Consider the following 51,489-nt stretch of genomic DNA (forward strand, 5'->3'; position numbering starts at 1 on the left):
ACGCTTTTCCTTTATCTGTCTTTTAAGCTTCGATGTTTATGTAAAAAAGATGATGATCGAGCATCTGATCGATGGGATGAATCCACCAGCAGAACAGGATTCCAAAAAGAAGAAATAACTGACTGCTCATAATCAAACGAATACTGTTCAAGAACGAATTTTTGCCATTTCCATAATAAAAAAACCAGAAATACACCTATCTGTTATTGATAAGTGATTCCTGGTTTTTATAGTTTACCCTGTGAACATCACTGATTATTTTTCTACCGCTCTGAATGTAAATTTAACCGGCTGGTAATCTCCTGTTGTCAATGGCAAAGGCAGACCTGCCTTCATAAGAGCTGCACCTGTATATACTTTTCCTGTTGCTGTGTCTTCGTATTTCATATCAGCATCCAGCCCCTGTGGGTAGAAAAGATAAATATAAGGATTTGCTTCACTGTGGAGTCTTACTCCGCATACAACCGTTTCTTTCTTATCTTTTGATACGAACTGCCAGAGTACATGGTTGTTGTTTTCGAATGGATTCACCAGACGATAATAGTCTCCGGACTGTACCAGATGCTCCATTTCTTTATACTTCAGAATCTGCTCTCTGGCTGTCTTTTTCTCTTCTTCGGACATCTTCATCAGATCCAGCTCATAGCCAAAGGTACCTGCGGATGCAACAATTCCTCTTGTCTCAAAAGGAGTCGTTCTTCCGGACTGATGGTTCGGGCATACGCTGACATGTGCGCCCATTGCACTTATGGGATATCCGAAGGATGTACCATACTGGATTTTCAGTCTGTCAATAGCATCTGTATTGTCACTGCACCAGATCTGCGGAGAATAGTAAAGCATTCCTGCCTCAAATCTTCCGCCTCCGCCTGAGCAGGACTCAAACAGAAGATTCGGATATCTCTGCACCAGGCTTTCCATCATTTCATAAACAGCCAGCACATATCTGTGGTAAACCTCTCCCTGACGTTCCTTTGGAAGAGCTGCTGAGAATACGTTATCTACGCTTCGGTTCATATCCCATTTCACATAATCAGCCTTGCATGCATCCAGAACCTTAAAAATCTGGTTCATAATATGTTCGCGTACTTCTTTTCTGGTAATATCCAGATTTAACTGATGTCTGCTTCGGTTCATGGCACGTCCCGGGATCTTTAGTGCCCAGTCCGGATGTTCTCTGTACAGATCACTGTCCTCAGAGATCATCTCCGGCTCTACCCACAGACCGAATTTCAGTCCAAGTCCATGAATCTTCTCTGCAAGTGCGGGAAGTCCGCCTTTAATCTTCTCTTCATTTACTTCCCAATCACCAAGTGCACACCAGTCATTGTCTCTCTTTCCAAACCATCCGTCATCCAAGACAAACATATCCAGTCCGATATTTTTTGCCTCTTCTGCAATGTGGTAAATCTTATCTGCGTCAAAATCAAAATAAGTTGCTTCCCAGTTATTTACCAGGATCGGTCTTGGCTGCTCTGTGTATTTGCTGCGGATCAGATTGCTTCTGTATGCATCATGATAGATTCTGGAAAGTTTTCCGAAGCCTTCTGCTGAGTATGCCATGATCACTTCCGGTGTCTCAAAACTCTCTCCCTGTTCCAGTGTCCAGGAGAAATGATAAGGATGGATTCCCATTGCCACACGGGTATGTCCTACCTGATCCACCTCTGTTTCAAATAAGAAGTTTCCACTGTATGCAAGTGCATATCCATAGCAGTTTCCGTAAGTTTCCTCTGTATTTCTGTCACAGAGGATCACAAATGGATTGTGATGATGGCTGGATGTGCCACGGATACTTCCCACAGACCAGTTGCCATGGCTAAGAGGAGTTCTCTCCATCTGACGTTCCATATTGTGTCTGCCATAGAAATGGACTGCCTCCAGTTCTCTGTATTCATAGTCCATTTCCACAGACATTGCTTTTTTTACTGTAACCGGTGCTGTACCTGTATTTTCCAGGCGTACCGCTCTGGTGATCACATCAAGATGAGGAAATACACCATAGAGAAGATGTGCTTTCAGTCCGCTGGCACGGTCTGTCAGAACAATTTCCAGTGTCTCTGCCTCATCTTCCTTTGCAAACATTGCCGGAAGCCCTTTCAGGCTGTACTTTCCTTTTGTAATCTCATAGGACTCAAATTTCAGATTTGCAGTATCACTGCCGTCTGCCTGCTCTGTCTCCAGGCCATTGATACGATAATCACCATTTCCATATGCAGTATATTCCTGTGGCAGGGTATCTAATGAAAATGTTTTGTCCTTTTCTGCCTCATAAGGATTTCCTGAAAATCCTCTGTCCACACATACGATCCTGTCTGTGATCAGTGCATCGCCTACCGGACTTCCATAATACAGATGAACCAGAGTATCATACTCTCTTACCTGCATCTGATAAGTGCTGTGCTCTGTTCTCAGGTCGAATACTTTCTCTGCCTCGTGATATTTGATCCATTCCATACTCTGTACCTCTCATTTCTTTGTTCTTTCTATTTTATAGATGTTCTATCTATTTTTTATGTAACCAGGTATCGCTGTTTGTTTCGGTTAAAACGCGTACTGATCAGGTTCTGTGTCCACGTAGTGATGTCCCTCTTCCTCCTCTTTGAAGTAGGGCTTGAACAGTTTCCACATAAACCAGGAATCTGCATAGGCAGTCAGGGAGAATCCAAACATCAGCCAGATCAGCAGATATACCGGGAAAAGTTTTGCATCTACAAGTGTCATTGTCATTGGCAGGATTGTGATCACTGCCACAGCTAATGCATAGCCTATATGTTTAACCGCAAAATAAAATGCGTTTGTGATCAAAGTCATTGTTTTATTTTCAAATGCTGCAACTGTTGGAAATACATACAGCGCAACTGCCACCAGAGGAATATATACCGCAAAGATCACATAATTAAAAATCTGTGACATGGATCCCGGCATTGTTGCCAGAGCTTCTTTTTCCATATAAATAAATATTCCTGCTGCAGCCATCAGAATCCAGATCAGTGTGGACTGCCTGAAATTCTGCTTAAAACTCTTAAAAAAATCATGAAGTACTCTGATATCTCCATCTTTATGGAGCTTCAATGTACAGTAAAATAATGCAGTGGTGGATGCCCCTGCTGTGATAATCGGAAGAGAGCACACGATCCACAGCAAATTTAATGCGATCAACTGACCTAAAAATCCAAATATTCTGTCAAAGAGACTTCCTGGTTTCATTTCTATCTACCTCTTCCTTTCCTGTCATTTATCTTTTTTTATTTTATATTTCAGTTTTCTTTCTCTAGAGCATGTTAAAAAAAACCATTCCCGCAAATTGTGACGCACATCTTGGGGAAAGCATTTTTCAGACACACTCTAAATATTATCAAATCCAGTTTCAGGCAAGCCCTGCTACAATCTCTGGTCTGATTTTATAACAAAGCCTGCCTGTGCCGCTCAGATCAAGAGAAAACTCTGTCTGAACACCTGAACTTTTACTTAATATTTATTGTTTATTTTTATTACAGCTTACCACCAGATGTTGCAATACCTTCGATGAACTGCTTCTGGAAGATCAGATACAATACGATCATCGGGATACATGCAAGCAGAGATGCTGCCATCAGCTGCGGATAATTGTTGGTGTACTGTCCCTGCATTTTTGCAAGTGCTGCTGACAGAGGCATTACATCTTTGTTACAGATCAAAGGCCACATCAGGTCTTTGTATGCAAATACTGCTGTGAAGATTCCCAGCGCCACCATGGAAGAACGTGTCAGAGGAGCCATGATGAACAGGAAGGTCTGGCCGATGTTACATCCATCAAGGCGTGCAGCCTCTTCCAGATCTTTCGGAAGTCCCATATAAGCCTGTTTGAGGAGGAATGTACCAAATGCAGTAACAATACCAGGAAATACCAAGGCAAAAATGGTATTGAGCATTCCCATTTTACTTACCATTAAGTACTGTGGGATAATGAAGATCTGTCCAGGAACCATCATCTGGAAAAGAACCAGAGAGAACATCAGGTTTTTACCCCTGAAGTTCAGACGTCCAAATGCATAGCCTGCCAGTGTTGCTGTCAGAACCGCGCATACAACACGACCCAGGATCAGAAGCAATGTATTGATATACAGATGTAAGAAATCCATATTTTCGATTACTTCTTTAAAGCTGTCCCATCTCCATGTAGACGGGAGGATTACGAACGGGTTGACAGAGGTTGCCTCTGTCATAGTTTTGAAAGCTGTCAGGATCATCCATAAGAAAGGAACCAGCATGGTAATAGATACCAGTATCAGGATAACATGGATCAGAACTCTGTTTGCTTTATCTCTTGCTGACATAATTATCCCTCCTTAGTTATAATGAACCCACTTCTTCTGCGCAATGTTCTGGAATACTGTCATGATCATAATTACAACCAGAAGAAGTACGACAATTGTTGAACCATAGCCTTTATTATTCTGTACAAAGGAATTCTGGTAGAACAGGTAAACAAGTGACTGTGTTTTGTAAAGTGCAGGATTGTTTCTATCCATAACCATAAAGATCAGGTCGAACACCTGCATGGCACCGATAACACGGGTAACCATTACAAAGAAGATGGTCGGTGAAAGCAACGGAATTGTAATGTGGAAGAACTGTTTAATTCCAGTTGCTCCGTCAATGCTTGCTGCTTCATAATAATCTCTTGGGATTTCCTGCAGACCGGACAGGAAAAGTACCATATTGTAACCAATGATGGACCATACACCGATCACTGCGATCGCATAAACTGCAATCCTCGGATCAGAGATCCAGTTGATCTTTGTATGGAAAATGTGATTGAGAAGACCAAACTCTGAGTTAAACAGCCATCTCCATACCATGGCGATCGCAGCCGGAGCGGCAACCATAGGCAGGAAGAAAATAGTTCTGTAAACAGCACGGCCTTTCATTTTACGGTTTAATAAAACTGCCAGTACAAGTGCGATAGCAATGGAAAACGGAACTTCCACAATGGCATATTTAAATGTATTTAATAATGCCTGCCATACTTCCGCATCGTGGAACAGCTTTACATAGTTGTCAAAACCAATGAAGATATTTCCCTTACCGAAATCTCCGGTCTTGAAAAAGCTCTCATAAATGGTCTTAAAAATCGGATAGATATTTAAGATGATCAGACCAAGCATTGTAGGAAGAATGAACGCCCATCCCCAGATGAATTCATTCCGCGCCTGACTGGTACCTTTTTTTGGATTTGCCACGGCTCTCACTCCTTCTTATCATAGAATTCTGTTGCTGATTTGAATGGAAAACTGCCGCATATGAGCATACCCTTTGTGACTTCTGCGGTTATCACATAATCGGAATCTTTTCTGCGGCAGCTTTTCTGTTTCTTATTTTTTATGAATGGTTTTGTTAAACATTAATTAATAGGACTCTTCTGCAATGGCATCGTTCATAATAGTAACGATATTCTTGCATGCATCATCCATGCTTTCTTCATCATTCCATGGTTTCTTCAATTCTTCGCACATTGGGTTCCACCATGCAAGTGTTGCATTTGTGTGTGGTCTGAATACGATATTGTCCATTGCATCCATGTATGGCTGTAAGTTGAAGCAGTCAACACTGTTAACCCATCCATCGGACATTCCTTCGTAAGCTGCCATTGTTACACCAAGGTCAGCCTGTTTCTGCTGCATATCTTTTGTACCGAACCACTCAATAAGCTGGAAAGCTTCATCCGGCATATCTGTGTTTGCAGATGCTGCCCATCCAAGACCATTGTAAAGAGATACGCTCTCTCCTGTTTCAGCATCTTTCGGAAGTCTTGCCACATCACAGTGTTCTTTGATATAATCGTTGTCTTTGAAACCAGATACCATCCAGGATCCCTGAGAGATCATAGCTACTTTACCAGATCCGAAGAGTACGTCTGTACCTGTTTCGGACATTGTAGATGCAGGAGGCATTACATTTTTAACACATTTATCAACGAATTCCATTGCTTTGATAGTGTTTGGATCATCAAAACCGGATTTGTTATCATCTGTCAGTACACATCCGCCCATGGAGTAAATAATATTCATCCACGTATCCTGCTCGTTAGACGGGTTTGCTGCGAAACCATACTGACTTCCGTCTTCTTTTGTAAGTTTCTCTGCAATATCATAGAACTCATCCCATGTCCAGCTTCCGTCCGGATAGTCGATTCCTGCTTCATCGAACATATCTTTGTTGTACCACATGGCGATTGTATCGATGTCCTTCGGTACTGCATATGTTTTTCCATCCCACTGATACATTTCTTTGATATCTTTCGGGAATTTGTCCATTTCCAGTTTGTCGCTGTCTGCAACCTTGTCTGTCAGATCAAGTAAGATATCATTGGACATATATCTTACTGCTTCGTTGGAATGCATCCAGAATACGTCCGGCATGTCTCCGCCTGATGCACCTGCTTCAAGAAGTGTCCAGTAGCTGCTCCACTCTACTACCTGAAGTTCAGTTTTGATTCCTGTCTCTTTTGTAAACTCATCCATGATCTCCTGAAGTCCGGCTTTCTGTCCGTTATCCCAGATTGCAACTGTCAGGGTTTTGTCTTTCGCCTGTGCGCTTACTGGTGCAAGGGAAGTAACTGCCATAGCACCGATCACTGTTGCGACTGTGAGTTTTTTCATGTTTTTTCTCATATACATCCTCCTTTATTCGTCGTTTCGACGTGTTCCTTGTGATTCTTATTATATGTTTTTGTCTATTTTTTTTCAATAGACTAATGAAATAAATTTATGTCATAATCGTTATGGAAAAATCGCTGAATTTATGGTAAAATGTCAACAGCGACTTGAATTTATGCGTATTTACAGGATATCATTCCATATGTCTTTATATCAATTAATACCCGCAGTCAAAGAAAATAGAAAAAGGAATTGCGCAAATGCCAAATGTAAAATATACGGACAGCGCTACTTTCCGCTGTCTTGAAAACCTGAAAGAAGGCTCCCTTGATATCAGTCTGATCCATACGGGCAAAGAACACTGCCCGCCCGGACATATCTGTTCCATGCCAAGAGATGAGTTCATCATCCATTTTGTGCTGGACGGTACCGGATTCTATTCTGCCGGAGGTCAGACCTGGAGCCTTACTCCCGGACAGATGTTTGTAATTTATCCAAATGAACCTATCACATATGGTTCAGACGAAATCAATCCCTGGACTTATGCCTGGATCGGTTTTCGCGGAATCCGAGCTCATTCGATGGTAAAAGAATGTGGATTTTCCAAAAATCAATTAGTGCTTCCTGCACCGGATCAGAAAATAATCCTGAAACACATCGATTATATGCTGAATCATAAGCAGCTTTCCAAAGCCAATGATCTAAGGCGCCAGGCTTATCTGATCCTGTTGTTAGCCGAGCTTGCCGACTTTCATGAAAAGCAATCTGCACAGAACAAAAAAAGTGCTAAATATGCTTACAGCACCAGTGTTTACGTAGAGCTTGCCATTGAATATATTAAAGACATGTATCAAAAAGGAATCGGAATTTCTGATATTGCAGATAATATCGGAATCAGCCGTGCCTATCTGAACAGTTCCTTTCAGAAAGAGCTTGGAATGTCCGCACAGACCTTCCTCATTGATTATAAGATGCATAAAGCAGCCAGTCTTCTGGTCAGCACCAGTCTGTCTGTTAAAGAGATTGCTAATAATGTGGGCTATGAAGACCAGCTTGTTTTTTCAAAAGCTTTTAAGAAGAAGTTTGGAATGAGTCCGAAGAATTATAAGACTCATAAAGAAATGATGGATAAATTTAACGAAAAGCAGGTAGACGATCCCGTGTGATCGTTCTGCCTGCTTTTTGTTGATTTTTTATTTCTGTCTATTGCTTTTCGCAACCTCCATAAGGAGCTTACCTGATTCGGTTATTATTTTGCAGTTAAAACATAAATTCTGGACTCATAGTCTGTGCATGGTTCGTCTTCACTTGTAGGTTCACCTGCTGTACAGTCTGTGGTGAGCAGTCCCAGATTCATCAGCTCATCCCCGTAGTTTTCTGTTTCATTATACTCATTTCTGTAGATAAGATCCGGATCCAGTCCCTGAAGCCGCACTCTGGTAAAATCTGCGTTTACTACATTTCTTTCCCTGTACCAGAATACCAGCGCTGTTTTTTTGTCCTCGCTGACTGTCATCCACACAGTTTCATTGCCCTCAAAAGGACTCTTCAGTCTGTAAAAAGTTCCAAACTGGATCAGTTCTCTGTATTCTTTCATAAAGGTAATCTGCTGTTTTACTTCACTGATTTCCTCATCAGACAGTTTATTCAGATCCAGCTCATATCCGAAAGTTCCAAAATAAGCTACATTTGCTCTTGTATGTAACGGAGTTTTGCGGTTTAGCTGATGGTTTGGCACTACAGAAACATGACTTCCCATGGAGCTTACCGGATAACACATGCTTGTGCCGTACTGGATTTTCACACGCTCTGCCGCATCTGTATCATCACTGGTCCATCCCTGTGGCGCATAGTAAAGGATTCCCGGATCAAAACGTCCGCCACCGCTTGCGCAGGACTCAAAGAGAATCTGCGGAAATGCAGTATTTAACCGCTCATACAGATCATAAACTCCGAGAATATATCTGTGGAACACTTCTCCCTGACGGTCTGCAGGAAGTGCAGCTGAATAACATTCCGTAATACTTCTGTTCATATCCCATTTGATGTAGGAAACCTTTGCTTCTGAGAGGATTTTGTACATCATCTCATAAATATAGTCCACCACTTCTTTTCTGGAGAAGTCCAGCACATACTGATTTCTGCCATGACAGGAATGCCTCTGGGGTGTCTGCAGGATCCAGTCCGGATGTGCACGGTAAAGGTCGGAATCCTTATTCACCATCTCCGGCTCAAACCACAGACCAAATTTCATACCCATCTCTTCAATCCTGTCTGCGATTCCCTTGATTCCCTGCGGAAGACGCTCTCTGTTTGCCACCCAGTCACCAAGTCCTGCATAATCGTTGCTTCGTGCACCGAACCATCCGTCATCCAGCACAAATAATTCAACACCACATTCCTTTGCCTTTGCAGCAATTTCCACCAGACGGTCCTCTGTAAAATCAAAATAAGTAGCTTCCCAGTTATTGTTAAGGATTGGCCTGGGACGGTCTCTCCAGTAACCTCTTGCCAGTCTCTTCTGATATAATTTATGGAAGGTCTGGCTCATTCCATTCAGACCCTTATCAGAAAATACCACTACTGCTTCCGGAGTCTGAAAGCTCTCACCACAGTCCAGCTTCCAGTCAAAATTCTGCGGATTGATTCCCACAGTGATACGGGTTGTATCATGAGTATCCACCTCTGCCTGCATTCTGTGATTTCCGCTGTAGATCAGGCTGAATCCCATCACTTCTCCTGCATTTTCTGTTGCCGACGGACGTCGGAGCACAATAAAGGGATTATGTTCATGGGAAGAATTTCCTCTGATGCTTCCCACAGACTGGATTCCCTGCTCTAATCTGCGCTCTTTCACATGACGTTCTCTGGACCATGCACCTGAAAACTGCATCCACACATAATCCTTGTCCGGCAGATCAAGACTGAGGCTCATTGCATTTAACAGATGTACTGATGATGCACCCTCGTTTGTAAATCTGGCACTTCTGGTGATGATTCCCCTCTGTGTAAAAATAGTATAAAGCAATTCCAATACAATTCCTGTTACTTCATCTTTCAATTTTACACATAAGGTCTGGGCTTCTTCGTCTTTCTCAGTATATGTAGCCGGAAGTCCCTGAAGTTTTGGTTTTCCAGCTGCAATTGTATAACTTACATAAGTAAAATCAGAAATCCTGCTGCCGTTTTCCTGAAGGATCTCCATTGCCGGATAACGGTAATCAGAACTACCATACACCGGATATTCCAGTTTCAGATGCTCCAGCGAAAATTTGCGGTTTCCCTCATAAACACAGGCTGTCATTGGTCGCTGCTTCATCTCAAGAAGATATGAAAAATCTTCTCTGTCATGGATTCTTTTCCCAAAATAGAGATTTCCAAGATGTCCATTTGGAAGCACACACATAATATAACTGATGTCATTGTTGTATAAATGGAATGTGTTTGAACTTTCATGAAAAATAATACTCATAACTGTCCCCTTTTTATAATAGATTCAATATGCATGATGTCAGGGGCAAAAGGTTTTTTGACCCTAACTTGATATCACGGATTGCTCCGCGGCTGTGCTGATATCATATACATTATTATAGAGAAAGTTATTCTGAGGCGTTATGGCATTATGTTTGTCTGAACCTTTAAAATGTTAACTGTTGATCAGCTGTTCCAGCCCATCCTCTGATACTTCCAGGTTTCTGCGGTTTTTACTTCTGTCCTGCCTGCGAAACTGCGTTGGTGTCAGTCCTGTTTCATGTTTGAATGCCCTGGCAAATCGTTCTGCATTTCCATAGCCACAGGATTTTCCAATTGATTCTACAGACAATTCCGTAAGAACCAGCAATTCCCTTGCCTTTGTAATACGGTATTTCTGCAGAAAGTCCTTTGGTGAAATATGAAGTTCATTCATAAAGATCGTGTACAGATAACTGCGGTTAACATTTAAATGCTCTGCCAGTTCCTGTACTCCGATTCCACAGGCATATTCATTTTTTATAAATGCCATAGCTTCTTTGATATATGCTCCATACTTGCTTTCGCTTCTATATTTCTTTTCTTTTGAATTACCCAGATAAGTATCAATCACCACATCTTTTGTAAGAACTGAAAAGAAATCATATAATCGTCCCTGCAGATAATACAGATTTGAGGTGGTACTTTCTGTATGTTTCAGAATATCCAGCACAATTTTCTTTAACTCTTCTCCACTTTCCGAACGGAAGATCAACTGCTCGCTGTTTAATCCGATATCCCGAATATATTTTCCTGCATTGGTGCCGCCTACTCCAATCCAAAGATAACTCCAGGGATCATCTTTATCTGCCTGATAGAAAGTCTGTGTGCCCGGCTCGATCAGAAACCCCTGTCCGGCAGTGAGATAATGTTTTTGTCCGGACACCTGATACATTCCTTTTCCTTTCACTACAAAATGGATCAGATAATGTGGACGGGATGCCGGGCCATAGCAATGCAGCGGCCCGCATTGTGCGTAGCCGCTGTAGCTTAGATAAAATTCTTTGAATTTTGGTTCCTGTAATTGTAAGACATATGAATCTTCCATAATATATAGTCTGCTCTCCTGTTTTATAAACAACCATTAACTCCCGGCTATATCATAAGGCCAGTGAACACTCATCTATCTTCTTTAATTCCTCTTCACTGAAGGATGCACTGTCCAGCACTTTCAGATTCTCAAGGATCTGCTGTGGACGGGATGCCCCGATGAGAACGCTGGTTACGATTCCGTCGCGGAGAATCCATTTCAGTGCCATCTGAGCAAGACTTTCGCCTCTCTCTGCTGCAATTGCATTCAGGCTGCGGATACTGTTAAGACGTTCCTCACTGAACTGGTCTGCATGGAGAAAACGTCCGTCTGTGTTGACACGGCTGTCTTTTGGGATTCCATTCAGGTATCGGTCTGTGAGCATTCCCTGCGCCAGAGGACTGAAAGAAATAATTCCCTTTCTCCTCTCTGCTGCTGCCTGTTTCAGACCATTTTTCTCAATCGTTCTGTTAAAAATATTATACGAATTCTGATTAATGATAAACGGACAGTGCAGTTCCTCCAGAATATCTGCGGCGCGTTTCATTGTCTCACCATCATAGTTGGAAATTCCAACATACAATGCCTTTCCGCTTCTGACAATCTGTGCCAGAGCCTCCATGGTCTCCTCAAGAGGAGTCTCCGGATCCATTCTGTGATGATAGAAGATATCTACATAATCCAGACCAAGACGTTTCAGGCTCTGGTCAAGACTGGCGATCAGATACTTACGGCTTCCCCAGTTTCCATAAGGTCCCGGCCACATGTCGTAACCGGCCTTTGTACTGATAATCAGCTCATCTCTGTATGCAGAAAATTCCTCTCTCAGGATTTTTCCAAAATTTTCCTCCGCACTTCCAGGCTGTGGGCCATAGTTGTTTGCAAGGTCAAAATGTGTAATTCCATTATCAAATGCTGTGAAGCACATCTGCTTCATATTCTCATAAACACCGGTATCTCCGAAATTATGCCATAAACCCAGAGATAACTCCGGCAGCATCAGCCCACTGGCACCACAGCGGTGGTATTTCATAGTTTCATAACGTTTTTCATCTGCCTGATACATAAGATAATTTCTCCTTTTTCTGTAATCATACATCCTGTTCCACTTATTTTCAACAAATATTATTAGCATTATTAAAAAGCCACTTTCTGACTGAAAATGGCTTTTTTAACAAATAAACTATATTAAATCCCTTTAAAGCTAAAGGAGAATTCCATCTTTCCGTCTGCATTCAGCAGATATTCCTGATGGGTATATGCTCCCCAGCTGTCGTCACCGCCGATTCCCATCTGGCCTTTGGCTACGCGTACTACTGTGTAATGAATCTGTGGGAGTTCATATGGATGCATGGCATTTTCCATCTCATGTGGAGTGTATGGGAGTGCAGAGAACATCATTGATTCTCCATCCATTTCAAAGTACATTCCTCTGCCCTTGCGATCTGTGACTTTCGCCCAACGTACTTCCTCTTTTGCTCCGCATTCCTGCGGTACCATGTATCTTGCTATGTTGTCCACAACTTTGTTCTGATAAACGCCCAGTTTTGCACCTTTTTTACGGTCTGCATAGGTTTCAGCTTCTCCCAGTCCATACCACTGAACATTGTCGTAATCTGCATTGAATTTGAAAATCACCCCAAATTCCGGCATATCACCAAGTTCTTTTACAGGGTCATAAGTTAAAGTTGTCTTCACCTTTCCATCGCCGAATACTTCGTAGGTGAGCTGACACTCACTGGCTGGTGTGGTTGGCATCAGATAGGTAAATGTTACTTTTACAGAGTGGTCTGTTTCTTCTGCCTGTGGTAAATTGGATGGGCCGTATGCACCTTTTCTGTATTCTTTGTGGCTTAAATACATGCTGGCAATTTTCCACTGTGCGTAGCGCATCTGCATAAGATTTCCACAGTCATTATCTGTTGGTGCACGCCAGAAGTTTGGTTTCGGGATTGCCTCGATCATCTCTTTGCCCGCATATTTATAGGAAACCAGACCACCATTGAGGACAGAGAACATTACTTCGAAGTGCTCGCCGCGGACACCAATGTTGTGTGTGCTTCGGATGATCTGTGGCTTCTTTACAAACGCATCTGATACACATACATCTTTTTCCGCTGTAATCGCTGTTTCTGCTGAATCTGATTTTCCATCCGGAACATCCTCTTTCACCTGATATACATACTGTCCAAACGCAATTTCATGACCTGCAGGTGCCCATATTTCTTCCTCTTTCAGATGGAAGGAAACAGTAATTGTATATTCTCCGGCTGCCTCAGCCTTTTCAAAAGGCAGTTTATATTCTTTCGTACTCAATGGCTCAACTGCTGTTTCCAGTGCTTCTGTACAAATCACTTTTCCATTCTTTGCAAGTGTTACCTTACAGTCAAAAGTATCTGTATTTACAAAGAGGTTCTTGTTAATCACTTTTACTGTATCAGCTGTCACCTCTGCTGTAATATTCTGATAATTGAATTTCACTTCCTGCATCTTGGGAGATGGCTCTCTGTCACCGCCATATGCGATTCCGTTACCACTGAAATTATAGTCTGTAGGGCGTTCTCCGAAATCGCCGCCGTATGCCTGGAACTCTTGTCCATAGCGGTCTTTCTTATAAATAGACTGGTCAATGTAATCCCAGATAAATCCCCCCTGATATTTTGGCTCTGTATCTGTCAGATCTGTATATTTGTGCATGGCACCGCAGGAATTTCCCATGGCATGTGTATACTCACAGCAGATAAACGGTTTACTGTCATCCTTTGCCAGAAACTTTTTGATTGCTTCTACAGACGGATACATCTGGCTTTCCATATCACTGGTATCATTATAACTGCGGTCATGGAAAAGTCCCTCATAATGTACCAGACGGGTAGAGTCATTCTTACGGAAAAGCTGAGACATTTCATAGATATCTTTTCCGCCAAAAGATTCATTTCCACAGGACCAGATCAGGATTGCCGGATGATTCTTGTCTCTCTGATACATGGAGTTGGCACGGTCAAGCATCATATCCAGCCATTCCGGTTTGTTGTGAGGAACAACATGAATATAATCCTTTGTAAATTCCGCCACATCCCAGGAACCATGGGATTCCAGGTTTGTCTCATCGATCATATAAATACCATATTCATCACAAAGCTGATAGATCAGTGATGTATCCGGATAATGACAGGTACGGATAGCATTGATATTATTCTGCTTCATAATGCGAAGATCCTTGCGTAGTTCTTCCTCTGATACATGTCTGCCGCTGACAGAACTGAATTCATGACGGTTTACGCCCTTAAACACGATACGCTTTCCGTTCAGAGTCATAATGCCGTTCTTCATCTCGAAACGGCGGAATCCAACCTTCTGAGGAATCACTTCCTGAATATTTCCTGCTTCGTCATAAAGTTCAATTGTAAGATCATAGAGCTGCGGATCTTCTGCACTCCATAATTTTGGATTATTGATTTTCCATGCAAAGCTGTTCTGTACAGTCTTGCTGCTATTTGTTTTCTGAATATAAAATGGCTCTGCATTTGCTTCTTCATTTCCAGCTTCTGTAAGAGATTTTTTCTCTTCCAGTACACATTCTCCATCTTTTTCAAGTCTGAAAACAATGCTACCTTTTCCCCATGTCTTTACCTTAATTTCAAGATCTGCTGCATCCAGATTCTCTTCCGGGATTGCACGGATCTGAAGATCATATGCATGAGTATCCGGAACTGTATAAAGATACACATCTCTGTAAATACCGGAAAAACGGAAAAAGTCCTGATCTTCGCACCAGCTACTGGAAGTCCATTTGAATACCTGTGCTGCCAGCTTATTCTGTCCATCTTTAAGATAATCTGTCAGTTCAAACTCAGATGGAGTAAAAGAATCCTCACTGTAGCCAACAAAGGCTCCATTCAGCCATAGTGCAAATCCGCTCTCTGCTCCCTGGAAAGAAATAAACAATCTCTTTCCCTTCATATGTTCCGGCACTGTAAAATATTTCACATAGCTTGCAACCGGATTAAATCTCTCCGGAATCTGACCGGGATAAATTTCCTCATGTCCTTCCCATGGATACTGGACATTAGCATACTGGGGTGCATCATATCCTTCCATCTGGATATGTGCCGGTACATGAATATCCTCCCAGTCATAACAGCAATACTCTTCCTTTTCAAACCCCGGAATCACATTTGCATAATTACGGGCATAATGAAACTTCCACAGACCATTCAGACAGTAACGAAAAGAAGTCCCATCCCCTTCCTGTAATGCAGTCTGCATTTCTTTTTTATCTTTATAATATACATGATCTGAATGAGCTTCCATTCGGTTATCGCAAAAATACTGCGGATCTTTTACCAGTGAATAATCAAATGTTTTCATCTTGTTCCTCCTGATATTAATGTGCTGAGAATTTCTATTAATTCCTTATTCTTACTATCCGATTCAAAATCTCGTCAAGCGGATAAAATCATCCGCTTTCGCTGCGTGGCTCTATACCGAATAACTGCTTCTCAATTATTCATTTAAATCTGTAACGGCCCATCAAATAGTTATAAGTTCTCTTTATAGTTCCGATTATAACATCTCATTTTTCTATTCAGTTTGCAAATTCGATCATATAATATTTATTTTCAATCTTTACAATTTTTGAATATTCCGACTTACCAGCCTTCTTCCGTTCGAATATCAAACTTCAACAGCTGCTGCTCATAATTTTCCCCTTTTTTTCTCCACTCCGCCGGTGATATTCCCATAAGACTCCGGAAATTTCGGTTAAAAGTAGAATCCGTTGTAAAGCCACATTCTGTCGCAATGTCAGCTACAGCCCTGTCTGTTTTTTTCAGATACTCACAGGCAGTCCGTATTCTCACCAGATTCATATATTCTACAGGACTCATATGCATACATTTCGAAAACAACCTGCGAAAATGAGATTCACTTAAATGGCAGTTCGCAGACAACTGCGATACCTTTATATTTTCCCTGTAATGATCCGCAATATAATCCAGAGTATCCGAGATGATCCGCATACTCCTGCTCTGCTCTTCATAAAGCCTCTCCTGCTCCGGCGTTCCATTCATTCTGGCAATCTGCACCAACAATGTCAACAACAGACCACTGGCCTCCTGCAGATAAAATTCTTCCTCATAACGCATAATATCCATAATTTTAAGAATACACTGCGCTACAAACGGCTCTTCTTCTGCTTTCAAAAATAATGCTCTTGAATTGATTCTGCGTATCATTTTCTCCGCCTGCACCGGTGTCTCGCAATTCTTTTTCAAAAATCCCTCAACATCCACAAACAGATACTCCCATTTACAAATAGTACCCTCTCTGCTGTCCGTTGTATGCGGAAATCTCTCCGGAATCACACTAAACTCCCGTCCCGAAAACATATTTTCTTCTTCACCCAGCATAAGAATCCCATCCCCATAATAACAAAACCCAATTTCCATAAAATTATGAAAATGCAGATTCTCCACACCCGTCCCATAATTCTGCACCCAGCGCTCTCCCAGAAGAGGAAGGATAGGACTTCCTGCAGGCATGTAATAATAGCGTAATTCTATTTTAGGTTTCTTTTTTTTCATAACTTTTTTCCTGTTTATCCAAAAACTCTCCCACATCAATCTTCATAAATCGATTGATATGGGAGAGTTCTGCACTTATTTATTCTTATACTATCTTATTCCCCTTTAGATTCCTTCTCATCCATCCTGGAGAATACCATTTCATAACCATCATTTCCATAATTCAATGAACGATTCACACGGCTGATCGTTGCAGTGGAAGCTCCGGTCTTCTCTGAAATATCAAGATATGTTCTTTTATCCATCAGCATTTTTGCTACTTCAAAACGCTGTGACAAGGAAAGCAGCTCATTGATCGTACATACATCCTCAAAAAAAGTATAGCACTCTTCCTTATCCTTCAGGCACAGAATCGCTTCAAAAAGATGATCCACGGCCTCTGTTCTGATTTTTTTACTCATTTTTCCCGCTCCTTTTAGAACTCTAGTCTTTGCCACACGGACATTTGTTTTTATTGTGTCCGTATTATATTTCTAACAGTGCTATTTTAACACGTTAAAATATGCGAGGCAAGTAGTTTATAAGGAATTATTTAATCAAATTTGGTCAAAATATTCCATATTTGTTCAAAACGTCAAGCGGATATTCGCAATCCACTTCTCTACATGGCTCTACACCCAATAGCTGCTCCGCAGTTTGTCAGATTTTTCGATTTACATACTTTCTGATCGCATCTACAGAACGATTAAGCACCAGTTCCTCCGGAAAATCCAGTTTCTCCAAAAGATTTCTCGCCAGATCAAACTCCCCAATCAGCAAGTCAAAATGAGCATCACTATCCATCACCACCGGAACCTGATATTTCTTACACAGTTCCAGCATCTCTCTGTCATTCTCCACCGCATTCTGCCTGTTACAGTCCGGCTCCATAGAATGATTATTCAGCTCCAGGACCTTCCCATACTCCTTCGCTCCCTGAACCAATGCCTCATAATCAATCTCATATCTCCCATCATCCGGATGACCGATAATATTTACATAAGGATTCTTCATCACATTCAGATAGCTTTCTGTATTCTCCAGCTTAGACCCCGGCTTCATACATGGAATATGCAGACTGGCAATCACCACATCCATCCTCTCCAAAGTCCTCTCCGGCAGATCCACAGTCCCCCAGGCATCCAGAATATTCACCTCAGATCCCAGAAGAAGCTGAATCCCATACATCTCCCTGGGCACCACCCTGAGATTATCAAAATAATACTGATGACAAGTCCCCGGCATCCCCGGTGCATGCTCCGTAACCCCCAGAACCTCCAGCCCCTTCTCAGAAGCAACCTTCGCCATCTCCCTCAACGAACAATACGCATGCCCACTGGCCACCGTATGCGTATGCAAATCCAACACAGAACTATATCTCATAACAACCCACTCCTCACTTCGTACAATATTCCCTCTAATTATACGACCATCCTCCACCCTTCCACAAGCAAATTTTCAATCCATCCATTTTTACTCAAGCCAACACCCCCAAAATTGCCAGCAGCCAGCGCAGAAAAATAGTGTGTTTGATGTGCATTTGCAGGTATCTTAGATATTCTTAGGTCAAAAAAATCTGCGTTATGAGCCGGCTGTATCACTGTCTGAGCGGAGTCTGCGACGAAGCGAGTTTGAGAAGCCGGCTCATGCCTTTAGCAGATTTTTTTGACCTTAGAATATCTTAGATGCCGAAACCGCACATCAAACACACTATTTTTCTGCGCGTCCCCTGTCAAGTCAAACAGATATTCGCAATTAAAGCAGGAGACTTACTTGATTCGGTAAAAAAACAGGACCTGCACCCTGCAAGCCCTGCCAAAAATTCCTATTCAAGGAGGAATATACAATTTTTTATTGATTTGATAGACGGAAATCTTCTTATAAGCCCGCGCAAGTGTTTATAAAACCTCGCGAAAATGGCTTAAAATCAAGGTTTTCTGCATATCGTCATTTATCTTGCCATATCTCCGTATAAGATGATTTTGTAAGACCGGGCACCATTTTGGCACCACAAATTATAGGAGGACGACATGAAAAACGTACTTTTAGACAAGGGTATTATACTCCCGTCCGGCGAAATCAGCAAGGATAAGGTAAACCTTGTAACCGGAGCAATCACGCAGCCATTCGCAGAAATGGTATGGGTAACGACAGGCGGCGACATGGAAACCGTAAACCGCTTGACCGACGTACTTGTTACCATGAACACCCCCGCCGACCGGGGGAAGCTGTTCAAAATCATAAAAATGCTCTATGGGCTTATGGGCTTGCCCTTTTCCGAGGAAGCCGAGCCTATGGACGCAGACCCCGCCGTTTTGGAATACTTCATTTTTTCCTTTACGGCAGACTTTGGCGAAGTCATACAAGACCTCATAGCCGAAGAAGCAGAATAACGCACCGCACAGGCGGCGTTTCTCACTTCCCACAAGGAAGAACAGGAACGCCGCTTTTTTCATGCCCTTTGTTACGCAGTAGGCATGAAAAAGCCCTTGATTTACGCGGCTTTGCGGACGCGGTTTTCAGCGGATAAGGGATTGATACCTAAACCCTCAAAATCGCGTTTCTATTGCGTAACAGGTATGCAGCAAAGGAGTGATGAAGCTATGGCAGTTTTCAGAGTGGAGCGCAACAAGGGCTATACGGTTATGAGCAACCACCACTTACGCAATAAGGAGCTATCCCTAAAGGCAAAAGGGCTGTTATCGCAAATGCTGTCCTTGCCAGAGGATTGGGACTACACCCTTGCGGGGCTGTCCTTTATCAACCGGGAGAAAATCGACGCTATCCGGGAAGCCGTTAAGGAACTGGAACGCGCCGGGTATATCGTGCGTTCAAGGGAACGCGACGAGAAAGGACGCTTGCGCGGCGCAGATTATGTGATTTTTGAGCAGCCGCAGACCCCGCCTGTATCGGATTTACCTACATTGGAAAATCCAACATTGGATAATCCAACGTTGGAAAAACCTACGCAGAAAAAACCTACGTTGGAAAATCCAACGCAATTAAATAAAGATATACAAAAGACTAACTTACCCAAAAAAGAAAAATCAAATATAGATTTATCAAGTACCGATTCCATTCCTATCCATTCCCTAAATCCCTTGCCTTACGACGGGGAAGCGGCAGAGCCGCCGGAACGGAAACGAAAGGAAGCGACAGACGCATACAGCGTTTATGAGGAAATCATCAAGGACAATATCGAGTACGACCATTTTGTACGCTACGGGCAGGTAGACAAAGACCGTCTGGACGAAATTGTTTCGATTATCCTTGAAACGGTATGCAGCAAGAGAAAGACAATCCGTATCGCCGGGGACGATTACCCGGCAGAGCTTGTCAAGGCAAAGTTTATGAAGCTCAACAGCAGTCACATTGAATTTGTCTTTGACTGCATGAAAGAGAATACCACCAAAATCCGCAACATCAAACAGTACCTTAAAGCGGTGCTGTTCAATGCGCCGAATACCATTGACAGCTACTATACCGCCCTTGTCGCTCACGACATGGCGACAGGCAAAATCTAAAGGAGGATTACCACATGGCACAGAAAACAGGAGCTTTGATTTTTGACGAACAGACCGACCGCTACGACATTCGCTTTGACATTGCCGACTATTACGGCGGCTTGCATTGCGGAGAGTGTTTCGACGTATTCACAGGCGGCAAATGGAAGCCGACCCGCATTGAAATGAGCGCGGCGCAGGAATGGTACCTTGTGGGTATCCGCGCCGAGGATTTGAACGGCTTGCGCGTCCGTATCTAAAGCTTATGGGCGGCTACCGCAGCGGCGTACCACCCTAACACTATCAGACTACCGCGAAAGGAGGACGGTAAATGCAAGATGAAATCAACGAAAAGACCATAGCCCTTTACATCAAGACCGGGAAGCTGACCGCGCAGACACTTCAAAAGGCTATGAAAACGCTGCTTGCACAGATGAAGAAGCAGAAAGACAAAACGCCGCAGGGCAAGCAGACCTTAAAGCAGCTTATGAAGCAGAACGCGGGAGTTTCCAACATTGAGATTACCGAGGGCAATATCAAAGCCTTTGAGAGTACGGCGAAAAAGTACGGTATCGACTTTGCGCTGAAAAAGGACACGACGGAAAACCCGCCCCGCTACCTTGTGTTTTTCAAAGGCCGCGACGCTGACGTGCTGACCGCAGCCTTTAAGGAGTTTTCCGCAAAGAAGCTGACACAGGAGAAAAAGCCCTCTATCCGCAAGCTGCTTTCCTCTCTGAAAGAAAAGGCGGCGGGCTTGAACGCGCAGCGGGACAAGGTAAAGAACAAGGACAGGGAGGTATCGCTATGAAGCAGGAAGTCAAAAAGCTGCTTATCCTCAACCTGCCCTATCTGCTCTTTGTCTATCTGTTTGACAAGATAGGCGCAGCAATACGCCTTACCCCCGGCGCAGACGCAAGCGAAAAGCTCTTGCAGCTTGGGACGGGCTTTGCCGCCGCCTTTTCCAGTATCGCGCCGAGCCTGCACCCCGCCGATCTGCTTATCGGCATTGCGGGGGCGGTCATTATCCGGCTTGCCGTTTACATGAAAGGCAAGAACGCGAAGAAGTACCGAAAAGGCATGGAATACGGTTCTGCACGTTGGGGCGGCGCGGAGGATATAAAGCCGTATATCGACCCTGTATTTGAAAATAATGTGCTGCTGACGCAGACCGAAAGGCTGATGATGAGCAGCCGCCCGAAGCAGCCGAAGTATGCAAGAAACAAAAACATTCTTGTTATCGGCGGTTCCGGCAGCGGCAAGACCCGCTTTTTCGTAAAGCCCAACCTTATGCAAATGCACAGTTCTTATGTTGTTACCGACCCGAAAGGCACCGTCTTAATCGAGTGCGGGAAGCTCTTACAGCGGGGCGGGTACAAAATCAAAGTGCTGAATACGATTAACTTCAAAAAATCCATGAAATACAATCCCTTTGCCTATCTGCGGAGCGAAAAGGATATTTTGAAGTTAGTCAATACCATTATCGCCAACACCAAAGGCGACGGGGAGAAATCCGGCGAGGATTTTTGGGTAAAAGCTGAAAAGCTCTACTATACCGCGCTTATCGGCTATATCTGGTACGAAGCCCCCGACGAGGAAAAGAACTTTACGACGCTGCTTGAAATGATAAATGCGTCGGAAGCCCGCGAGGACGACGAGGACTTTAAGAACCCGGTAGACCTCATGTTTGAACGTCTGGAAGAAAAAGACCCGGAACATTTTGCGGTCAAGCAGTACAAGAAGTACAAACTTGCGGCAGGCAAAACGGCAAAGTCAATCCTTATTTCCTGCGGCGCAAGGTTAGCCCCCTTTGACATACGGGAACTGCGCGAACTCATGGAAACCGACGAAATGGAGCTTGACACTTTGGGAGATAGAAAAACGGCATTGTTCGTTATCATCTCCGACACCGACGACACTTTCAATTTTGTTGTTTCCATTCTCTACACGCAGCTTTTCAACTTGTTATGCGACAAAGCCGACGATGTTTACGGCGGGCGGCTGCCTGTTCATGTGCGCTGCCTGTTAGATGAATTTGCGAATATCGGTCAAATCCCGAAGTTTGAAAAGCTCATAGCGACCATACGAAGCCGCGAAATATCGGCTTCTATTATTTTGCAATCACAGTCGCAGCTAAAGGCAATCTACAAGGACAACGCCGATACCATAGTCGGCAACTGCGACACGACCCTTTTCTTGGGCGGCAAGGAAAAAACGACGCTCAAAGAAATATCGGAAATCTTAGGCAAAGAAACGATTGACAGCTTCAACACTTCCGAAACCAGAGGGCGGGAGCTTTCGCATGGGCTGAACTATCAGAAGTTAGGCAAAGAGCTTATGACGCAGGACGAAATCGCGGTCATGGACGGCGGGAAATGTATCTTGCAGCTTAGAGGTGTGCGCCCGTTCTTCTCTGATAAGTACGACATCACGAAGCACCCGAAATACAAGTACCTGTCCGACGCAGACCCGAAAAACGCCTTTGACATGGAAAAGCATATCAAACGCCGCCCCGCTATCGTAAAGCCGGACGAAGTATTTGACTACTACGAAATCGACGTACAGGAGGACGCAGCACCGTAAAGGGAGGTGGTAATCTATCCGAACTGTAAACACGGGCTATATGGTACGCGCCCCTACTTGGAGCGTGGCAGGAAGCCGCAGCGTATCAACCCTTACAAAAATGACAACTGAATACCGCCGCGCCGCAGCAGTTTAAGCAGCGCGAGGACGCAGCCGCCGAACACAGGCGGCTTTTTTCATACCCAAAACCAAAAACAAACAATTTTTATCGCCGCAAAGCGGCAGAAAGTGAGGATATTATATGGCATTTTTCAACAGCGCAGTAAACGTATTGCAGACCCTTGTTATCGCTCTTGGAGCAGGCTTAGGCATTTGGGGCGTTATCAATCTTCTGGAGGGATATGGTAACGACAATCCGGGTGCGAAATCCCAGGGCATGAAGCAGTTCATGGCTAATTAAAGGGAACAAAAAGAAAGGAAAAGCCAATCCAGACGGTATCAGCGGCAGGCTACAAGAATAAATTGTGATTTCACAAGATTGGTGCTATAATAAGAGAAAAGTTCCTGCCGGGGCAGCCGCTCCGGTGGTATGGATAGAAAGGCAGGAAAACAATATGCACATCAGCTATAAACCACTCTGGCACACACTGTTAGAGCGTGATATGAGAAAAGAGGATTTAAGGCTTGCCGCTGGTATGACAACAAATATGATTGCCAACATGAGCAAAGAGGGAAAGCACATCAGCATGGATACATTAGCCCGTATCTGCGAAACGCTGAATTGTGAGATTACCGATGTGATTGAGTTAGTACCAGACGAGCCTGCTTCCACAGGAGGTAAGGAACATGAGCGAATTGAAACCAAGAATAAAAGAAAACGGAATTGATTATATCCTTGTTGGAGATTACTACATCCCGGACTTGAAGTTGCCGGAGGAACACCGCCCCATCGGAAAGTACGGACGGATGCACCGGGAATATTTAAGAGAAGTCTGCCCAGCCAGATTACACACATTGACCCTGACCGGGGAATTGTGGACATATCTTGCAGACCTGAACGAACAGGCACAGAAACGGTTAGACACCATCATGGAGCAGATGAAAGCTGCCGAGGGCGTGACCGAGGAATTGAAGCGTACCCGTCAAATGGAATGGGTGCAGCGTTGCAATAACATTCACAACCGGGCAGAAGAAATTGTTTTACATGAGATGATTTATTCATAACGGTATGGTAGAATGATTATTACAAATTAGAAGTTGTAAAGGAGACTTTGTATGGGTAGAAAAGAAATAACAACAAAAGAAGATTTAATGAAAGTAATAGAATTATTCGAAAATACTGGAATTACATACTGGTTGGATGGCGGATGGGGTGTAGATATTTTAGCTGGTAAACAAACAAGAATTCATAGAGATATAGATATAAATTTTGATGCTCAACATACGGAAAAATTGTTAAATGTGCTTTTGAATCTGGGCTATAAAATTGATACAGACTGGAAACCGGTTAGAATAGAGTTATATAGTGATGAACTTGGTTACTTAGACATTCACCCGTTCGTTTTAAGTGAGGACGGAACTTCAAAACAAGCTGATTTAGAGGGTGGCTGGTATGAGTTTGAAAAAGATTACTTTGGTAGTGCTTTTTTTGAAGGAAAAACAATTCCTTGTATATCCTTAAAAGGCCAAAGAGTTTTCCATTCAGGTTATGAATTAAGAGATAAAGATAAGCATGATATTTCAATTCTTGAAAGTTTATCAAAATAACATTGCTGTAATTTCTAAGATAAATTCCACTTTATCGCTTTGAAATTTTAACTGAATAAGTATAGCACCAACCGCTGCTACATGGAAGCAAACACAACCATGCAACAGCGGTTTTTCTTTACCGTTTTTTCCTTTGACTGATAGGAGTTCCTGTTTTCTTTGATTTTTGTAGAATCCGAATGAGCCAGCGAAATTCTTCGTCTGACAGATTTTTATAGTTGATGCCGAGCTGCTTGCAGTAAAGGACAACCAGCTTTTCATCCCGACTGCCCTTGAAATTTTCAACCGCTTCCAAATTTTCTTTCAATTCATCGGCAACGGTGGTCTGGGGCGCACTCTCGCTGTCCTTTTTGTGGGCTTCCCGAATATCCCGGATAATGAGATTGAGGTCATCAAGAACCATGTGGCTGAAATATTCATCATCGCTGATATGGGCGGCTTGCAGCACTTTCAAATGCGGGTCGTCTTCGCCGGGGCGATACCGTTCAATGATTTCATGCCGGACAGTATCGACAAGGGCGTTGAGGTTTTGAATCTGCATGGTGGCAATCCCATCTACATAAATCTCAATGTCCGCAAGAAACTTGATAAAGTCCTTATGAGTGGCAAGCTCACAGAGCAGACGGTTGTTAATCCGACCGCCTTTCAGAAGTGCCACCATCTCATCATTCAAATGCAGCTCTGTTAGTGGCGTGTTGATCTGCTCCCGGTTCTCTGTCCGGCACAGCAGATAATCAACGGAAACCCCATAGAAGTCTGCCAGCGTGATAAGGTTGCCATGATTGATTTCCTTATAATCCTCTTTTTCATAACTGCCAAGAGCTGATTTGGAAATGCCCGTCAGCTCTGATAATTCTTCCAGATTTAAGCCTTTGTCCTTGCGGAGTTCCCAAAGGCGTTCCTGTATGCTTGTCGCTCCTTTCATGGGCGCACGCTCCTTTCCGGCGGTTTCATTACTGCCGCTTAACTGGATTATATCATACTTTCCGCAATCGTGGAAATTTCTGATTTTTACCCTTAATTCCTACTTTGTGGACATACGGCACAGGGCACAAAAATGTTCTATGATACAGGTAGTTCATCGATGGATTATTCCAATCGAATGACCAGCCTGTGTGGGATATGCTTCCCCGGCGATGTAGCGCCATGACTTTTGGCAGGGATATGGAGGAACCCTGACCGAAACGAGCGTACCAAAGGGAGCAATACGCCGCTGTGAGATTCAGGGGAGGAACGACACCGGGGAGAACTGGCGAACTGATACCGAAATGATACCGAAACACGACAATCTGATAGGGGGATAGTCTACCCTATTGCTGATACTTCTGGAGATTTTAGACGGCTCTATGACCGTAATTTTGCCGAAAATCGCCCCGAAACTATACACTAAAACGGGAGGAAACGCAATATGCCGAGAATGAGCAAAAAGAGGAAGCATGAGCTTTCTTTTTACCTCAATGACCGGGGGCGTGTCACTTACAACGAATTATGCCGGAAATGCAAGCATGGGTGCAAGCAGAGCTTCCGGGCGGTTGTGGTTGACTGCCCCCGTTATTTATCCAAAAGAGCAAAGAAAAAGGAGGAACACACCGAATGAATTTTGAATTTATGACGATAGGCACACCGTTGCCGCCCTGTATGCCCTTTCCCAGAGCGTTGACAGGATTTCCAGTCAGCAGCACCGCAAAGGTCATGTACTGCCGGATGTTGGACGCTATGCTATCCAACGGACAGGAGGACGAGAACGGAATCCTGTTTATCTGCTTCCCTGTCACAGCCATTGCCGCAGTCCTGTCCCGCAGCCCCATGACGGTCAAGCGTTCTCTGAATGAACTGGAAACCGCCGGACTGATCATGCGAGTGCGTCAGGGCGTTGGAGAACCAAACAGGATTTATGTGCTGATACCGGGAAAGGAGGACGCTGCCCTTGCCTGATACCTCAAAGCTGGAAAAGCTCAACCGAGAGTTGGAAAAGAGTGAAAAGAAACTGCGGAAAGCCATCAATGATGAAAAGGCATTGCAGCACCAGCTAAAGCAGCTTACCCGAAAAGAACGGACACACCGGCTCTGTACTCGTGGCGGTATGCTGGAAAGTTTTCTGCAAGAGCCGGAACGCCTGACAGATGATGATGTCATGCTGTTGTTGACACTCATTTTTCACAGGCAGGACACGCAGGAACTATTGAAGAAACTGCTGGAACGTGAGAAGCCGGAAACCCCTTAGTTTACTAAGGGCGCAATTATACACCACCCAAAGGTTGGTGCATTGCGTTCTCCGAAGGCTCCTTGCCGGAGGGCTGTGATTTTTCGCAGTCATGGTCTGCTCCAAATCATACAGGGGACGCTACGCTTCCCCTGCGCTGGCTACCGCCAGCTACCCTTTTGTGGACTTGTCATCTGGGGACACCTTGCGTTGCAAGCTGTTCCCAGCCGACAAGTTTCATAAAATATGCTATCTTTTCGATAGGCAATAAAGTATAATAAAGTCAGCAATAAATCGGAATTTTACGGTCAGTAAGGAATGCGTAAAGTTATATGATTGTATTATAAGCGATTTGTTAAATTTTTATAACCACTTGTATTTGCCTGCGATTTATGGTATAATATTTTGAAATTTAGAAAGAGGTGGGAAGATGATTAACTTTTCTTGCAAATAAAATCAAAATATGCGGTAGTGCTATACTTTGGCATTATTGTGTCTATTGCAAGAAAGTTATATGTCTATCTTACTCAATATAGTGCTGTTGCCACTTTTGCTTAGTGGTGTTATTTTATGCTATGACGAGCTGCAAGGATAAACTTTCTTGTGGCTCTTATTTTGTTTTGGAGGTGCTTTATGAATAGTGCAGAACAGATAGTTACACATGATTCACTCCGTATAGTGTCGGTTCCTTTTGGTGAAATCTATACGTAGTAAACATTCACCGAACCGACTTTGTATCGTATGACATGCAAAGGAGGATAATATTTATGTCAATGATTAAAATTGAAAACCTTACGTTTTCATATCCGACAAGTTATGATAATGTTTTTGAAAATGTCAGTTTCCAGGTTGATACCGATTGGAAGCTTGGTTTTGTGGGCAGAAACGGACGAGGTAAAACAACCTTTCTGAATCTTCTGCTTGGGAAATATGAGTATAGTGGAAAAATCCTATCATCCGTACAGTTTGATTATTTTCCTTATCCCGTTTCAGATAAGAATCGTATTACAGAGGATATATTGCAGGAGATTTGCCCACTTGCGGAAGAATGGGAACTTATGCGAGAACTTTCTTATCTTGATGTTGATGTCGATGTGCTTTGGCGACCTTTTGAAACACTTTCCAACGGAGAGCAGACAAAGGTTTTGATTGCCGCTCTTTTTCTTAATGAAGGGCATTTCCTACTGATTGATGAACCTACCAACCATTTGGATGCCAAAGCGAGAAAAAGTGTGGCGGCATATCTGAAAAAGAAAAAGGGATTCATCTTAGTTTCTCACGATCGTCGCTTTCTTGACGATTGTGTTGACTATATTCTATCGATTAACCGAGCGAATATCGAAGTGCAAAGAGGAAACTTTTCATCATGGATGTCAAATTTTGAGCGACAGCAAGAATTTGAACTGGCTCAGAACGAACGTTTGCAAAAGGACATCAGACGATTACAGCAGTCGGCAAAACGCGCTGCAGTATGGTCTGAACGTGTAGAAGCTTCCAAAATTGGGGCAGCAGATAAAGGTTATGTCGGTCATAAAGCCGCCAAAATGATGAAGCGTTCAAAATCTATAGAAGCGAGACAACAACAGACAATCGAACAAAAATCAGCATTGCTGAAAAATATGGAAACCGCAGAAGCCCTCAAGATACAACCGCTTAATTACCATACAGATTTGCTTGCATCATTATCGAATGTAGTAGTTTATTATGATGGCATTTCAGTTTGTGAACCCGTTTCGTTTGAAATAAGACAGGGAGAACGCATTGTGCTTGATGGAAAGAACGGCAGTGGCAAAAGTAGCCTGTTAAAGTTGGTAGTCGGGCAGTCCATAGATTATACGGGTACAGTAACACTTGGCTCTGGGCTTGTAATTTCTTATGTGCCACAGGATACATCGTATTTATGTGGAACCCTTTCCGAGTTTGCAGAAGAAAACAACCTTGATGAAAGTTTGTTCAAGGCAATTCTTAGGAAAATGGACTTTGAGCGTGTACAGTTTGAAAAGGATATTAAAGACTTTTCTGGCGGGCAAAAGAAGAAAGTCCTAATTGCGAAAAGCCTTTGTGAAAAGGCACACTTGTATGTATGGGATGAACCGCTCAACTTTATTGATGTGTACTCACGTATGCAGATTGAACAACTCATAACGGAGTTTGCCCCGACCATGCTCCTGGTAGAACATGACAGTGTTTTTCGAGATACTGTGGCAAGTAAAATTGTGAATATCTAAATTGGTTCTTCCGCAATTTTACGTTTTTCGCTTTAATAAAAATGGAGAATGCTGATTTACACTGGCATTCCAGTATTGAAAAATTACAAAATACGGATAATTGCGTAAGAACCTCTAAATTAAAATAATTGTATGGGTTAATTCCAGCTTTACAGAGACTCAAATTCCAGTTTGTAGAATTAAGAAAATCGTAATTTGTGGAGGTAAAATATAGATGAATCAAGGTAGAATTATTGTAATCACAGGTGCGCCGGGGACAGGAAAAACTACAACGGCATCTGCTGTTGCAAAAGAATCAGATTTGGAAAAGTCTGTGCATATGCACACAGATGACTTTTATCATTATTTGAGTAAAGGGGCAATACCACCGCATTTGCCAGAATCAAATGAGCAAAATTTGATTGTCATTGAAGCGTTTTTAGAAGCTGCGAAGCGATATGCTCGTGGTGGATATGATGTAATTGTTGACGGTATTATCGGACCGTGGTTTTTAAAGCCGTGGCAAAGTCTTGTTCGGGAACATTATGAGGTGCATTATATTATTTTAAGGGCAAGTAAGGAAGAAACCTTGAAGCGAGCTGTTGAACGCTCAAAGTTAGACCGAAAGACAAATATCGAATTGGTAGAAACCATGTGGGAGCAATTTTGCAATCTGGGAATATATGAATCGAATGTTATAGATACGACCACTTATTCCATTCAAGAAACTGTTTCCGCAGTACAAGAAAAAATCGCAAGTAGGGCAGCGTTGTTGTCTTAGATTGTTTTGGTGCAATTCCAGTTTGTTAGCTTTACATCGGGTCAACTTGTCCCGAACTTTTACAACTAAATACCCGCCGCTCACACAGTGGCACACCGAGCAGGAAATCTGAAAAAGGTCTCCTGCTTTTTTTCTGCCCAAAATGAAGTGGTAAAACGCCACCCCATCCACCAATTAGCGAAAGGAGGGACACGAAATGCCTTGTCCACACAACGAAATCACGATTGTTCAGCGCAGCCAGCGGCAGTCTGCGGTTGCCGCCGCTGCTTACCAAAGCGGCGAAAAGCTGTTCTGTGAATACGACCAGCAAGTAAAGCACTACCCGGAAAAGCGTGGTATCGTCCACAATGAAATCCTGCTCCCGGCAAATGCTCCACAGGAATATGCAGACCGCAATACTTTATGGAATGCCGCCGAAGCGGTGGAAAAGCAATGGAACTCCCAGCTTGCAAGGCGGTGGGTGCTTACCATTCCCAGAGAGATACCGCCCGACCAGTACGCTGTCCTTGTACGGGAGTTTTGTGAACAGCAGTTTGTTTCCAAAGGCATGATTGCTGATTTTGCCATCCATGACCCCCATCCGCCGGGACACAATCCCCACGCCCATGTCCTGCTGACCATGCGGGCAATGGATGAACATGGAAAATGGCTTCCCAAGAGCCGCAAGGTTTATGACCTTGACGAGAATGGGGAACGGATAAAGCTGCCGTCCGGCAGGTGGAAAAGCCACAAGGAGGATACGGTGGACTGGAACGACCAGAAGTATTGTGAAATCTGGCGGCATGAATGGGAGGTTATCCAGAACCGCTATCTGGACGCCAATGACCGCCCGGAGCGTGTGGACTTGCGTTCCTATGCCAGACAGGGGCTTGATATAGTCCCCACTGTCCATGAGGGGACTGCTGTCCGGCAGATGGAAAAGCGAGGTATCCAGACGAATATCGGCAACCTGAACCGGGAAATCAGAGCCGCCAACCGCCTGATGAAGTCCATCCGGCAGCTTATCCAAAACCTCAAAGGCTGGATTACCGAGCTGGGAGAAAAACGGAAGGAGCTGCTTGCACAAAAGGCGGCGGAGGAAGCGACACTTCTTCCCAATCTGCTGATGAAGTATATGGAGATACGAAAGGAAGAACGGAAGGACTGGACAAGGGCTGGACAGAACCGGGGAACTTCACAGGACTTAAAGGCAGTCAGCGAAGCCCTGTCCTATCTCCGGCAAAAGGGGCTTTCCACTGTGGAGGACTTAGAAGCGTTTCTGGAATCTTCCGGGAAATCAGCCGCAGATTACCGCAATCAGATGAAGCCAAAGGAAGCCCGGAGCAAAGTGATTGACGGGATTCTTGCCAGCCGGACAGACTGCAAGGAATGTAAGGCTGTCTATGAGAAGTACCAGAAGATATTTTTTAAGAAAATAAAGGGGAAATTCAAACAGGAACACCCGGAGGTTGCCCGGTATGAGAAAGCCGCTGACTACCTTGCCAAGCACCCGGACGATAAGGATAAAACGAAAAATGAGTTGCAACAGGAGCAGGAAACGCTTCTCAGCGAAATCGCAGAGCTGAAAGTACCACTGACCGAGGTACAGGAGGATTTGAAGAAGCTGCGGGACATCCGCTACTGGGTACGGAAAGCCACACCCGGCACAGAGGAAAGCAAAGAGCCGCCCAAGAAGCAGCCCATCAAAGAAGTCTTGCAGGATAAGACTGACGAGAAAAAAGCACAAAGAACCGCCCCGGCACAGGAGAAACACAGACAACAGGATATGGAACTTTAACAGGCACTTGCCATTTTCAATTAGAGAATGTCAGGTGCTTTTCTTATTTTCAAGGAGGGATAGATTTGAATGTATTCGAAGCTGTGAAGCAGTCCGTCACAACAAGACAGGCTGCGGAGTATTATGGAATCCATGTAGGTCGGAACGGGATGGCTTGCTGCCCGTTCCATAACGATAAAACCCCAAGCATGAAGCTGGATCGGCGTTACCATTGCTTCGGCTGCGGTGCGGATGGGGATGTGATTGATTTTGCCGCCGCCCTGTATGGGCTGGGAAAGAAAGAAGCCGCCGTACAGCTGGCACAGGACTTCGGGCTTTCCTATGAGGACTGGAAACCGCCGGGAAAGGTAAAAAAGCCCAAGACCCGGCAGAAATCCCCGGAGGAACAGTTTCAGGAAGCAAAGAATCGCTGCTTCCGTATTCTTGCCGATTATCTCCATCTGCTGATGGCATGGAGAACGGACTACGCCCCGCACTCCCCGGAGGAAGCCTTTCATCCCCGGTTTGTGGAAGCCTTACAGAAGCAAGCCCAAGTGGAATATCTGCTGGATGTGCTGCTGTTCGGGGAAACAGAGGAAAAAGCGGATTTGATTACGGACTACGGAAAGGATGTGATACAGCTTGAACAGCGAATGGCAGAACTTGCAGCCGCAGACGCAGCAAGAACTAAAAAACACTATGAACGCCATGCAGCCGCCCCAGAGCGTTGAGGAAATCAAGGCGGGGCTGGAAACCACCGAGAAAGGCGGTGTCCGTCAGAGCATACGGAACTGCCTGACCGTATTCCAACGTGACCCTCTGCTTTCAGGGGCTATCGCATACAACATCCTGACTGACCGCAAGGACATCATAAAGCCCATCGGTTTTCACAGAGAAAGCACTGCCCTGAACGATACGGACATGAAGTATCTGCTTCTTTATCTGGAAGAAACCTACGGGCTTACCAATGAGAAAAAGATTGATAACGCCATCGGGATTGTGGCGAATGAAAACAAGTACCATCCCATCCGGGACTATCTCAATACCCTTGTGTGGGACGGGACAGAGCGAATCCGCTTCTGCCTGCGGCACTTTCTGGGGGCTGACGCAGACGATTACACCTATGAAGCGTTGAAGCTGTTCCTGCTGGGTGCAATCTCACGAGCCTTTCAGCCGGGGTGCAAGTTTGAAATCATGCTCTGTCTGGTAGGCGGTCAGGGGGCTGGAAAGTCCACCTTCTTCCGGCTGCTGGCAGTCCGGGACGAGTGGTTCTCCGATGATTTGCGGAAGCTGGACGATGACAATGTGTACCGCAAGCTGCAAGGTCACTGGATTATTGAAATGTCGGAAATGATGGCAACCGCCAACGCCAAGAGCATTGAGGAAATCAAGTCATTTTTAAGCCGGCAGAAAGAGGTCTACAAGATACCTTATGAAACCCACCCGGCAGACCGCCCCCGTCAGTGCGTGTTTGGCGGCACTTCCAATGCCCTTGACTTCCTGCCCCTTGACCGTTCCGGCAACCGCCGCTTTATCCCGGTCATGGTGTACCCGGAGCAGGCGGAAGTTCACATTTTGGAGGATGAAGCCGCTTCCAGAGCCTATATCGGGCAGATGTGGGCGGAAGCGATGGAGATTTATAAAAGCGGCAGGTTCAAGCTGGCTTTCAGCCCCGCCATGCAGCGGTATCTCAAAGAACACCAGCGGGATTTTATGCCGGAGGACACCAAAGCCGGGATGATACAGGCGTATCTTGATAAATACACCGGGAGCATGGTCTGCTCCAAGCAGCTCTATAAGGAAGCCTTGAACCATGCTTTTGACGAGCCGAAGCAATGGGAAATCCGGGAAATCAACGAGATTATGAACCAGTGCATTTCCAGCTGGCGGTACTTCCCAAACCCAAGAATGTTTTCCGAATATGGCAGACAAAAGGGCTGGGAGCGTGAAAACCCGGCAACGGACTCCGGCAACCCGTCTGAAAAAACGATGGACGGTTTTGTGGAGGTCACAGAACAGATGGAGCTTCCATTCTGAAAAGGACAGCCCGTTGCACCCCCTGTTGTTATCCCGTTGCCGAGCCGGTTGCCGGGAAAAACCCCTTATTTCCGGGCTTTTCTCCCTTATAACAACCAAAACAACAAAAAAATAAAAGAAAAGTATAAATAGTAACCATCGCCAGATTGAGATTGTTTGCAAGGTCTTTTGAAGTCCGTTGCCGGACTTCGTTGCCGACACCCTCTGTCTGGCTATTTTCATGTATGGAGGATAACTGCCTATGGCAAAAAACAAAACAGAGATTCATGTGACCACTGTATTTGACGGGGAGCTTGACGCCACTGATGTGTTCGTCAGCCTGATTTCCCAGAAATACGGAAAGACAAATGCAAAAGAATATCTTGCTAAAAAGAAAGATATAGGCTATAATGAAGATGAGGTTCAAAAGAGCCAGATACCGTCTGGATTGTGTGGGTAAATGGCTATGATGAACGAAATGGAATACAGAACAATCGGTTCGGCACTTGCCGGGGGTTATCGTGCGGCGGTCTATTGCAGGCTGTCAAAGGACGATGACCTGCAAGGCGAAAGTGCCAGTATCGCAAACCAGCGTGATATGCTGGAAAAATACTGCGAAAAGCAGGGATGGGAGGTTGTGGCAGTCTATCAGGACGATGGCTTCACAGGTCTTAACATGGAGCGTCCTGACCTACAGAGAATGTTGAGAGCCATTGAGCGCAGGCAGATCAACCTTGTCATCACGAAAGACCTCAGCCGACTGGGGCGTAATTATCTGCAAACCGGGCATTTGATTGAGGACTTTTTCCCAAGAAACGGTGTCCGCTATATCGCCATGAATGACGGCATCGACACCCTGCGGGATAACAACGACATTGCCCCGTTCAAGAATATCCTGAACGAGATGTACAGCAAGGATATTTCCAAGAAAGTCCATTCCTCTTATCTTCTGAAAGCGCAGAAAGGACAGTTTACCGGGTGTCTTGCCCCGTTTGGGTATCGGAAAGACCCGGAGGACAAAAACCATCTGCTCATTGACGAGGAAACCGCCCCGATTGTGCGGCTGATTTTCGGATATGCCCTGAACGGTCATGGTCCGAACTATATCCGCAGACGGCTGGAGAAAGAAAAAATCCCCTGCCCTACATGGTGGAACCGGGAACGGGGGCTTCGCAATACCCGCACCAAATGGGAAAAGAAAGACCCAGAAAACGGGCGGTATATGTGGGACTTCTCCGTTATCAAAGACCTTTTGATGAATCCCGTCTACACCGGGGCGATTGCTTCCCAGAAAAAGGACTACCGCTTCAAAATCGGCACGATTGGGGAAAAGAAGCCGGAGGACTGGATTGTGGTGGAGGGACAGCATGAACCGCTGATTGACAGCATGAGCTTTGACATTGTGCAGAACAAGCTGAAATCCCGCCAGCGTCCGGGGCAGACCAATGAAATCAGCCTGTTTGCCGGACTGTTAAAATGCGGCGAGTGTGGGAAGTCGCTGACGGTACGCTACACAAACGCTAAACATCCCCAGCGGATTTACTCCTGCAAGACCTACAATGCCTTTGGAAAGAACCACTGCACCCAGCACCGGATTGATTATGACACCCTTTACAGCCATGTGCTGCGGAAAATCCGGGAATGTGCCAGAGCTGCCCTGATGGACGGGGAAGCGGTTGCCGACCGCCTGACCAATACCTGTGAAGCCGAGCAGCGGGAACAGCGGGAAGCAATGGAACGCTCCCTTACAAGGGACGAGGAACGGATTGAGGTTCTGGACAAAATGGTCATGCGGCTTTATGAGGATATGATTGCAGGGCGTATCAGTGAGCAGAATTTCAACACCATGCTGGAAAAGACACAGACCGAGCAGACGGAGCTTAAAACAAAAGTGTCCGAGGGCAGAAAGCGGCTGTCCGATGAAGTCCAGCTTGCCAATGATGCAAAACAATGGGTGGAAGCCATTCAGGAATACGCCAACATCACAGAGCTGGACGCAGCCACCCTCAACCGCTTAATCAAAGAAATCGTTGTGCATGAGCGCATTGACGAAGATAAAACAAGACACATTTCTATCGAAATTCATTTTAATCTCAAACCCATCCCGGAGGTGGAACAGGTCACTGCCTGACCTGTCCCGCCGGGACGGTTCTCTTAACAACACCATATAGATTTTTTGTACGCCGCCGCCCGCCATCGAGCAGAGTTTTTACACCTAATTGGGGATGAAACAGCTCATGGCGGGCGGCGGCGTTGCCCTTATCGGCATGACCCTTGTACCGCTGCTTTCCGGGCTGTTCGGTTAAGATAAGCGGGTAAAGGCTTATGCAGAGCATACTTGACGCGATTAACGAATGGATAAAGGAAATCCTTATCGGAGCCATAAACGGTAATCTGTCATCTATGTTCGGGGACGTAAACGAAAAAGTCGGCACTATCGCCGCAGAGGTAGGCAGGACCCCGCAAGCGTGGAACGCAAACGTATTTTCCATGATAAGGACGTTATCGGAAAACGTGATTGTCCCGATTGCGGGGCTTGTCATTACCTATGTCCTATGCTACGAGCTAATCAGCATGGTAACGGAAAAGAACAATATGCACGATATTGACACGTTCATGTTTTTCAAGTGGATATTCAAGGCGTTTGTCGCAGTCTATCTTGTTACGCACACCTTTGATATTACTATGGCGGTGTTCGATATGGCGCAACACGTTGTTTCCGGCGCGTCGGGGGTAATCGGCGGCAACACGAATATAGACGTTGCCGCCGCCCTTGGCTCCATGCAGGACGGGCTTGAAGCAATGGAAATCCCCGAACTGCTCTTACTTGTCATGGAAACAAGCCTTGTGAGCTTGTGCATGAAAATCATGTCCGTATTGATAACCGTTATCCTCTACGGCAGAATGATAGAAATTTACCTTTACTGTTCGGTATCGCCTATCCCGTTTGCAACAATGACAAATCGAGAGTGGGGACAGATAGGAAACAACTACCTAAAAGCCCTGTTCGCTATCGGTTTTCAAGGCTTTCTGATTATGGTATGCGTCGGCATTTATGCGGTTTTGGTAAACAGCATGATTATAGCGGATAACCTGCACAGCGCGATTTTCTCCCTTGCAGCTTACACCGTTATTCTCTGCTTCTCCCTGTTCAAATCCGGCGCACTGGCAAAATCCATATTCAACGCACATTAAAAGACCGCGGGGCTTTTCCCCGCAGAAAGGAGGTTTACGCTTGGCGTATGTACCCGTACCGAAAGACTTATCCAAAGTCAAAACAAAGGTTGCTTTCAACCTTACAAAACGGCAAATCATTTGTTTTGCGGTTGCCCTTATCTTAGGACTTCCGCTTTTCTTTTTGCTCAAAGACAGCGCAGGCACAAGCCTTGCGTCGGTGGTAATGATTGCGGTCATGCTGCCCTGTTTCCTGTTCGCCATGTATGAGAAACACGAGCAGCCCCTTGAAGTGGTGGCAAAGCACATCATACAGACAAAATTCATTGCCCCCAAAGAGCGACCCTATCAGACACAGAATTTATACGCCGTATTGGAACGGCAGAGAAAATTGGAAAAGGAGGTATCAGAGATTGCAAAAGGAACCTACAAAAAAGGCAGCGGGAAAAAGAAACGCCGGGGCTAACCCGCCCCGCAAGCTCTCCCGCGCCGAGAAAAAGCAGATTGCCGAGGTTATCCGGCAGGCAAAGGGCGACGGGAAAGCCCACACCGCGCAGCAGACAATCCCCTACCTTACCATGTACCCGGACGGGATATGCAAGGTATCGGAAAAGAAATACAGTAAATCCATTGCCTTTGAAGATATTAACTATCAGCTTGCACAGGCAGACGACAAGACCGCCATTTTTGAAAACTGGTGCGATTTTCTCAACTACTTTGACGCTTCCGTTTCGGTGCAGCTTTCTTTCATCAATCAAGGGACGCAGCGGGAGCAGGCAGAGAAAGCTATCAATATTCCCGCGCAGGACGACGCTTTCAACTCTATCCGCACCGAGTATTCGGATATGCTGAAAAATCAGCTTTCCAAAGGCAACAACGGGCTTGTGAAGCACAAGTACATCACATTCAGTATCGAAGCAGACAATCCGGCGGCGGCAAAAGCCCGCCTTTCCCGTATTGAAACCGACGTGCTGAACAATTTTAAGGTACTTGGCGCGTCTGCCCGACCTATGACGGGCTATGAACGGCTGAACGTGCTGCATGGCGTATTCCACCCGGAGGGCAAGCCGTTTTCCTTTGATTTTTCATGGCTTGCCCCGTCCGGGCTTAGTACAAAGGACTTTATCGCCCCGTCCTCTTTCCATTTTGGCGAGGGACGCTATTTCCGCATGGGTAGAAAAATAGGCGCGGTATCATTCCTTGAAATCCTTGCGCCGGAACTGAATGACCGTATGCTTGCCGACATTCTGGACTTGGAAACGGGCGTTATCGTCAATCTGCATATCCGCAGTATCGACCAGACCGAAGCAATCAAGACTATCAAGCGGAAAATCACAGACCTTGACAAGATGAAGATTGAGGAACAGAAAAAAGCAGTACGCAGCGGCTATGACATGGATATTATTCCCTCTGACCTTGCCACTTTCGGCAGCGAAGCGAAAAATCTCTTACAGGATTTGCAGAGCCGAAACGAGCGTATGTTTCTTCTTACGTTCCTTGTGGTAAACATGGCGGACACGAAGCGGAAACTGGAAAATGACATTTTCGCAGCGGCGGGCATTGCACAGAAATATAACTGCGCTTTGACGCGCCTTGACTATCAGCAGGAAGCGGGGCTTATGTCCTCTATCCCTCTTGGGGAAAACCTTATCCCTATTCAAAGAGGGCTGACGACAAGCAGCACCGCTATTTTTATCCCCTTTATCACGCAGGAGCTTTTCCAGACAGGCGCAGCCCTCTATTACGGGCTGAATGCTCTTTCAAACAACATGATACTCTGCGACCGCAAGCAGCTTAAAAATCCGAATGGGCTTATCTTGGGAACGCCGGGAAGCGGGAAATCCTTTGCAGCGAAACGGGAAATGACAAATGCTTTCCTCATTACGGACGACGATATTATCATCTGCGACCCGGAAGCCGAGTATTTCTCCCTTGTGCAGCGTCTGAACGGTCAAGTTATCCGTTTGTCGCCTACGGGCAAGGGCATTGACGGGAAGCCCCAGTATGTGAACCCTATGGATATTAACCTCAACTATTCCGAGGACGACAGCCCCCTTGCGCTGAAATCTGATTTTATCCTGTCCTTGTGTGAGCTTGTCATTGGCGGCAAGGAGGGCTTGCAGCCGATTGATAAGACGGTCATTGACCGCGCTGTAAGAAACGTGTACCGCCCGTTTTTAGCAAACCCCGACCCGGCAAATATGCCGATTTTGGGCGACCTCTACGACGAGCTTTTACGGCAGCCGGAGCCGGAAGCGGCGCGGATCGCGTCGGCGTTGGAGCTTTATGTATCGGGAAGCCTTAACGTCTTTAACCACAGGACGAATGTAGAGCTTTCAAACCGCCTTGTCTGCTTTGATATTAAACAGCTTGGAAAGCAGCTTAAAAAGTTGGGTATGCTCATTGTGCAGGACCAGGTATGGAACAGGGTAACGGTCAACCGGGCAGAAAAGAAATCCACACGCTACTATATGGACGAATTTCACTTGCTTCTGAAAGAGGAACAGACCGCCGCTTACAGCGTGGAGATTTGGAAGCGTTTCAGAAAGTGGGGCGGCATACCCACAGCCATTACGCAGAACGTTAAAGACTTACTTAGCAGCCGCGAAGTGGAAAATATCTTTGAAAACTCTGATTTTGTCCTCATGCTCAATCAAGCGGCAGGCGACCGGGCTATCCTTGCAAAGCAGCTTAACATTTCCCCGCAGCAGATGAAGTACGTTACCCACACCGAAGCGGGCGAGGGACTTATCTTCTACGGAAACGTGGTACTGCCCTTTGTAGACCGCTTCCCGAAAGATACCGAGCTTTACCGGGTAATGACGACGAAGCCGGAGGAAGTGGGCGAAGCATGACAGAGGAATTAAAGACGGACATTATCATCAACCGGGACGCGCTCTTTGCTCTTAGGGAACTGCCCGACGAAAGCGTGAATTGCTGCGTAACAAGCCCGCCCTACTATGCACTTAGGGACTACGGGCTTGACGCACAAATTGGGCGGGAGAACACGCCGGAGGAATACATAGAAAGGCTTGTTGCCGTATTCCATGAGCTAAAGCGCGTCTTGCGTTCCGACGGTACCTTTTGGCTGAATATCGCAGACACCTATTGCGGCACCGGGAACAAAGGTTACTATGCCGACCCAAAGAACCCGAAAGGCAGAAACGGACAGCAGACTGCGAAAAATGCCCGCGCTCCCGGCTGCAAGCAAAAGGATTTAATCGGTATTCCGTGGCTTTTAGCCTTTGCCCTACGCGCTGACGGGTGGTATTTACGGAGTGATATTATCTGGCAGAAAGAAAACCCTATGCCGGAAAGCTGCAAAGACCGACCGAGCCGCTGCTATGAACATATCTTTTTGCTTACAAAGTCAAAGAAATATTTTTATGACGCTGCCGCCATTGCGGAGCCTATCGCTGCCACAACAGCGGCGCGTTACCGCACCGGGCGGGGCGCGGGACACAAGTATGCTGATGAAGTACCCGGACAAGGGAAAGTACAGGGTATCAACCGCACAAGAAGCGGCGGCTACTATGACGAAGCACTTATACCGACCATGCGGAACAAGCGGGACGTGTGGCTTATCAACACGGTACCATACAGCGGCGGGCATTTCGCCGCCTATCCTCCGAAGTTAGCGGAAACCTGTATCAAGGCTGGCTGTCCGAAAGGCGGCGTTGTCATAGACCCCTTTTTAGGCAGCGGCACAACGGCGGCAGTCGCAAAAAGCCTTGACCGACACTATATCGGTATCGAACTGAATATTGAGTATTGCGCCCTTGCAAGGGCGCGGATTGGAGGTGTGCAGCCATAAAACAATATAAGCCGCGTGATAAAATCACGCAGAAAATGACCCGCGACGGACTTATCGAGGTCAACGAAACCAAAGAAACCGCCGAGCGTGTAAGCCGCCGGGAACAGGAAGCGGATTTTTCAAAACCGCAGGAGCAGCCCGCGCCGCAGGCTGCACAGGAAGCGGCGGCGCAGAACGTGGCAGAGCTACCCCCTGTTTCTCCTGACGCTTCCCCGCTTCCTCTTGCGCCAGAGCTTCCCCACAGGCAGGACACCGCTACCGCCGAGCGCGTCATGGAGCGCGTTGGCGCAGCCCAGACCCGGAAAGCGAGTAAAAAGGCAGCGCAGAAAGCACAGCGCGACGCTACGGTAAAAGAGAAATCTTCCCGCTTGCAGTTTACCGAGGAAGAATTAAATACGCCGGAGCTTGAAACGTATATCAAAAAATCCGATAAAGCCGCCGACCGTCTGGACGCGGCAAAGGCAGCTATCCCCAAAGAAAAGAAACTTGTAGGGGAACGCACCTTTGACGAAGCCACAGGAAAGGCAAAGACCCGCTTACGCTTTACCGAGCAGGAAAAGCCGATAAATGGCGGCAAAGCCCACCCTAACCCGCTATCCCGCCCCGCGCAGGAAGCGGGTATTTTCGTCCACAACAAGATACATTCCGTTGAAAAGGATAATTCCGGCGTGGAGGGAGCGCATAAATCCGAGGAATTAGCGGAGAAGGGCGCAAAGTACGGGACGCGGAAAATCCGGGAGGGCTACCGCAGCCACAAGCTGAAACCCTACCGGGCGGCGGCAAAGGCTGAAAAAGCAGCGGAGAAAGCAAACGTCAATTACCTGTACCACAAGACGCTGCATGAGAACCCGCAGCTTACAAGTAACCCCCTATCCCGTTTCATGCAGAAGCAGCAAATCAAGCGGCAGTATGCTAAGGCAGCAAAGACGGGCGGCGCAGCTACCGCAAAGAAAGCCGCCGAGAATACCCGCAAGGCAGCGAAGAAAACCGCCGAGGAAACAAAGAAAGCGGTTGCTTTTGTGGGGCGGCACCCGGCGGGCGTTGGTATCGCCGTTGCCGCGCTGCTCTTATTCATCATGGTATCAGCGGGACTTTCTTCCTGCGGGGCTATGTTTTCCGGCATGATGAACGGCGTTCTTGGGACGTCCTACACGTCGGAGGACAGCGACCTTGTGGCAACGGAAAACAACTACGCCGCAAAGGAAACCGAGCTTCAGCAGCGGATTGACAATATCGAGCGCGACAATCCCGGCTATGATGAATACCGCTACGACCTTGACAATATCGGGCATAACCCGCATGAACTGGCTTCTTACCTTACCGCCCTTTTGCAGAGCTACACGCCCCAGAGCGCACAGGCAGAGCTAAACCGCGTCTTTGATAAGCAGTACACCTTGACACTGACGGAAGAAATCGAAGTGCGCTACCGCACCGAAACCCGCACCGACACATGGACGGACGAGGACGGGAACAGCCACAGCGATACCTATACTGTTGAAGTACCCTATAACTATTACATTCTCAATGTCAAGCTGACAAACAGACCGATTAACAGCTTTGTATCGGAGCTTTTGACCGCAGAACAGCTTGAAATGTACCAGGTGTATCTGGAAACAAGCGGCAACAAGCCCTTGATTTTCGGCGGCGGTTCTCCCGACGTTTCCGCGTCCGAGGATTTAAGCGGCGTACAGTTTGTAAACGGGACGCGCCCCGGAAATACCGCGATTGTAGATATAGCGAAGCGGCAAGTCGGCAACGTGGGCGGGCAGCCCTATTGGAGCTGGTACGGCTTTAACAGCCGCGTGGAGTGGTGCGCCTGCTTTGTGTCGTGGTGCTACGGGCAAATGGGCTTATCCGAGCCGCGTTTTGCCGCCTGTCAATCACAGGGTATTCCGTGGTTTACTTCACGCGGGCAATGGGGAGCGCGGGGCTATGAGAATATCGCACCCGGCGACGCTATCTTTTTCGACTGGGACTTAGACGGAAGTGCAGACCATGTAGGGCTTGTTATCGGCACAGACGGAAGCCGCGTCTATACCGTCGAGGGCAATTCCGGCGACGCCTGCAAAATCAAAAGCTATCCCTTAGACTATGCCTGTATCAAAGGGTACGGGCTGATGAACTGGAACTAACCGCAAAAATGAAAGGAGTATTGACATTATGGCAATGAGTAAGATTGAACGTATCGACCGGGAAATCCAGAAAACCCGCGAGAAAATCACAGAGTATCAGAACAAGCTGAAAGGACTGGAAGCGCAGAAAACTGAAGCGGAAAACCTTGAAATCGTACAGCTTGTGCGCTCCATGCGCTTAACCCCCGCAGAGCTTAACGCTATGCTGTCCGGCGGCGGGATTCCCGGCATGGCTGCCGCCGTTCCCGAAGAAACCACAGACTATGACGAAGAACAGGAGGACACCGAGAATGAATAAGAAAATCCTTAGAACGCTGACCGCATTTTGCGCCGCCCTTATGCTCATGGGCGGCTTTTCCGTTACTGCTTTTGCACAAACGCCGGAGCAGCCCGCCGCTGACGCGACCAACGACAGCGGCGTTATCTATGAGGAACCCGAAGAAACCGCACCCCTTACGCCGGAGGGGAACGCGACCCTTGTTGACGATTTCGGCGGCAATAAGCAGCTTATCACAGTTACGACCAAAGCCGGGAACTATTTTTATATCCTCATTGACCGGGACGACGAGGGCGAAAACACCGTCCATTTCTTAAATCAAGTGGACGACGCAGACCTTTTCGCGCTCTTGGAGGACGGGGAAAACAGCGAAGCGCAGACCCCCGCTGTCTGCACCTGTACGGAAAAATGCGAAACCGGGAAAATCAATACGTCCTGCCCGGTATGCTCTACCAACATGACCGCTTGCAGCGGCAAAGAAGCCGAGCCGGAGCCGGAAGAACCTACCGAACAGTCGCAGGAAAAAAGCAATACCGGTGGGCTTGTGCTTTTCCTTGTCGTGGCACTTCTTGGCGGCGGGGGCGCGTTCTATTACTTTAAGTTTATGAAACCGAAGCAGAGCGTCAAAGGCGGCACCGACCTTGAGGACTTTGATTTTGAGGACTACGACGAGGACGAGCCGGAGCCGGACGACGCAGACGGGGACGCTTCCGAAGATGATACGGAGGACGAGGACGCATGACCCTGTTTACCGACAATCCCTTTGAAAAGATGATGATACAACGACCATGCGGGCGGCGCGACAATACGCCGCCTGTTTTCAAATCCCCGGCCTGCGCTTCCTGCCCCTATAAAGGGCAAGCCCCTTGTGTGGGCTACTGTCTGAAACAGGTACAGGAGAAACAGGGCGCGGAGCCGGAACGCGGAAAGGAGGAACTTTAATTGATTTTAGTTATCGCTGAAAAGCCGAGCGTGGCGCAGACTATCGCCGCCGCGCTTGGGGCAAAGAAGAAACAGGACGGATATATCGAGGGAAACGGCTACCTCATTTCATGGTGCGTCGGGCATTTGGTACAGCTTGCCGACGCTGCCGCCTATGGGGAGCAGTACAAAAAGTGGAGCTATGACAGCTTGCCGATTTTGCCGCAGAAATGGCAGTATACCGTTTCCGCAGATAAGGGAAAGCAATTCAAAATCCTAAAGGAGCTTATGCACCGCACCGACATTTCCGAAGTCGTCAACGCCTGCGACGCGGGACGTGAGGGAGAACTCATTTTCCGTTTTGTCTATGAAGTCGCCGGGTGCAAGAAGCCTATGCGCCGCTTGTGGATTTCCTCAATGGAAGAAAGCGCAATCAAGGCGGGCTTTGAGAACTTAAAGGACGGGCGGGACTATGACGCGCTCTTTGCGTCTGCCCTCTGCCGCGCAAAGGCTGACTGGATTATCGGCATTAACGCCACCCGCCTTTTCTCCTGCCTGTATAACCGCACCTTGAACGTGGGGCGCGTCCAGACACCGACCTTAAAAATGCTTGTAGACCGGGACGCTGCTATCAGCACTTTCAAGAAAGAAAAATATTACCATGTGCGGCTTGATTTATCCGGCGCAGAAGCCGCAAGCGGGAAGATCTGCGCCGCAGAGGAAGCAAAGGAACTGAAAGCGGCCTGCGAAGCGTCGCGGGCTGTCTGCACTTCCCTTGTGAGGGAAAAGAAAAGCGCAGCCCCGCCGAAGCCCTTTGACCTTACCTCTTTGCAGCGGGAAGCAAACCGTATTTTCGGCTATACCGCGAAGCAGACACTTGACCTGGCGCAAGCCCTGTATGAAAAGAAGCTGCTTACTTATCCGAGGACGGACAGCAGCTATCTGACCGACGACATGGAGGAAACAGCGGCAAAGGTTATCGCCCTGTTATGCGGGACGCTGCCCTTTATGGAGGGCATGAGCTTTTCGCCGGAGATTGCAAGGGTGCTGAACAGCAAAAAGGTATCAGACCACCATGCAATCATTCCTACTATGGAGCTTGCAAAGACCGACCTTGCCGCGCTGCCGGAAAGCGAAAAGAATATCCTTACCCTTGCGGGGGCGCGTCTTTTGTTCGCTACTGCCGCGCCGCACATCTTTGAAACGGTTACGGCGGTTTTCTCCTGCGCCGGAGCCGACTTTACCGCGAGGGGAAAGACGGTGCTTGCGGGCGGTTGGAAAGACCTTGAACGCCGCTACCGGGCAACGCTGAAAAACAAGCCCGAAGCAGACGACGAGGACAGCGCAGACGGAACGCTGCCGGAGCTTGCCGAGGGACAGAGCTTTGATAATCCCGCAGCAAAGGTAACGGAACACGACACAACGCCCCCGAAGCCCCACAATGAAGCGTCTTTGCTTTCGGCTATGGAACGCGCCGGGAATGAGGACACCGACCCGGACGCAGAGCGCAAAGGGCTTGGAACGCCCGCCACCCGCGCCGCTGTCATTGAAAAGTTAGTGAGCAGCGGTTTTGTAGAGCGCAAGGGAAAGCAGCTTATCCCCACAAAAGACGGGAATAACCTTGTGTGCATTTTGCCGGACAATCTTACTTCCCCGAAGCTGACCGCAGAATGGGAAAACAATCTGACGCAGATAGCAAAGGGAGCAGCCGACCCCAACGAATTTTTATCCGGCATTGAAGCTATGGCGCGGGAGCTTGTGAAATCCTATCCATTCCTTTCCGACAGCGACAAGGAGCGTTTCAAAACGGAAAAGCCGGAAATCGGCAAATGCCCCCGCTGCGGTTCCCCCGTCCATGAGGGCAAGAAAAACTACTACTGCTCTAACCGGAACTGCGCTTTTGTCATGTGGAAAAATGACCGTTTTTTTGAGGACAGGAAAGTAGCCTTTTCCCCGAAGATTGCCGCCGCACTTCTGAAATCCGGCAAAGTGAAAGTCAAAGGGCTGTACTCTCCCAAAACAGGTAAAACCTACGACGGAACGGTTATTTTAGCCGATACGGGCGGGAAGTATGTCAACTATAAGATTGAGCTACCGAAGAAGAAATAACTTGAATAGCAAGCATAGGAAGCGGGTACCCACTTCCGTAAATCCCTGTCCTGCCGCTTCACGCGCCGGACGGGGATTTTGCTTGTTGGGAAGTTTCCCAAACCCTCTAAAAATCTTCAAAAATCTTTGGCAAAATGCGCGAGCGCACCGTAGTAGGACTATGTAACCATTACCGCAGCGTCCGCGCTGCCATACGCGAAAGGAGGTTTTACACATGGCAAGTTTACGCGACACCGTAAAGGAATATCAAGAGGAACTTAGGGACGGTATCGCATGGGTGGCGTTCTGGAAAGAGGGGCATTCTTGGAACGCCGAGCATTTTCATCTTGAAGTGGACGGCACCTTAGACCCGTTTGACAGGAGCCGGTTAGAGGAAATCAAAACGGCTGACCCCGCCGCCGTTATCTTGAACGGCTACTACTGCGGGCAGTTGGGCGAGGACGTGAGCCTTGACGAGCTGACCGCCGGAGTGCGCTATCACTATGAAAACAGCAGGAACGATATTGACGGTTTTATCGGGGCGCACGACGACAGGCTTCCCCCGGAGGTTATTGATGAGGCGCGGGCTGCTGCTCATGCCGCCGGGCTTCCCTTTTCCGAAAAGCCCTACCGGGACGGGGAAGAATTTGACCCTTATGTATTTGACGGGAGTATGAGCATTGAAGATTACGAGCTTATGCACCGCATGATTGAACAGGAAAGGAGCGAACAAATGGCAGAACCGATTTTAAGCGGCTATCTTTCCAATCTTGGGAAGTACACCGAGGGCAGACCCGCGGGCGAATGGGTGACATTCCCCACGACTGCCGAACATCTGAAAGAAGTCTTTGACCGTATCGGGATTGACTTCAAGAACTATGAGGAATGGCATTTCACAGAATATCAATCTTCCGTTCCCGGCTTGACGGAACATTTAAGCGAGTATTCCCACCCCGACGAACTGAACTATTTAGGGAAGCTCTTGGAAATGCAGTTTGACGACGACCGGGAGAAATTTATTGCAGCCATTGAATACGGCGACCATACGGACAGCTTGCAGGACATCATCAACCTTGCACAGAACCTTGACTGCTACTGGGGCTATCCGTCCGTCCATAATGAAGAAGAATACGGGCATTATCTGGTTGATGAACTGGAAGAACCCGAATTGCCCGAAGAAGCAAAAAAGTATTTTATGTATGAGGAATACGGGCGGGACGCTTCCATTAACGACGGAGGTATGTTTACCGAACAGGGATATATCTACAATAACCGCAACACCTTTACAGAATGGTATGACGGGCGCGACGTACCGGAGGAATACCGGATAACGCCACAGCCCCCGCAGCCGGAAAGACCCGACCCGTCAAAAGTGGAAATGGACGCAGCCGCGCCGGGAGTGAAAACAGTACAGGCCACAGAGCAGCCGCAGGAGCCGCGCCCGGTTATCCCGATTGTGCTTACCTCTGAAAAGCCCGCCGAGAAATTGAAAGAGATAACCGACCGACTGGAACAGGGCATTGCGGAGCTGTTCGACAGCGAGCGATACAAGGAATATCTGCGCGTCATGTCAAAGTTTCATAATTACAGTTTCAACAATACGCTGCTTATCGCCATGCAGAAGCCGGACGCTTCCCTTGTGGCGGGCTTTTCCGCTTGGAAAAATAACTTTGGGCGAAACGTGATGAAAGGACAAAAGGGTATCAAAATCATTGCCCCATCGCCGTTCAAAATCAAACAGGAAATGGAGAAAATCGACCCGCATACCCAAAAGCCCGTTATCGGCAAAGACGGGAAGCCCGTCACCGAGGAAAAGGAAATCACGATACCCGCCTACAAGGTGGTATCTGTCTTTGACGTTTCCCAGACCGAGGGGCGCGAACTGCCCGACATTGCAGTAGACGAGCTGACGGGTGACGTTGACCGCTACAAGGATTTTTTCGCCGCCCTTGAAAAGACTTCCCCCGTTCCTATCGGCTTTGAGAAAATCGAGGGCGGCGCACATGGCTACTACCACTTGGAGAACAAGCGCATAGCCATTGACGAGGGCATGAGCCAGCTCCAAACCTTAAAGACCGCTATCCACGAAATCGCACACGCAAAGCTGCACGACATTGACCTTAACGCCCCAAAGGACGAGCAGCCCCGCGTTGACAGGCGCACCCGCGAAGTCGAAGCGGAAAGCGTCGCTTATACCGTCTGCCAACACTACGGGCTTGACACGTCGGACTATTCCTTTGGGTACGTCGCCGGGTGGAGCAGCGGGCGCGAGCTTGCCGAACTGAAAAGCTCCCTTGAAACGATCCGCAGCGCAGCCGCCGAGATTATCAATTCCATTGACGCTAATATCGCAGAATTGCAAAAGGCGCAGGATAAGGAGCAGACCGCCGGACAGGAGCAGCCGGAACAGGAAGCAGAAAAAGCCGCCGAGCCGGACAAAGACACCTTTTCCATTTATCAGCTAAAGCGTGGGGACGAAACGCGGGACTTCCGCTTTGAGCCTTACGACCGCCTGCAGGCGGCGGGGCTTAGTGTGGAAGCGGCGAACTATGACCTTATCTACACCGCACCCCTCACGCCGGATATGACCCTTGAAAGCATTTGGGAGAAATTCAATATCGACCACCCCAAAGACTTTAAGGGACACAGCCTTTCCGTTTCCGACGTGGTAGTGCTTCATCAGAACGGACAGGACACCGCCCACTATGTAGACAGCTTCGGCTATAAGAATGTGCCGGAGTTTTTACAGGAGCAAAAACAGCTTACCCCCGACGAGTTGGAAACAGGCGAAACAATCAAAACGCCGCGAGGTACTTTCTATGTAACCGATATGAGCCACGAACAAATGGAAGCCGCCGGATATGGCTTTCATCATCAATCCGATGACGGAAAATATTTCATCATGGGGAATGGAACGCGGGCGTTTGCCATTGCCGCAGAGCCGCCGGAAAACTACTTAAAAACAGCCGAGCAGACCACAGAACAGAATTACAACATGATTGACGGACAGATAAATAACACCCCGACGGTTGACGAACTGGAAGCAAAGGTTAAAGCAGGAGAAACTATTTCCCTTGTTGACCTGGCTAACGCGGTCAAAGCCGATAAGGAGCGTGGCAAGGCAAAGCCGGAAAAGAAGCCCTCTATCCGGGCGCAGCTTCTGGCAGATAAGGAAAAGGCACAGAAGAAACCCGCAAAGCAGAAGTCACAGGACTTGGAAAGGAGCTGAACGATTGGAGAAATTGAAAAAATTTGAAGATGTGGACGTTATCGCTTCCCTTGAAGCGATTATGAAGCAAAACACCGCTTTTTATCAGAGCGACTTTGATATAGATAAACGGATTTTACTGGAAGCGGCGGCAAGACCCGTCGCCGAGGATAAACGGCTCTTGTGGTTCTCCCGCCCGTCCGGGACTTGCTGCGTCCGGGAACGCGACGTTTTCCTAAAGGACACAAGGCAGCACAATACATGGAGATTCTACGGCGAACAGACCCGTGACAAAATCCTTGCCTATGCGGTGGAACTGACAGGCACAGAGCGCGGAAAGCTCAAAGGCAACCTCTATGAACTTGACTACCCGCAGCATTTCCGGGATGTAGCCGAAAAATCCATACTCGCCGACAACTATACTTTGATTTATGAGCATGGGGAACGCTCACAGCCCGCCGGACAGTATTTTGACGGGAACCCAGACCCGCAGCTTGGGAAGTTTGAACGCTTTGAAGCACAGCCCAACGACCTGGAAGCACTGAAAGCCTTGTTGCGGGAGCAGCAGCACAGCCGCAAGCAGCACAGGCCGGGGGACTTCAAGGAGCATATCGCCGCGTTGCATGACTGCCGGATTGAAACGGAAGCCCACCGCGTGGTGGAGGAAATGAAGAAATTCGATAAGCCGAACAGCCCGGACAAAAGCCATTTTTCCGCAGAGCTTTCCCCGTATTTTCTCCGGCTTGCAACGGATAAGGACATGGATCGCCTGTTTTCCATGCTGCCGTATAAGAGCCTTTCGTTCTCCGCTATGGAGGGCAAGCATGGCGTGTATGCGCTGATAAGCAAAGACGAGAACAGGGACAGGAGCATAAAGAAGCCCCGCCCCTCTCTTCGGGCGCAGCTTGAAGCAGACAAAGCAAAGACCACCCCGAAAAAGGCGGCGGCAAAATCGAAAAATCATGAAATGGAGGTATGAGCATGAATAGATTTACCGTTGAGGAAACAAACCTTATGAGCATTTACAGCGAGGGCGGCAAGCGTGAGGTTATGGAAAACATCAACGCCGCCATGCCGTATATGGACGGAGATATGCGGGAATTGGCAAAGCGCACCCTTTCCAAAGTGGACGGGCTGACGGAAAACGAGTATGCGGAGCTTGCTATTTTCGCCGCTGATGAAGTATGACCGGGCTAAAGCGGCTTTCGCCGCCCCAAAGCCGGAAAGTCAACAGCCTTGTAAAACGGGAATGCTGCAACTGCGATAGCGGAAACTGCATTTTGCTTGACGACGGAGAGGAATGTGTCTGCCCGCAGCTTATTTCCTATTCGCTTCTTTGCAAATGGTTTCTGACTGCTGTACTTCCCATTGATAAGCTGCTCTACGCGGAGCTTTTCAAGACCGAGGATAAAAAGCGTTGTACCGAGTGCGGCGCGTTCTTTGCTTCAAAGTCGAACAGCGTCAAATACTGCCCGGACTGCCGGAAACGCATTACCCGTAGACAGGCAGCCGAGCGCATGAGAAAAAAGCGTACTCTTGTTACGCAGTAAGGGCAAAAACAGCCTGGATTTATATGGTTTTCCGAGCGTGAAAACCACTTAGGCGATACTTGATACCTTTTCCCCTTAAAATGGCGTTCTATTGCGTAACATTTCAAAACAGCACCCATAAGAAAACCGGGGCGCAGATAGTCTTTACCGACTGTCTGCGTCCCGGCTTTTTGTTGTTATAGGAGTTAAGTATTATAGTGTTTGTCAATCACTCTAAACAGTTTATATGCGCCATGTCCAATTAGATAACAAGCAATACCAAAAATAAGGACTTTCCACCAAACAAATCCTATAAGCAATGGTGGACCCAAAAGCAAACCAATGGTAATAAGTACTATCCAAACAATTCCTTTTACCATGTACTTCATTATTTCCCTCCTGTATTTAGAAATGCATATTATCTGTAGCATTATACACATTCCAATATGCTCTTAAACAAACATTACATTGTGTACCAACTTGGGTAAGCAATACTGCCGCTGTACCTGTAGCGCCTGTCGCTGCTACGATTGCTGTAATCGCTCCCGGTGTTAAAATTCCACCACTTGCAACTGCCATACCAGAAATAAAGCCTGCTGCGGCACTTGTGACTAAAGCGACACCGTAGCTTGAAACTGCTTGCCATTCCTTGTCATTTAATGAGTTGACAGCATTAAACCAGCTATCTAACTGACTGCTATTCGAGGAATTTTCGTACACCATAAAATAATTTTGTCCAGAGCCAGTTTCTTTAGGGGAGGGTGTAAAAATTCTTGTGTCTATGGAAAGTAAATCTTTCTGATAAGAAATAGATATGTAAAATTTTGCTGTCGAATTAATGATTATGC

50 protein-coding genes and 1 pseudogene (1 of these 51 cut by a window edge) are annotated in these 51,489 nt (G+C 46.7%); 36 read left to right on the forward strand and 15 right to left on the reverse strand.

All coding sequences use genetic code 11. From position 1 onward, the window contains the following. A protein-coding gene (locus tag ACTNDS_RS06850) for a DUF1836 domain-containing protein (protein WP_173742221.1) crosses the window boundary here: on the forward strand, positions 1–118 show its 3' end. The gene continues 500 nt to the left of window position 1, outside the view; 118 of the gene's 618 nt are visible here — the last part of the coding sequence; its start codon lies off the left edge, out of view; its stop codon occupies positions 116–118. Positions 119–255: 137 nt separating this feature from the next. Here the strand turns inward: ACTNDS_RS06850 and ACTNDS_RS06855 are convergent, their stop codons facing one another. Both ACTNDS_RS06855 and ACTNDS_RS06860 read right to left on the reverse strand, forming a co-directional pair. Further along, positions 256–2,457 carry an alpha-galactosidase gene (locus tag ACTNDS_RS06855; protein ID WP_441034632.1) on the reverse strand — a complete coding sequence of 734 codons (2,202 nt, stop codon included), beginning with the start codon at positions 2,455–2,457 and terminating at the stop codon, positions 256–258. A gap of 87 nt (positions 2,458–2,544) precedes the next feature. Continuing rightward, complete coding sequence (locus ACTNDS_RS06860) at positions 2,545–3,210, reverse strand: YesL family protein (protein WP_118565985.1); 666 nt, start codon at positions 3,208–3,210, stop codon at positions 2,545–2,547. A 71-nt stretch (positions 3,211–3,281) separates the two neighbouring features. Here ACTNDS_RS06860 and ACTNDS_RS06865 point away from each other — a divergent pair, with 71 nt between their 5' ends. After that, on the forward strand, positions 3,282–3,410 hold the full coding sequence (locus ACTNDS_RS06865) for a DUF6783 domain-containing protein (RefSeq protein WP_441034634.1): 129 nt from the start codon (positions 3,282–3,284) through the stop codon (positions 3,408–3,410). A gap of 84 nt (positions 3,411–3,494) precedes the next feature. On the opposite strand, the gene ACTNDS_RS06870 is transcribed toward ACTNDS_RS06865, so the two are convergent. The 3 genes from ACTNDS_RS06870 to ACTNDS_RS06880 form a co-directional block, all read right to left on the reverse strand. Further along, positions 3,495–4,319: a carbohydrate ABC transporter permease gene (locus ACTNDS_RS06870; protein WP_055199750.1), complete on the reverse strand. Its 825-nt coding sequence runs from the start codon at positions 4,317–4,319 to the stop codon at positions 3,495–3,497. Between the two features lie 12 nt (positions 4,320–4,331). After that, positions 4,332–5,225, reverse strand: a complete 894-nt coding sequence (locus tag ACTNDS_RS06875; protein ID WP_441034637.1) for a carbohydrate ABC transporter permease — start codon at positions 5,223–5,225, stop codon at positions 4,332–4,334. 165 nt (positions 5,226–5,390) lie between these two features. Beyond that, positions 5,391–6,656 carry an ABC transporter substrate-binding protein gene (locus ACTNDS_RS06880; protein WP_441034638.1) on the reverse strand — a complete coding sequence of 422 codons (1,266 nt, stop codon included), beginning with the start codon at positions 6,654–6,656 and terminating at the stop codon, positions 5,391–5,393. Between the two features lie 245 nt (positions 6,657–6,901). Between ACTNDS_RS06880 and ACTNDS_RS06885 the strand changes: the two genes are divergently transcribed. Next, positions 6,902–7,807, forward strand: coding sequence for an AraC family transcriptional regulator (locus ACTNDS_RS06885; RefSeq protein WP_441034640.1), 906 nt, complete (start codon positions 6,902–6,904; stop codon positions 7,805–7,807). 83 nt (positions 7,808–7,890) lie between these two features. Here the strand turns inward: ACTNDS_RS06885 and ACTNDS_RS06890 are convergent, their stop codons facing one another. The 7 genes from ACTNDS_RS06890 to ACTNDS_RS06920 form a co-directional block, all read right to left on the reverse strand. Beyond that, positions 7,891–10,113 carry an alpha-galactosidase gene (locus ACTNDS_RS06890; protein ID WP_441034642.1) on the reverse strand — a complete coding sequence of 741 codons (2,223 nt, stop codon included), beginning with the start codon at positions 10,111–10,113 and terminating at the stop codon, positions 7,891–7,893. 174 nt (positions 10,114–10,287) lie between these two features. Beyond that, the gene (locus ACTNDS_RS06895) at positions 10,288–11,199 is read right to left on the reverse strand and encodes an AraC family transcriptional regulator (protein ID WP_441034644.1); all 912 of its coding nucleotides are present in this window, start codon (positions 11,197–11,199) and stop codon (positions 10,288–10,290) included. A gap of 52 nt (positions 11,200–11,251) precedes the next feature. Beyond that, complete coding sequence (mgrA, locus tag ACTNDS_RS06900; RefSeq protein ID WP_441034646.1) at positions 11,252–12,247, reverse strand: L-glyceraldehyde 3-phosphate reductase; 996 nt, start codon at positions 12,245–12,247, stop codon at positions 11,252–11,254. A 122-nt stretch (positions 12,248–12,369) separates the two neighbouring features. Beyond that, positions 12,370–15,552 (reverse strand): glycoside hydrolase family 2 TIM barrel-domain containing protein, encoded by a 3,183-nt coding sequence (locus tag ACTNDS_RS06905; RefSeq protein WP_441034648.1) that lies wholly within the window; start codon positions 15,550–15,552, stop codon positions 12,370–12,372. A 281-nt stretch (positions 15,553–15,833) separates the two neighbouring features. After that, a complete protein-coding gene (locus ACTNDS_RS06910; protein ID WP_441034650.1) occupies positions 15,834–16,766 on the reverse strand; it encodes a helix-turn-helix domain-containing protein in 933 nt (310 codons plus the stop codon). A gap of 95 nt (positions 16,767–16,861) precedes the next feature. Next, positions 16,862–17,167 carry a YerC/YecD family TrpR-related protein gene (locus tag ACTNDS_RS06915; protein WP_019162748.1) on the reverse strand — a complete coding sequence of 102 codons (306 nt, stop codon included), beginning with the start codon at positions 17,165–17,167 and terminating at the stop codon, positions 16,862–16,864. Positions 17,168–17,405: 238 nt separating this feature from the next. Further along, on the reverse strand, positions 17,406–18,128 hold the full coding sequence (locus ACTNDS_RS06920; protein ID WP_441034652.1) for a phosphatase: 723 nt from the start codon (positions 18,126–18,128) through the stop codon (positions 17,406–17,408). A 647-nt stretch (positions 18,129–18,775) separates the two neighbouring features. Between ACTNDS_RS06920 and ACTNDS_RS06925 the strand changes: the two genes are divergently transcribed. The 9 genes from ACTNDS_RS06925 to ACTNDS_RS06965 all read left to right on the forward strand — a co-directional run bounded on the left by ACTNDS_RS06925 (position 18,776) and on the right by ACTNDS_RS06965 (position 24,535). Then, positions 18,776–19,138, forward strand: coding sequence for a hypothetical protein (locus tag ACTNDS_RS06925; RefSeq protein ID WP_002584990.1), 363 nt, complete (start codon positions 18,776–18,778; stop codon positions 19,136–19,138). A gap of 210 nt (positions 19,139–19,348) precedes the next feature. Continuing rightward, entirely contained in the window at positions 19,349–20,269 is a 921-nt protein-coding gene (locus tag ACTNDS_RS06930; RefSeq protein ID WP_002584989.1) for a DUF6017 domain-containing protein, read from the forward strand. Between the two features lie 14 nt (positions 20,270–20,283). Next, entirely contained in the window at positions 20,284–20,508 is a 225-nt protein-coding gene (locus ACTNDS_RS06935) for a DUF5348 domain-containing protein (RefSeq protein ID WP_002584988.1), read from the forward strand. 71 nt (positions 20,509–20,579) lie between these two features. Continuing rightward, entirely contained in the window at positions 20,580–21,056 is a 477-nt protein-coding gene (locus ACTNDS_RS06940; RefSeq protein ID WP_058351589.1) for a PcfB family protein, read from the forward strand. Further along, a complete protein-coding gene (locus ACTNDS_RS06945) occupies positions 21,053–22,828 on the forward strand; it encodes a VirD4-like conjugal transfer protein, CD1115 family (protein ID WP_256138891.1) in 1,776 nt (591 codons plus the stop codon). Before ACTNDS_RS06940 ends, ACTNDS_RS06945 begins: the two co-directional genes overlap by 4 nt. Positions 22,829–23,069: 241 nt before the next feature. Beyond that, a complete protein-coding gene (locus ACTNDS_RS06950; RefSeq protein WP_173719127.1) occupies positions 23,070–23,228 on the forward strand; it encodes a Maff2 family mobile element protein in 159 nt (52 codons plus the stop codon). Positions 23,229–23,382: 154 nt separating this feature from the next. Continuing rightward, on the forward strand, positions 23,383–23,655 hold the full coding sequence (locus ACTNDS_RS06955) for a helix-turn-helix domain-containing protein (protein WP_002584334.1): 273 nt from the start codon (positions 23,383–23,385) through the stop codon (positions 23,653–23,655). Continuing rightward, positions 23,615–23,992, forward strand: a complete 378-nt coding sequence (locus ACTNDS_RS06960) for a TnpV protein (RefSeq protein WP_002584333.1) — start codon at positions 23,615–23,617, stop codon at positions 23,990–23,992. Before ACTNDS_RS06955 ends, ACTNDS_RS06960 begins: the two co-directional genes overlap by 41 nt. Before the next feature lie 51 nt (positions 23,993–24,043). Continuing rightward, complete coding sequence (locus tag ACTNDS_RS06965; protein ID WP_002584332.1) at positions 24,044–24,535, forward strand: nucleotidyltransferase domain-containing protein; 492 nt, start codon at positions 24,044–24,046, stop codon at positions 24,533–24,535. Between the two features lie 118 nt (positions 24,536–24,653). On the opposite strand, the gene ACTNDS_RS06970 is transcribed toward ACTNDS_RS06965, so the two are convergent. Beyond that, complete coding sequence (locus ACTNDS_RS06970) at positions 24,654–25,460, reverse strand: helix-turn-helix domain-containing protein (protein WP_002584331.1); 807 nt, start codon at positions 25,458–25,460, stop codon at positions 24,654–24,656. 483 nt (positions 25,461–25,943) lie between these two features. On the opposite strand from ACTNDS_RS06970, the gene ACTNDS_RS06975 reads away from it, so the two are divergent. From ACTNDS_RS06975 to ACTNDS_RS07090, 24 genes and pseudogenes are all read left to right on the forward strand, one after another. Beyond that, positions 25,944–26,132 carry a hypothetical protein gene (locus ACTNDS_RS06975; protein ID WP_002584330.1) on the forward strand — a complete coding sequence of 63 codons (189 nt, stop codon included), beginning with the start codon at positions 25,944–25,946 and terminating at the stop codon, positions 26,130–26,132. Further along, positions 26,129–26,470, forward strand: a complete 342-nt coding sequence (locus tag ACTNDS_RS06980) for a DeoR family transcriptional regulator (RefSeq protein ID WP_002584329.1) — start codon at positions 26,129–26,131, stop codon at positions 26,468–26,470. Before ACTNDS_RS06975 ends, ACTNDS_RS06980 begins: the two co-directional genes overlap by 4 nt. Continuing rightward, the gene (locus ACTNDS_RS06985) at positions 26,463–26,759 is read left to right on the forward strand and encodes a DUF3847 domain-containing protein (RefSeq protein ID WP_002584328.1); all 297 of its coding nucleotides are present in this window, start codon (positions 26,463–26,465) and stop codon (positions 26,757–26,759) included. Before ACTNDS_RS06980 ends, ACTNDS_RS06985 begins: the two co-directional genes overlap by 8 nt. 746 nt (positions 26,760–27,505) lie before the next feature. Next, on the forward strand, positions 27,506–28,966 hold the full coding sequence (locus ACTNDS_RS06990) for an Lsa family ABC-F type ribosomal protection protein (RefSeq protein ID WP_002584327.1): 1,461 nt from the start codon (positions 27,506–27,508) through the stop codon (positions 28,964–28,966). Between the two features lie 214 nt (positions 28,967–29,180). Further along, positions 29,181–29,726 (forward strand): AAA family ATPase, encoded by a 546-nt coding sequence (locus ACTNDS_RS06995; RefSeq protein ID WP_002584326.1) that lies wholly within the window; start codon positions 29,181–29,183, stop codon positions 29,724–29,726. 196 nt (positions 29,727–29,922) lie between these two features. Continuing rightward, a complete protein-coding gene (gene mobQ / locus ACTNDS_RS07000; protein WP_002584325.1) occupies positions 29,923–31,503 on the forward strand; it encodes a MobQ family relaxase in 1,581 nt (526 codons plus the stop codon). A gap of 65 nt (positions 31,504–31,568) precedes the next feature. After that, the gene (locus ACTNDS_RS07005; protein ID WP_002584324.1) at positions 31,569–32,213 is read left to right on the forward strand and encodes a CHC2 zinc finger domain-containing protein; all 645 of its coding nucleotides are present in this window, start codon (positions 31,569–31,571) and stop codon (positions 32,211–32,213) included. Continuing rightward, entirely contained in the window at positions 32,182–33,519 is a 1,338-nt protein-coding gene (locus ACTNDS_RS07010) for a virulence-associated E family protein (RefSeq protein ID WP_002584323.1), read from the forward strand. Before ACTNDS_RS07005 ends, ACTNDS_RS07010 begins: the two co-directional genes overlap by 32 nt. Before the next feature lie 241 nt (positions 33,520–33,760). Continuing rightward, positions 33,761–33,958 (forward strand): hypothetical protein, encoded by a 198-nt coding sequence (locus tag ACTNDS_RS07015; RefSeq protein WP_002592708.1) that lies wholly within the window; start codon positions 33,761–33,763, stop codon positions 33,956–33,958. Next, a complete protein-coding gene (locus ACTNDS_RS07020) occupies positions 33,959–35,629 on the forward strand; it encodes a recombinase family protein (RefSeq protein ID WP_002584321.1) in 1,671 nt (556 codons plus the stop codon). A gap of 91 nt (positions 35,630–35,720) precedes the next feature. Beyond that, a pseudogene (locus tag ACTNDS_RS07025) lies at positions 35,721–35,804 on the forward strand (Maff2 family mobile element protein); the annotation flags it as partial. A 19-nt stretch (positions 35,805–35,823) separates the two neighbouring features. Beyond that, positions 35,824–36,693 (forward strand): VirB6/TrbL-like conjugal transfer protein, CD1112 family, encoded by an 870-nt coding sequence (locus ACTNDS_RS07030; protein ID WP_070470234.1) that lies wholly within the window; start codon positions 35,824–35,826, stop codon positions 36,691–36,693. Positions 36,694–36,733: 40 nt separating this feature from the next. Continuing rightward, positions 36,734–37,138: a PrgI family protein gene (locus ACTNDS_RS07035; protein ID WP_070470232.1), complete on the forward strand. Its 405-nt coding sequence runs from the start codon at positions 36,734–36,736 to the stop codon at positions 37,136–37,138. Next, positions 37,086–39,527 carry a VirB4-like conjugal transfer ATPase, CD1110 family gene (locus ACTNDS_RS07040; protein ID WP_075670483.1) on the forward strand — a complete coding sequence of 814 codons (2,442 nt, stop codon included), beginning with the start codon at positions 37,086–37,088 and terminating at the stop codon, positions 39,525–39,527. The genes ACTNDS_RS07035 and ACTNDS_RS07040 overlap by 53 nt, the downstream gene beginning before the upstream one ends. Then, on the forward strand, positions 39,524–40,486 hold the full coding sequence (locus ACTNDS_RS07045; protein ID WP_256138892.1) for a DNA-methyltransferase: 963 nt from the start codon (positions 39,524–39,526) through the stop codon (positions 40,484–40,486). Before ACTNDS_RS07040 ends, ACTNDS_RS07045 begins: the two co-directional genes overlap by 4 nt. A 35-nt stretch (positions 40,487–40,521) precedes the next feature. Then, positions 40,522–42,618, forward strand: a complete 2,097-nt coding sequence (locus ACTNDS_RS07050) for a CD1108 family mobile element protein (protein WP_256138893.1) — start codon at positions 40,522–40,524, stop codon at positions 42,616–42,618. Between the two features lie 28 nt (positions 42,619–42,646). Then, on the forward strand, positions 42,647–42,916 hold the full coding sequence (locus ACTNDS_RS07055; protein ID WP_070470223.1) for a DUF4315 family protein: 270 nt from the start codon (positions 42,647–42,649) through the stop codon (positions 42,914–42,916). Continuing rightward, positions 42,909–43,637, forward strand: a complete 729-nt coding sequence (locus ACTNDS_RS07060) for a DUF4366 domain-containing protein (RefSeq protein WP_070470222.1) — start codon at positions 42,909–42,911, stop codon at positions 43,635–43,637. Before ACTNDS_RS07055 ends, ACTNDS_RS07060 begins: the two co-directional genes overlap by 8 nt. Continuing rightward, positions 43,634–43,837, forward strand: a complete 204-nt coding sequence (locus tag ACTNDS_RS07065; RefSeq protein ID WP_070470217.1) for a hypothetical protein — start codon at positions 43,634–43,636, stop codon at positions 43,835–43,837. The genes ACTNDS_RS07060 and ACTNDS_RS07065 overlap by 4 nt, the downstream gene beginning before the upstream one ends. Then, positions 43,838–45,925 carry a DNA topoisomerase 3 gene (locus ACTNDS_RS07070; RefSeq protein WP_070470214.1) on the forward strand — a complete coding sequence of 696 codons (2,088 nt, stop codon included), beginning with the start codon at positions 43,838–43,840 and terminating at the stop codon, positions 45,923–45,925. 214 nt (positions 45,926–46,139) lie between these two features. After that, the gene (locus ACTNDS_RS07075) at positions 46,140–49,133 is read left to right on the forward strand and encodes an antirestriction protein ArdA (protein ID WP_070470211.1); all 2,994 of its coding nucleotides are present in this window, start codon (positions 46,140–46,142) and stop codon (positions 49,131–49,133) included. Between the two features lie 61 nt (positions 49,134–49,194). Beyond that, the gene (locus tag ACTNDS_RS07080) at positions 49,195–50,091 is read left to right on the forward strand and encodes a hypothetical protein (RefSeq protein ID WP_414600698.1); all 897 of its coding nucleotides are present in this window, start codon (positions 49,195–49,197) and stop codon (positions 50,089–50,091) included. After that, positions 50,088–50,300, forward strand: a complete 213-nt coding sequence (locus tag ACTNDS_RS07085; RefSeq protein ID WP_441034660.1) for a transposon-transfer assisting family protein — start codon at positions 50,088–50,090, stop codon at positions 50,298–50,300. Before ACTNDS_RS07080 ends, ACTNDS_RS07085 begins: the two co-directional genes overlap by 4 nt. Next, positions 50,297–50,662 carry a cysteine-rich VLP domain-containing protein gene (locus tag ACTNDS_RS07090; RefSeq protein WP_033120025.1) on the forward strand — a complete coding sequence of 122 codons (366 nt, stop codon included), beginning with the start codon at positions 50,297–50,299 and terminating at the stop codon, positions 50,660–50,662. Before ACTNDS_RS07085 ends, ACTNDS_RS07090 begins: the two co-directional genes overlap by 4 nt. Before the next feature lie 185 nt (positions 50,663–50,847). Here ACTNDS_RS07090 and ACTNDS_RS07095 read toward each other — a convergent pair whose 3' ends face one another. Both ACTNDS_RS07095 and ACTNDS_RS07100 read right to left on the reverse strand, forming a co-directional pair. After that, on the reverse strand, positions 50,848–51,030 hold the full coding sequence (locus ACTNDS_RS07095) for a hypothetical protein (RefSeq protein ID WP_033120024.1): 183 nt from the start codon (positions 51,028–51,030) through the stop codon (positions 50,848–50,850). Between the two features lie 16 nt (positions 51,031–51,046). Beyond that, a partial coding sequence (locus ACTNDS_RS07100; RefSeq protein ID WP_441034662.1) for a geobacillin-26 family protein occupies positions 51,047–51,489 on the reverse strand: 443 nt, incomplete at its 5' end.

The sequence above is a fragment of the Blautia sp. HCP3S3_C12 genome (assembly GCF_052064155.1).
Lineage (GTDB): Bacteria > Bacillota > Clostridia > Lachnospirales > Lachnospiraceae > Blautia_A.

Coding starts and splice junctions, on each gene's coding strand:
- ACTNDS_RS06995 (WP_002584326.1), top strand. CDS start 29,181: ATGAATCAAGGTAGAATTATTGTAATCACAGGTGCGCCGGGGACAGGA.
- ACTNDS_RS07095 (WP_033120024.1), bottom strand. CDS start 51,030: ATGAAGTACATGGTAAAAGGAATTGTTTGGATAGTACTTATTACCATT.
- ACTNDS_RS06960 (WP_002584333.1), top strand. CDS start 23,615: ATGAGCGAATTGAAACCAAGAATAAAAGAAAACGGAATTGATTATATC.
- ACTNDS_RS06980 (WP_002584329.1), top strand. CDS start 26,129: ATGAATTTTGAATTTATGACGATAGGCACACCGTTGCCGCCCTGTATG.
- mgrA (WP_441034646.1), bottom strand. CDS start 12,247: ATGTATCAGGCAGATGAAAAACGTTATGAAACTATGAAATACCACCGC.
- ACTNDS_RS06865 (WP_441034634.1), top strand. CDS start 3,282: ATGTTAAAAAAAACCATTCCCGCAAATTGTGACGCACATCTTGGGGAA.
- ACTNDS_RS06910 (WP_441034650.1), bottom strand. CDS start 16,766: ATGAAAAAAAAGAAACCTAAAATAGAATTACGCTATTATTACATGCCT.
- ACTNDS_RS07085 (WP_441034660.1), top strand. CDS start 50,088: ATGAGCATGAATAGATTTACCGTTGAGGAAACAAACCTTATGAGCATT.
- ACTNDS_RS07065 (WP_070470217.1), top strand. CDS start 43,634: ATGACCCTGTTTACCGACAATCCCTTTGAAAAGATGATGATACAACGA.
- ACTNDS_RS06970 (WP_002584331.1), bottom strand. CDS start 25,460: ATGAAAGGAGCGACAAGCATACAGGAACGCCTTTGGGAACTCCGCAAG.
- ACTNDS_RS06990 (WP_002584327.1), top strand. CDS start 27,506: ATGTCAATGATTAAAATTGAAAACCTTACGTTTTCATATCCGACAAGT.
- ACTNDS_RS06855 (WP_441034632.1), bottom strand. CDS start 2,457: ATGGAATGGATCAAATATCACGAGGCAGAGAAAGTATTCGACCTGAGA.
- ACTNDS_RS06920 (WP_441034652.1), bottom strand. CDS start 18,128: ATGAGATATAGTTCTGTGTTGGATTTGCATACGCATACGGTGGCCAGT.
- ACTNDS_RS06975 (WP_002584330.1), top strand. CDS start 25,944: ATGCCGAGAATGAGCAAAAAGAGGAAGCATGAGCTTTCTTTTTACCTC.
- ACTNDS_RS07075 (WP_070470211.1), top strand. CDS start 46,140: ATGGCAAGTTTACGCGACACCGTAAAGGAATATCAAGAGGAACTTAGG.
- ACTNDS_RS07020 (WP_002584321.1), top strand. CDS start 33,959: ATGGCTATGATGAACGAAATGGAATACAGAACAATCGGTTCGGCACTT.
- ACTNDS_RS07060 (WP_070470222.1), top strand. CDS start 42,909: ATGAATAAGAAAATCCTTAGAACGCTGACCGCATTTTGCGCCGCCCTT.
- ACTNDS_RS07010 (WP_002584323.1), top strand. CDS start 32,182: ATGAACGCCATGCAGCCGCCCCAGAGCGTTGAGGAAATCAAGGCGGGG.
- ACTNDS_RS06895 (WP_441034644.1), bottom strand. CDS start 11,199: ATGGAAGATTCATATGTCTTACAATTACAGGAACCAAAATTCAAAGAA.
- ACTNDS_RS07050 (WP_256138893.1), top strand. CDS start 40,522: ATGACCCGCGACGGACTTATCGAGGTCAACGAAACCAAAGAAACCGCC.
- ACTNDS_RS06860 (WP_118565985.1), bottom strand. CDS start 3,210: ATGAAACCAGGAAGTCTCTTTGACAGAATATTTGGATTTTTAGGTCAG.
- ACTNDS_RS06965 (WP_002584332.1), top strand. CDS start 24,044: ATGGGTAGAAAAGAAATAACAACAAAAGAAGATTTAATGAAAGTAATA.
- ACTNDS_RS06950 (WP_173719127.1), top strand. CDS start 23,070: ATGGCATTTTTCAACAGCGCAGTAAACGTATTGCAGACCCTTGTTATC.
- ACTNDS_RS06885 (WP_441034640.1), top strand. CDS start 6,902: ATGCCAAATGTAAAATATACGGACAGCGCTACTTTCCGCTGTCTTGAA.
- ACTNDS_RS06890 (WP_441034642.1), bottom strand. CDS start 10,113: ATGAGTATTATTTTTCATGAAAGTTCAAACACATTCCATTTATACAAC.
- ACTNDS_RS06945 (WP_256138891.1), top strand. CDS start 21,053: ATGAAGCAGGAAGTCAAAAAGCTGCTTATCCTCAACCTGCCCTATCTG.
- ACTNDS_RS06955 (WP_002584334.1), top strand. CDS start 23,383: ATGCACATCAGCTATAAACCACTCTGGCACACACTGTTAGAGCGTGAT.
- ACTNDS_RS07030 (WP_070470234.1), top strand. CDS start 35,824: ATGCAGAGCATACTTGACGCGATTAACGAATGGATAAAGGAAATCCTT.
- ACTNDS_RS06930 (WP_002584989.1), top strand. CDS start 19,349: ATGGCAGTTTTCAGAGTGGAGCGCAACAAGGGCTATACGGTTATGAGC.
- ACTNDS_RS06870 (WP_055199750.1), bottom strand. CDS start 4,319: ATGTCAGCAAGAGATAAAGCAAACAGAGTTCTGATCCATGTTATCCTG.
- ACTNDS_RS06880 (WP_441034638.1), bottom strand. CDS start 6,656: ATGAGAAAAAACATGAAAAAACTCACAGTCGCAACAGTGATCGGTGCT.
- ACTNDS_RS07015 (WP_002592708.1), top strand. CDS start 33,761: ATGGCAAAAAACAAAACAGAGATTCATGTGACCACTGTATTTGACGGG.
- ACTNDS_RS06940 (WP_058351589.1), top strand. CDS start 20,580: ATGCAAGATGAAATCAACGAAAAGACCATAGCCCTTTACATCAAGACC.
- ACTNDS_RS06925 (WP_002584990.1), top strand. CDS start 18,776: ATGAAAAACGTACTTTTAGACAAGGGTATTATACTCCCGTCCGGCGAA.
- ACTNDS_RS07080 (WP_414600698.1), top strand. CDS start 49,195: ATGAAGCAAAACACCGCTTTTTATCAGAGCGACTTTGATATAGATAAA.
- ACTNDS_RS06935 (WP_002584988.1), top strand. CDS start 20,284: ATGGCACAGAAAACAGGAGCTTTGATTTTTGACGAACAGACCGACCGC.
- mobQ (WP_002584325.1), top strand. CDS start 29,923: ATGCCTTGTCCACACAACGAAATCACGATTGTTCAGCGCAGCCAGCGG.
- ACTNDS_RS07045 (WP_256138892.1), top strand. CDS start 39,524: ATGACAGAGGAATTAAAGACGGACATTATCATCAACCGGGACGCGCTC.
- ACTNDS_RS07090 (WP_033120025.1), top strand. CDS start 50,297: ATGACCGGGCTAAAGCGGCTTTCGCCGCCCCAAAGCCGGAAAGTCAAC.
- ACTNDS_RS06915 (WP_019162748.1), bottom strand. CDS start 17,167: ATGAGTAAAAAAATCAGAACAGAGGCCGTGGATCATCTTTTTGAAGCG.
- ACTNDS_RS06905 (WP_441034648.1), bottom strand. CDS start 15,552: ATGAAAACATTTGATTATTCACTGGTAAAAGATCCGCAGTATTTTTGC.
- ACTNDS_RS07055 (WP_070470223.1), top strand. CDS start 42,647: ATGGCAATGAGTAAGATTGAACGTATCGACCGGGAAATCCAGAAAACC.